The 54,022-nt window shown below is 70.4% G+C and carries 61 protein-coding genes, 3 tRNA genes, 2 pseudogenes and 1 riboswitch (1 of these 67 cut by a window edge); of the genes and pseudogenes, 37 read left to right on the top strand and 29 right to left on the bottom strand.

What is annotated here, in order from left to right:
• The 3 genes and pseudogenes from ABD213_RS13735 to ABD213_RS13745 all read right to left on the bottom strand — a co-directional run.
• A pseudogene (locus ABD213_RS13735) lies at positions 1-277 on the bottom strand (HNH endonuclease signature motif containing protein); the annotation flags it as partial.
• Positions 278-792: 515 nt separating this feature from the next.
• Complete coding sequence (locus ABD213_RS13740; protein ID WP_344329746.1) at positions 793-1,305, bottom strand: hypothetical protein; 513 nt, start codon at positions 1,303-1,305, stop codon at positions 793-795.
• 4 nt (positions 1,306-1,309) lie between these two features.
• Positions 1,310-3,205, bottom strand: a complete 1,896-nt coding sequence (locus ABD213_RS13745; protein ID WP_344329747.1) for an acyl-CoA dehydrogenase family protein — start codon at positions 3,203-3,205, stop codon at positions 1,310-1,312.
• Between the two features lie 116 nt (positions 3,206-3,321).
• Here ABD213_RS13745 and ABD213_RS13750 point away from each other — a divergent pair, with 116 nt between their 5' ends.
• The 10 genes from ABD213_RS13750 (at position 3,322) to ABD213_RS13795 (ending at position 14,058) form a co-directional block, all read left to right on the top strand.
• Complete coding sequence (locus tag ABD213_RS13750) at positions 3,322-3,936, top strand: hypothetical protein (protein WP_344329749.1); 615 nt, start codon at positions 3,322-3,324, stop codon at positions 3,934-3,936.
• Positions 3,937-4,006: 70 nt separating this feature from the next.
• Positions 4,007-4,072, top strand: a riboswitch (cobalamin riboswitch).
• An 80-nt stretch (positions 4,073-4,152) separates the two neighbouring features.
• The gene (locus ABD213_RS13755; RefSeq protein ID WP_344329751.1) at positions 4,153-5,289 is read left to right on the top strand and encodes a CbiQ family ECF transporter T component; all 1,137 of its coding nucleotides are present in this window, start codon (positions 4,153-4,155) and stop codon (positions 5,287-5,289) included.
• On the top strand, positions 5,286-6,875 hold the full coding sequence (locus ABD213_RS13760) for an ABC transporter ATP-binding protein (protein WP_344329754.1): 1,590 nt from the start codon (positions 5,286-5,288) through the stop codon (positions 6,873-6,875). Before ABD213_RS13755 ends, ABD213_RS13760 begins: the two co-directional genes overlap by 4 nt.
• A 71-nt stretch (positions 6,876-6,946) precedes the next feature.
• The gene (locus tag ABD213_RS13765; protein ID WP_344329931.1) at positions 6,947-7,699 is read left to right on the top strand and encodes an ECF transporter S component; all 753 of its coding nucleotides are present in this window, start codon (positions 6,947-6,949) and stop codon (positions 7,697-7,699) included.
• Positions 7,700-7,921: 222 nt separating this feature from the next.
• A complete protein-coding gene (locus tag ABD213_RS13770) occupies positions 7,922-8,746 on the top strand; it encodes a hypothetical protein (RefSeq protein ID WP_344329756.1) in 825 nt (274 codons plus the stop codon).
• Positions 8,747-8,815: 69 nt separating this feature from the next.
• Positions 8,816-10,021, top strand: coding sequence for an NAD(P)/FAD-dependent oxidoreductase (locus tag ABD213_RS13775; RefSeq protein WP_344329758.1), 1,206 nt, complete (start codon positions 8,816-8,818; stop codon positions 10,019-10,021).
• Positions 10,005-10,247 carry a hypothetical protein gene (locus tag ABD213_RS13780; protein ID WP_344329760.1) on the top strand — a complete coding sequence of 81 codons (243 nt, stop codon included), beginning with the start codon at positions 10,005-10,007 and terminating at the stop codon, positions 10,245-10,247. The genes ABD213_RS13775 and ABD213_RS13780 overlap by 17 nt, the downstream gene beginning before the upstream one ends.
• A 49-nt stretch (positions 10,248-10,296) precedes the next feature.
• Positions 10,297-11,376 carry an NADH:flavin oxidoreductase/NADH oxidase gene (locus tag ABD213_RS13785; protein WP_344329762.1) on the top strand — a complete coding sequence of 360 codons (1,080 nt, stop codon included), beginning with the start codon at positions 10,297-10,299 and terminating at the stop codon, positions 11,374-11,376.
• 22 nt (positions 11,377-11,398) lie between these two features.
• Positions 11,399-13,705 (top strand): phosphoribosylformylglycinamidine synthase subunit PurL, encoded by a 2,307-nt coding sequence (gene purL, locus ABD213_RS13790; RefSeq protein WP_344329763.1) that lies wholly within the window; start codon positions 11,399-11,401, stop codon positions 13,703-13,705.
• Positions 13,705-14,058, top strand: a complete 354-nt coding sequence (locus ABD213_RS13795; protein WP_344329765.1) for a sterol carrier family protein — start codon at positions 13,705-13,707, stop codon at positions 14,056-14,058. The genes purL and ABD213_RS13795 overlap by 1 nt, the downstream gene beginning before the upstream one ends.
• Positions 14,059-14,437: 379 nt before the next feature.
• On the opposite strand, the gene ABD213_RS13800 is transcribed toward ABD213_RS13795, so the two are convergent.
• Positions 14,438-14,887, bottom strand: a complete 450-nt coding sequence (locus tag ABD213_RS13800; protein ID WP_344329766.1) for an SRPBCC family protein — start codon at positions 14,885-14,887, stop codon at positions 14,438-14,440.
• A gap of 104 nt (positions 14,888-14,991) precedes the next feature.
• Here ABD213_RS13800 and purF point away from each other — a divergent pair, with 104 nt between their 5' ends.
• The 4 genes from purF (at position 14,992) to ABD213_RS13820 (ending at position 18,592) form a co-directional block, all read left to right on the top strand.
• Positions 14,992-16,482 (top strand): amidophosphoribosyltransferase, encoded by a 1,491-nt coding sequence (purF, locus tag ABD213_RS13805; protein WP_344329768.1) that lies wholly within the window; start codon positions 14,992-14,994, stop codon positions 16,480-16,482.
• Positions 16,479-17,564, top strand: coding sequence for a phosphoribosylformylglycinamidine cyclo-ligase (purM, locus tag ABD213_RS13810; protein WP_344329770.1), 1,086 nt, complete (start codon positions 16,479-16,481; stop codon positions 17,562-17,564). The genes purF and purM overlap by 4 nt, the downstream gene beginning before the upstream one ends.
• Positions 17,557-18,306, top strand: a complete 750-nt coding sequence (locus tag ABD213_RS13815) for a hypothetical protein (protein WP_344329771.1) — start codon at positions 17,557-17,559, stop codon at positions 18,304-18,306. Before purM ends, ABD213_RS13815 begins: the two co-directional genes overlap by 8 nt.
• 106 nt (positions 18,307-18,412) lie before the next feature.
• Positions 18,413-18,592, top strand: coding sequence for a DUF3073 domain-containing protein (locus ABD213_RS13820; protein WP_344329773.1), 180 nt, complete (start codon positions 18,413-18,415; stop codon positions 18,590-18,592).
• 47 nt (positions 18,593-18,639) lie between these two features.
• Here ABD213_RS13820 and ABD213_RS13825 read toward each other — a convergent pair whose 3' ends face one another.
• Positions 18,640-19,014, bottom strand: a complete 375-nt coding sequence (locus tag ABD213_RS13825) for a hypothetical protein (RefSeq protein WP_344329777.1) — start codon at positions 19,012-19,014, stop codon at positions 18,640-18,642.
• Between the two features lie 76 nt (positions 19,015-19,090).
• Here ABD213_RS13825 and ABD213_RS13830 point away from each other — a divergent pair, with 76 nt between their 5' ends.
• Entirely contained in the window at positions 19,091-19,225 is a 135-nt protein-coding gene (locus ABD213_RS13830) for a hypothetical protein (protein WP_344329780.1), read from the top strand.
• 15 nt (positions 19,226-19,240) lie between these two features.
• On the opposite strand, the gene ABD213_RS13835 is transcribed toward ABD213_RS13830, so the two are convergent.
• A complete protein-coding gene (locus ABD213_RS13835; RefSeq protein WP_344329783.1) occupies positions 19,241-20,338 on the bottom strand; it encodes a Glu/Leu/Phe/Val dehydrogenase dimerization domain-containing protein in 1,098 nt (365 codons plus the stop codon).
• A 158-nt stretch (positions 20,339-20,496) separates the two neighbouring features.
• On the opposite strand from ABD213_RS13835, the gene ABD213_RS13840 reads away from it, so the two are divergent.
• Positions 20,497-22,059, top strand: a complete 1,563-nt coding sequence (locus ABD213_RS13840; RefSeq protein WP_344329787.1) for an SLC13 family permease — start codon at positions 20,497-20,499, stop codon at positions 22,057-22,059.
• 15 nt (positions 22,060-22,074) lie between these two features.
• Here ABD213_RS13840 and ABD213_RS13845 read toward each other — a convergent pair whose 3' ends face one another.
• The 3 genes from ABD213_RS13845 to ABD213_RS13855 all read right to left on the bottom strand — a co-directional run bounded on the left by ABD213_RS13845 (position 22,075) and on the right by ABD213_RS13855 (position 25,004).
• Entirely contained in the window at positions 22,075-23,379 is a 1,305-nt protein-coding gene (locus ABD213_RS13845) for an adenylate/guanylate cyclase domain-containing protein (RefSeq protein WP_344329788.1), read from the bottom strand.
• A gap of 183 nt (positions 23,380-23,562) precedes the next feature.
• Positions 23,563-24,375, bottom strand: coding sequence for an SDR family NAD(P)-dependent oxidoreductase (locus ABD213_RS13850; RefSeq protein ID WP_344329790.1), 813 nt, complete (start codon positions 24,373-24,375; stop codon positions 23,563-23,565).
• Positions 24,372-25,004, bottom strand: a complete 633-nt coding sequence (locus tag ABD213_RS13855) for a TetR/AcrR family transcriptional regulator (protein WP_344329792.1) — start codon at positions 25,002-25,004, stop codon at positions 24,372-24,374. Before ABD213_RS13855 ends, ABD213_RS13850 begins: the two co-directional genes overlap by 4 nt.
• Positions 25,005-25,083: 79 nt before the next feature.
• Here ABD213_RS13855 and ABD213_RS13860 point away from each other — a divergent pair, with 79 nt between their 5' ends.
• The gene (locus ABD213_RS13860; RefSeq protein WP_344329793.1) at positions 25,084-25,971 is read left to right on the top strand and encodes a sterol desaturase family protein; all 888 of its coding nucleotides are present in this window, start codon (positions 25,084-25,086) and stop codon (positions 25,969-25,971) included.
• A gap of 16 nt (positions 25,972-25,987) precedes the next feature.
• Here ABD213_RS13860 and ABD213_RS13865 read toward each other — a convergent pair whose 3' ends face one another.
• From ABD213_RS13865 to ABD213_RS13880, 4 genes are read right to left on the bottom strand one after another with little or no spacing between them, the layout of a single operon-like run.
• Positions 25,988-26,761, bottom strand: a complete 774-nt coding sequence (locus ABD213_RS13865; protein WP_344329795.1) for a DUF429 domain-containing protein — start codon at positions 26,759-26,761, stop codon at positions 25,988-25,990.
• Positions 26,758-27,186 (bottom strand): GNAT family N-acetyltransferase, encoded by a 429-nt coding sequence (locus tag ABD213_RS13870; protein WP_344329797.1) that lies wholly within the window; start codon positions 27,184-27,186, stop codon positions 26,758-26,760. The genes ABD213_RS13865 and ABD213_RS13870 overlap by 4 nt, the downstream gene beginning before the upstream one ends.
• Before the next feature lie 25 nt (positions 27,187-27,211).
• Positions 27,212-27,832, bottom strand: coding sequence for a GNAT family N-acetyltransferase (locus tag ABD213_RS13875; RefSeq protein ID WP_344329798.1), 621 nt, complete (start codon positions 27,830-27,832; stop codon positions 27,212-27,214).
• A gap of 50 nt (positions 27,833-27,882) precedes the next feature.
• A complete protein-coding gene (locus ABD213_RS13880) occupies positions 27,883-28,497 on the bottom strand; it encodes a TetR/AcrR family transcriptional regulator (protein WP_344329800.1) in 615 nt (204 codons plus the stop codon).
• A gap of 45 nt (positions 28,498-28,542) precedes the next feature.
• On the opposite strand from ABD213_RS13880, the gene ABD213_RS13885 reads away from it, so the two are divergent.
• Positions 28,543-29,880 (top strand): cytochrome P450, encoded by a 1,338-nt coding sequence (locus ABD213_RS13885; RefSeq protein WP_344329803.1) that lies wholly within the window; start codon positions 28,543-28,545, stop codon positions 29,878-29,880.
• An 82-nt stretch (positions 29,881-29,962) separates the two neighbouring features.
• Here ABD213_RS13885 and ABD213_RS13890 read toward each other — a convergent pair.
• Both ABD213_RS13890 and ABD213_RS13895 read right to left on the bottom strand, forming a co-directional pair.
• A pseudogene (locus tag ABD213_RS13890) lies at positions 29,963-30,523 on the bottom strand (flavodoxin family protein); the annotation flags it as partial.
• A 156-nt stretch (positions 30,524-30,679) separates the two neighbouring features.
• Positions 30,680-30,746 (bottom strand) — tRNA-Phe (locus ABD213_RS13895).
• A gap of 466 nt (positions 30,747-31,212) precedes the next feature.
• On the opposite strand from ABD213_RS13895, the gene ABD213_RS13900 reads away from it, so the two are divergent.
• The 6 genes from ABD213_RS13900 (at position 31,213) to ABD213_RS13925 (ending at position 36,499) form a co-directional block, all read left to right on the top strand.
• Positions 31,213-31,491: a hypothetical protein gene (locus ABD213_RS13900; RefSeq protein ID WP_344329805.1), complete on the top strand. Its 279-nt coding sequence runs from the start codon at positions 31,213-31,215 to the stop codon at positions 31,489-31,491.
• Between the two features lie 143 nt (positions 31,492-31,634).
• The gene (locus ABD213_RS13905; protein WP_344329807.1) at positions 31,635-32,576 is read left to right on the top strand and encodes a hypothetical protein; all 942 of its coding nucleotides are present in this window, start codon (positions 31,635-31,637) and stop codon (positions 32,574-32,576) included.
• A gap of 9 nt (positions 32,577-32,585) precedes the next feature.
• Positions 32,586-33,929: a DNA primase family protein gene (locus ABD213_RS13910; RefSeq protein WP_344329934.1), complete on the top strand. Its 1,344-nt coding sequence runs from the start codon at positions 32,586-32,588 to the stop codon at positions 33,927-33,929.
• A 355-nt stretch (positions 33,930-34,284) separates the two neighbouring features.
• Positions 34,285-34,458, top strand: coding sequence for a hypothetical protein (locus ABD213_RS13915; protein ID WP_344329808.1), 174 nt, complete (start codon positions 34,285-34,287; stop codon positions 34,456-34,458).
• Between the two features lie 15 nt (positions 34,459-34,473).
• On the top strand, positions 34,474-35,025 hold the full coding sequence (locus ABD213_RS13920) for an HGGxSTG domain-containing protein (RefSeq protein ID WP_344329810.1): 552 nt from the start codon (positions 34,474-34,476) through the stop codon (positions 35,023-35,025).
• A 259-nt stretch (positions 35,026-35,284) separates the two neighbouring features.
• Positions 35,285-36,499, top strand: a complete 1,215-nt coding sequence (locus ABD213_RS13925; RefSeq protein ID WP_344329812.1) for a tyrosine-type recombinase/integrase — start codon at positions 35,285-35,287, stop codon at positions 36,497-36,499.
• Positions 36,500-36,720: 221 nt separating this feature from the next.
• Here ABD213_RS13925 and ABD213_RS13930 read toward each other — a convergent pair whose 3' ends face one another.
• On the bottom strand, positions 36,721-36,960 hold the full coding sequence (locus ABD213_RS13930; protein ID WP_344329813.1) for a hypothetical protein: 240 nt from the start codon (positions 36,958-36,960) through the stop codon (positions 36,721-36,723).
• A gap of 556 nt (positions 36,961-37,516) precedes the next feature.
• On the opposite strand from ABD213_RS13930, the gene ABD213_RS13935 reads away from it, so the two are divergent.
• A complete protein-coding gene (locus ABD213_RS13935; protein ID WP_344329815.1) occupies positions 37,517-38,689 on the top strand; it encodes a DUF4062 domain-containing protein in 1,173 nt (390 codons plus the stop codon).
• Between the two features lie 238 nt (positions 38,690-38,927).
• On the opposite strand, the gene ABD213_RS13940 is transcribed toward ABD213_RS13935, so the two are convergent.
• Positions 38,928-39,293 carry a hypothetical protein gene (locus ABD213_RS13940; protein WP_344329817.1) on the bottom strand — a complete coding sequence of 122 codons (366 nt, stop codon included), beginning with the start codon at positions 39,291-39,293 and terminating at the stop codon, positions 38,928-38,930.
• 81 nt (positions 39,294-39,374) lie between these two features.
• Positions 39,375-39,737, bottom strand: a complete 363-nt coding sequence (locus ABD213_RS13945) for a hypothetical protein (protein ID WP_344329818.1) — start codon at positions 39,735-39,737, stop codon at positions 39,375-39,377.
• A gap of 115 nt (positions 39,738-39,852) precedes the next feature.
• Here ABD213_RS13945 and ABD213_RS13950 point away from each other — a divergent pair, with 115 nt between their 5' ends.
• On the top strand, positions 39,853-40,275 hold the full coding sequence (locus tag ABD213_RS13950; protein WP_344329820.1) for a hypothetical protein: 423 nt from the start codon (positions 39,853-39,855) through the stop codon (positions 40,273-40,275).
• Between the two features lie 118 nt (positions 40,276-40,393).
• Here the strand turns inward: ABD213_RS13950 and ABD213_RS13955 are convergent, their stop codons facing one another.
• On the bottom strand, positions 40,394-40,642 hold the full coding sequence (locus tag ABD213_RS13955; RefSeq protein ID WP_344329821.1) for a hypothetical protein: 249 nt from the start codon (positions 40,640-40,642) through the stop codon (positions 40,394-40,396).
• Between the two features lie 188 nt (positions 40,643-40,830).
• Between ABD213_RS13955 and ABD213_RS13960 the strand changes: the two genes are divergently transcribed.
• From ABD213_RS13960 to ABD213_RS13975, 4 genes are all read left to right on the top strand, one after another.
• Positions 40,831-41,022 carry a hypothetical protein gene (locus ABD213_RS13960; protein WP_344329823.1) on the top strand — a complete coding sequence of 64 codons (192 nt, stop codon included), beginning with the start codon at positions 40,831-40,833 and terminating at the stop codon, positions 41,020-41,022.
• On the top strand, positions 41,015-41,200 hold the full coding sequence (locus tag ABD213_RS13965; RefSeq protein WP_344329825.1) for a hypothetical protein: 186 nt from the start codon (positions 41,015-41,017) through the stop codon (positions 41,198-41,200). The genes ABD213_RS13960 and ABD213_RS13965 overlap by 8 nt, the downstream gene beginning before the upstream one ends.
• Position 41,201: 1 nt before the next feature.
• Positions 41,202-41,675: a hypothetical protein gene (locus ABD213_RS13970; RefSeq protein ID WP_344329826.1), complete on the top strand. Its 474-nt coding sequence runs from the start codon at positions 41,202-41,204 to the stop codon at positions 41,673-41,675.
• A gap of 99 nt (positions 41,676-41,774) precedes the next feature.
• Positions 41,775-42,122: a hypothetical protein gene (locus ABD213_RS13975; RefSeq protein WP_344329830.1), complete on the top strand. Its 348-nt coding sequence runs from the start codon at positions 41,775-41,777 to the stop codon at positions 42,120-42,122.
• A gap of 279 nt (positions 42,123-42,401) precedes the next feature.
• Here the strand turns inward: ABD213_RS13975 and ABD213_RS13980 are convergent.
• The 4 genes from ABD213_RS13980 to ABD213_RS13995 all read right to left on the bottom strand — a co-directional run bounded on the left by ABD213_RS13980 (position 42,402) and on the right by ABD213_RS13995 (position 43,916).
• A tRNA-Phe gene (locus ABD213_RS13980) sits at positions 42,402-42,475 on the bottom strand.
• A gap of 77 nt (positions 42,476-42,552) precedes the next feature.
• A complete protein-coding gene (locus ABD213_RS13985; RefSeq protein ID WP_344329835.1) occupies positions 42,553-43,164 on the bottom strand; it encodes a malonic semialdehyde reductase in 612 nt (203 codons plus the stop codon).
• Between the two features lie 281 nt (positions 43,165-43,445).
• Positions 43,446-43,519 (bottom strand) — tRNA-Asp (locus ABD213_RS13990).
• A gap of 94 nt (positions 43,520-43,613) precedes the next feature.
• Positions 43,614-43,916, bottom strand: coding sequence for a hypothetical protein (locus tag ABD213_RS13995; protein ID WP_344329837.1), 303 nt, complete (start codon positions 43,914-43,916; stop codon positions 43,614-43,616).
• Positions 43,917-43,994: 78 nt separating this feature from the next.
• On the opposite strand from ABD213_RS13995, the gene ABD213_RS14000 reads away from it, so the two are divergent.
• From ABD213_RS14000 to ABD213_RS14020, 5 genes are all read left to right on the top strand, one after another.
• Positions 43,995-44,441 (top strand): cysteine dioxygenase, encoded by a 447-nt coding sequence (locus tag ABD213_RS14000; RefSeq protein WP_344329839.1) that lies wholly within the window; start codon positions 43,995-43,997, stop codon positions 44,439-44,441.
• A 375-nt stretch (positions 44,442-44,816) separates the two neighbouring features.
• On the top strand, positions 44,817-45,650 hold the full coding sequence (locus tag ABD213_RS14005; RefSeq protein WP_344329840.1) for an ABC transporter ATP-binding protein: 834 nt from the start codon (positions 44,817-44,819) through the stop codon (positions 45,648-45,650).
• On the top strand, positions 45,647-46,369 hold the full coding sequence (locus ABD213_RS14010; protein ID WP_344329842.1) for an ABC transporter permease: 723 nt from the start codon (positions 45,647-45,649) through the stop codon (positions 46,367-46,369). The genes ABD213_RS14005 and ABD213_RS14010 overlap by 4 nt, the downstream gene beginning before the upstream one ends.
• A complete protein-coding gene (locus ABD213_RS14015; RefSeq protein ID WP_344329843.1) occupies positions 46,366-47,076 on the top strand; it encodes an ABC transporter permease in 711 nt (236 codons plus the stop codon). Before ABD213_RS14010 ends, ABD213_RS14015 begins: the two co-directional genes overlap by 4 nt.
• Positions 47,077-47,084: 8 nt before the next feature.
• On the top strand, positions 47,085-47,987 hold the full coding sequence (locus ABD213_RS14020) for an ABC transporter substrate-binding protein (protein ID WP_344329845.1): 903 nt from the start codon (positions 47,085-47,087) through the stop codon (positions 47,985-47,987).
• 127 nt (positions 47,988-48,114) lie between these two features.
• On the opposite strand, the gene ABD213_RS14025 is transcribed toward ABD213_RS14020, so the two are convergent.
• Genes ABD213_RS14025 through ABD213_RS14035 form a run of 3 tightly spaced genes read right to left on the bottom strand, consistent with a single transcriptional unit; the run spans position 48,115 to position 51,049 of the window.
• Complete coding sequence (locus ABD213_RS14025; RefSeq protein ID WP_344329847.1) at positions 48,115-49,179, bottom strand: threonine aldolase family protein; 1,065 nt, start codon at positions 49,177-49,179, stop codon at positions 48,115-48,117.
• 23 nt (positions 49,180-49,202) lie between these two features.
• Complete coding sequence (locus tag ABD213_RS14030) at positions 49,203-50,243, bottom strand: NAD-dependent epimerase/dehydratase family protein (protein WP_344329851.1); 1,041 nt, start codon at positions 50,241-50,243, stop codon at positions 49,203-49,205.
• Entirely contained in the window at positions 50,240-51,049 is an 810-nt protein-coding gene (locus ABD213_RS14035) for an S-methyl-5'-thioadenosine phosphorylase (protein WP_344329855.1), read from the bottom strand. The genes ABD213_RS14030 and ABD213_RS14035 overlap by 4 nt, the downstream gene beginning before the upstream one ends.
• Before the next feature lie 53 nt (positions 51,050-51,102).
• Between ABD213_RS14035 and ABD213_RS14040 the strand changes: the two genes are divergently transcribed.
• Together ABD213_RS14040 and ABD213_RS14045 are read left to right on the top strand one after the other, a co-directional pair.
• Positions 51,103-52,233, top strand: a complete 1,131-nt coding sequence (locus ABD213_RS14040; protein ID WP_425546072.1) for a molybdopterin-dependent oxidoreductase — start codon at positions 51,103-51,105, stop codon at positions 52,231-52,233.
• Entirely contained in the window at positions 52,230-52,652 is a 423-nt protein-coding gene (locus ABD213_RS14045) for a hypothetical protein (RefSeq protein ID WP_344329864.1), read from the top strand. Before ABD213_RS14040 ends, ABD213_RS14045 begins: the two co-directional genes overlap by 4 nt.
• On the opposite strand, the gene ABD213_RS14050 is transcribed toward ABD213_RS14045, so the two are convergent.
• The 3 genes in view from ABD213_RS14050 to ABD213_RS14060 are tightly spaced (each overlapping or abutting the next) and all read right to left on the bottom strand, a layout consistent with a single transcriptional unit that may run on beyond the window.
• Positions 52,636-53,292: a methyltransferase domain-containing protein gene (locus ABD213_RS14050; protein WP_344329868.1), complete on the bottom strand. Its 657-nt coding sequence runs from the start codon at positions 53,290-53,292 to the stop codon at positions 52,636-52,638. The genes ABD213_RS14045 and ABD213_RS14050 overlap by 17 nt on opposite strands.
• A complete protein-coding gene (locus tag ABD213_RS14055) occupies positions 53,289-53,933 on the bottom strand; it encodes a TIGR04282 family arsenosugar biosynthesis glycosyltransferase (RefSeq protein ID WP_344329873.1) in 645 nt (214 codons plus the stop codon). The genes ABD213_RS14050 and ABD213_RS14055 overlap by 4 nt, the downstream gene beginning before the upstream one ends.
• Positions 53,930-54,022, bottom strand: the final stretch of a protein-coding gene (locus ABD213_RS14060) for a glycosyltransferase family 2 protein (protein ID WP_344329878.1). 600 nt of this gene lie beyond the right edge of the window; only the last 93 of its 693 coding nucleotides appear in the window; the start codon falls outside the window, past its right edge; its stop codon occupies positions 53,930-53,932. The genes ABD213_RS14055 and ABD213_RS14060 overlap by 4 nt, the downstream gene beginning before the upstream one ends.

A 54,022-nucleotide genomic window follows, 5' to 3' on the forward strand; every position in this document is an offset into this window, starting at 1 on the left:
ACGCCGCCCAACAGCCAGGTGCCCGTTCGATCATCCGATCCGCCATCGCCAGACGGGCGTTGACCTGCTGCTCCGACAGACCCATGGCCTGCCCGATCTCCAGCGAGATCATCCCCCGCTCCAGCAGGCGCTTGATGGGAGAGGGATCAGCGTCGATCCTCGCCTGCTCGATGTCCCGGTACCGCACCATCCCCGCGAGCGCAGCTGCCTCCGACATCGCCTGCGCCCGCGCCAACGCGTCCAGCGACGCGGTGCCGGGAGCCGACTCGATGTCCATGAATCAAACATACGTGCGACCACTGACAGTCCTCCGAGAGCATTGGACAGCGACGTCCGGCGCGGACGGTGTTGTTCAAGATGACCACCGCAGGTCGCCGAGAGCGGCGGGATTCCAGATGAGCCGCGCCTGTTCCTCCACTCTCCTGCCATGCAGAGACGGCCGCTCAGCCCATGGGTCGCTGTGCCGGCCTCCCTGCTTGCCGCCTGGGCCCTTCTGCAGGCGTTGAGCCTCTCGGTGCGGTACGCGTCGCCAGCATGGTTGGGTACCTGCCTGGCCGTGGTCTCCACTCTCTTGTTCCTTGGCGTCGTCTTTGCCTTCTTGCGGCGGGCCTTCGCCTTCCAGAGGCGTCAGCAACGCCGACGTCGCTGATCCAAGACCGATCCGTACGACGCACGCACCATGGATCGGGTCACCCGCCGCGACGCACTGCAACTACTCGAGTAGAGGGTGCTCTCGGATCGTCCTGATCGTGGGAGCGCCGGCGCGCCGCATCGTGTCGAGACGGGCCCTGATCACCGCTCCGGGGACGGCTCGTCGGGGCGGACCCGGTACCTCTCGGCGAAGCTGATCTCGACCGCCTGGACGCGGCCGACGTCGAGGCAGACGCTCTGCACCAGCAGGTCCTGAGCGTCGGGGGCGAGGTTCACCGACCAGGTGACGCGGTCCTGCTCGCCGGTCAGCGCGACGGCACCGTCCTCGTCCGTGCGCTGCGGGTCCAGGCCCGCTTCGCCGAGGCGCTCCTGCAGCTCGGTCGCGGTGGACTCGACGTCGACGACGGGCTGCTCGAAGTCCGCCTCCACGTGGTGCCGCGCGAGGTGCCGGTCCGGGCACCGGCGCGCGTCGGCGAGGGCACTTCGCTCCTCGCGGGGGACGCCGAGGACGGCGCCGGTCTCGACCAGCACCGTCCGGGCGACGTCGTCGGCCGCGAGGCGGTCGCGCTCGGGGTTGACCCGGTCCGGTGCCGGACCGCAGGCGCCGAGCACGATGCCGGCGCCCAGGACCGCGGACAGTGCCGTCAGTCGCACCCGATCAGTCCCTGAGGATCTCGGCGTCGAGGGTGTGCTCGGGGATGCCGAACCCCTCGATGAGCGTCAGCAGGTGCGGACGCAGCTTGTCGAGCAGGGTGTTGATCTCCGCGGTGATGACCTTCGCGCGCTGGTCCGAGAGCCGGTTGTGACCCATGAACCAGGCGAGGTCGTCCTCGATCGTCGTCAGCGCGTACAGGCTGCAGACGTCGCGCAGGAGGTCGGCGGCCTCCTCGTCCTCGCAGCGGGCGATGCCGGCGGTGAACGCCTCCAGCACGATCCGCTCGATGTGGACCCGGCCGGCGCGGATGACGTGGTCCTGCGCGTTGTTGAAGATCCGGAACGCCTCGTCCGCGTCGGCGCTCGCGGCGCGCTGCAGACGTCGGGCGGCGGTCTCGATGACGTGCTGCTCGCGGTCCTCGAACAGCTCCAGCTGGGTGCCGCGGTCGAGCAGGTCGTGCTCGTCGCCGCCGGGGCGGGCGTCGATGAGGCGTTGGATCAGCTGCGAGGCCGCCGTCCGCTCGCGGACGATGTCGGTGACCGTGCTGGCCGCGAAGCGCACCATGCCGACCGGGTCGAGCCCGCCGACCTCCTGCGCGTACGCGGTGAGCATCTCCTTGGCCACGAGCTGCAGCAGGACGTGGTTGTCGCCCTCGAACGTCGTGAAGACGTCGACGTCGTCGCGCAGCAGCGCGATGCGGTTCTCGGCGAGGTAGCCGGCGCCGCCGCACATCTCGCGGGACTCCTGGATGGCTCGCGACGCGTGCCACGTCATCATCGCCTTGAGGCCCGCGGCGCGACCCTCGAGCTCGCGCTGCTGCCCGGCGTCGGGCTCGGCGTTGCTCTGCAGCCTGTGCATGCGCGCCACCTGCTGGTTCTGCGCGAAGCGGTACGCGTAGCCCTTGGCGATGAGCGGCAGCAGGCGACGCTGGTGCATGCGGTAGTCGGCCAGCAGCACCTCGGGGGTGTCGTCGGGGCCGAACTGACGACGCTTCAGCGCGTACCGGCCGGCGATGCTGAGCGCCACCTCCGAGGCCGCGAGAGCCGACCCGCCGACGCTGACGCGGCCGCGGATGAGCGTGCCGAGCATCGTGAAGAAGCGACGGTTCGTGTTCTCGATGGGGGAGGAGTAGGCGCCGCCCTCGTCGACGTTGCCGTAGCGGTTGAGCAGGTTCTCGCGCGGGATGCGGACGCCGTGGAATTCCAGGCGACCGTTGTCGACGCCGCGCAGGCCGCCCTTGTGGCCGTTGTCGGAGATGATGACCCCCGGCAGCGGCTGGCCGTGCTCGTCGCGGATCGGGACGAGGAAGCAGTGCACGCCGTGGCTCTCGCCGCGGGTGATCAGCTGCGCGAACACCGTGGCGACGCTCGCGTGCTTGGCGGCGTTGCCGATGTAGTCCTTGCGGGCACTCCTGGTCGGCGTCTCGATGACGAACTCACCGGTCGACGGGTCGAACGTCGCCGTCGTCTCCAGGGCCTGGACGTTGCTGCCGTGACCGGTCTCGGTCATGGCGTAGCAACCGACGAGGTCGAGGTCGATGATCTGCGGGATGAGCGCGTGGTGGCGCTCGGTGCCGAGGTTCTCGATGGCGCCGCCGAACAGGCCCCACTGCACGCCGGCCTTGACCATGAGCGACATGTCGAACTGGGCCAGCATCTCGATGCCGGTGACCGCCATGCCGGGATCACCACCGCCGCCGTGCTCGGTCTTGAAGCCGGCTGCCGGGACGCCCGTGGGGACGAGCTCCTTGAGCTGACGGAAGGTGCGCTCCCGGGCGTCGTCGAGACCGAGGTCGTGGTCGAAGGCGAGGTCCAGCTCGGCCAGCTCGACCCGCGACTGCTCGCGCACGTGCCGCCACTTGCCGTCGAGGGCGATGCGGACTTCGTCGGAGAGACTCATGGCCCAACGATACTCGTGGCCCCAGGGCCTCGCGCGGCGTTCGACGAGGGTCACACCGCGCCGTCGGCGCCCGCCCCGCAGGGATCGGACGTCGGCAGATTGCTACGGTCTGGCGCATGCGTACGCCCCGCGCCCTCGCCGCCACCGCCCTGCTGGCCCTCACCGGACTGGCCGGGCCCGCCGTCGCCGCCGACGACGACCTCGCGTGCGGTCCCGATGACGTGGTGGTCGTCGTCGACGCCGAGATGCTGGGTGGCGACGTCGAGGCCCGCTGCGTCCCCGTGCCGCAGGACGGCACGATGCTCAGCGCCGTCGAGGACGCGGGCTTCGTCGTCGAGGGCACGGCGGAGTTCGGCTCGTCGGTCGTGTGTCGCGTCGACGGGTTCCCGAGCGAGAGCCGCGAGACCTGCCGCTCCATGCCCGCTGCCGACGCCTACTGGGGCGCCTGGATCGGCGCCGACGACGCCTGGGGCTTCGCGCAGGAGGCCGTCGACTCCCAGCCGGTCGCCGGTGGTGACGTCGTCGCGCTCGCCTTCCAGGAAGGGCCCGACGAGCGTCAGCCCGCGCTGTCCCCGGCCGAGGCGACCGAGCAGGCCCAGCCGGTCGACGAGGCGGGTCGTCCGCAGAGTCCGTCGGACGGACTGCCGTGGGGGGCGATCGCCCTGGGCGTCGGCGCGGTCGTGGTGCTCGGCGCCGTGCTCGCGGTCGTCCTGCGTCGTCGTCCCAGCTGATCTCCTCGCGCCCGCTGATACCGTGGGCGGGCCGGTCGTACCCGGCCCCTTCCACAGTTCCCCGACGCGGGGGAAGCCGGTGCGAGTCCGGCGCTGACCCGCAACCGTGAGCCGTCCTGCGGCGAGCCGGACCACCTGCCCGGGGACACCCACTCCACGCTGTCGCGGACCGCAGGTGGACCACGGTCCTCCTGCTGCAGCGAGATGAGGACCATCATGACGCGGGCTTCGCTCAACGGCCTCGGCCGCCGGGCCGACGCGTCACGGACCCTCCACCCCGTCGCGTGGTGGGTGTGGGCGCTGGGCCTGGCGGCGACGGCCAGTGTCGTGACGAACCCCTGGATGCTCGTGCTCGTCGTCCTCGTGGTGAGCATCGTGGTGGTGGCGCGCCGGACCGACGCCCCGTGGGCACTGAGCTTCCGCCTCTACCTGTGGTTCGCGCTGTTCATCGTCGTCGTGCGGGTCCTGCTGCGGGTGATGCTCGGTGGTGACAGCGGCGGCACGGTCCTGGTCGTGCTCCCCGAGGTGCCGCTGCCGGACGTCGCCCGCGGGGTGCGGCTGCTCGGCCCCGTCGCCCTGGAGTCGGTGCTCGCCGGCCTCTACGACGGGATGCGGCTGGCCACCATCGTGGTGTGCGTGGGTGCCGCCAACGCCCTGGCCAACCCCAAGCGCCTGCTCGCCTCGCTCCCACCGGCCCTCTACGAGGTCGGCACCGCCGTCGTCGTGGCCCTGTCGGTCTTCCCCCAGCTCGCCGACAGCCTGCGTCGGGTGCGCCGGGCCCGTCGACTGCGCGGGGACGCCGGTCGTGGGGTGGGTGCCCTGCGACGCGTCGTCGTCCCGGTGCTGGAGGACGCCCTCGAGCGCTCCATGACGCTGGCCGCCGGGATGGACGCACGTGGCTACGGCCGCAGCGGCACGGCGACACCGCGGCAGCGCGCCGTGACCGGTTCGCTGCTGCTCGGTGGTCTCGTGGGGCTCGCCGTCGGCGTCTACGCATTCCTGGACTCCTCCGCACCGCGGGTGCTCGCCGTCCCGATGCTCGTGACCGGGACCGTGCTCTCGGTCGCCGGGCTGGCCGCCGCGGGTCGCCGGGTCCAACGCGTCCGCTACCGCCCGGACCCGTGGGCGCGCGGCGAGCTGGTGGCCATCGCGAGCGGCCTCGGCGCCGCGGTCCTGGCGGTGCAGCTGCCCGTGTGGCAGCCCCTCGTGGCGAACCCTCCGCTCGGTGCCTTCCCGACGGTCACGCCGCTGGCGGTCGCCATCGTCCTGCTGGGGCTGCTGCCGGCCGCGCTGATCCCGGAACCACCTGCGGCCGCGCCCGCCTCACGGACGCCGCAGGAGGTGGCGACGTGATCGAGCTCAGGGACGTCACCTTCGGCTACGACGACGCGGACCACCCGGTGCTGCGCGACGTCGACTTACGTCTGGAGGAGGGCGAGCTCGTGCTGGTCGCCGGTCGCACCGGAACCGGCAAGAGCACCCTCCTGAGGCTCCTCAACGGTCTCGTCCCGCGCTTCAGCGGCGGCGAGCTGGCCGGCGACGTCCTCGTCGACGGCTCCTCGATCGTCGGCGTCGCACCGCGCGACCTCGCGCACGTCGTCGGTCACGTGCCGCAGGACCCGCTCGCCGGTTTCGTCACCGACACCGTGGAGGAGGAGCTCGCCTACGGGATGGAGCAGCTGGGCATCGATCCCGGCACGATGCGGCGCCGCGTCGAGGAGACGCTCGACCTCCTCGGCATCGAGGACCTTCGCGACCGAGCGCTGCGCACGCTCTCCGGCGGTCAGCAGCAGCGCGTCGCCATCGGTTCGGTGCTGACCATGCACCCCCGGGTCCTCGTGCTCGACGAGCCCACGTCGGCGCTCGACCCCACCGCTGCCGAGGACGTCCTGGCGACCCTCGCGCGCCTCGTCGACGACCTCGGGCTCACCGTCGTCGTGGCCGAGCACCGGATGGAGCGCGTCATCCCGTTCGCCGACCGTCTCGTGCTCGTCGACGACACCCGCGTCCGGGCCGGTGAGCCGGCCGAGCTGCTGCGCACGTCGAGCGTGGCGCCGCCGGTGATCGAGCTGGGCCGCTTGGCGGGGTGGGACCCGCTGCCGCTGTCGGTGCGGGCGGCGCGACGTCGGCGTGACGCCCTGCGGGAGCGACTCTCGGACCGTCGGTCCCGCGCCGTCACGATCGCGGGCGAGGACCAGCTCGTCGCCCGGGGTGTGACCGTCGCCCACGGCGACCTCGTCGCGGTCCGCGACGTGTCGGTGCGCGTGCGGCGAGGCGAGATCGTGACGGTCATGGGCCGCAACGGTGCGGGGAAGTCCTCGCTGTTGTGGGCCCTGCAGGGTGCCGGGAAGCGTCGGGCCGGGTCGCTCGACGTGCGCGGCGAGGACCCGGCGACCGTCAAGGCGGATCGAGCACGGACCCTCGTCGGCCTGGTGCCGCAGACCGCGGGTGACCTGCTCTACCTCGAGACCGTCGCGCTGGAGTGCGCGGCCGCCGACCAGCAGGCCGACGCCGTACCGGGCACCTGCCGGACCCTGCTCGACCGGCTCGCCCCCGGCATCGCCGACGCCCACCACCCCCGTGACCTCTCCGAGGGTCAGCGCCTCTCGCTCGTGCTCGCCATCGTGCTCACCGCTCGTCCGCACGTCATCGCCCTGGACGAACCGACCCGGGGTCTCGACTACGGCGCCAAGGTCGAGCTGCGACGCATCCTGCGCGACCTCGCCGACGACGGCCACGGCGTGCTCGTCGCCACCCACGACGTCGAGTTCGTCGCGCAGGTCGCGGACACCGTCATGGTCATGGCGCAGGGCGAGGTGGTGTCCGCCGGGACGCCCGAGCAGGTGCTGCCGGAGTCCCCGGCCTTCGCCCCGCAGGTGTGGAAGATCCTGGGCGACGGGTGGCTCACGGTCGACGAGGTCCAGGCGGCCCTCGCGTGAGCCCGACGACGACCTCGTCCGCGAGGCCCGCCTCGACCGCGGTGCGCGTCGGGGCCCGCTCCGCGGTGACCATGGCGCTCGCGAGCACGGTCGGGCTGCTGATGTTCGCGTGGCCGCTTGTGCTGGTACCGGCGCAGGGTGCGGACAGGGTCGACCCGCCGTTCGTCTTCCTCCTGCTCCTGCCGCTGGTGATCCTCGTCGTCGTCGCCGAGCTGTCCGAGGGCGGGATGGACGCCAAGGCCCTCGCGATGCTGGGGGTCCTGACGGCGGTCAACGGCGCCCTGCGGTCGGTGGGTGCGGGGGTCGCCGGGCTCGAGCTGGTGTTCTTCCTGCTGATCCTCGCGGGTCGGGTCTTCGGGCCCGGGTTCGGCTTCGTGCTCGGGTGCACCTCCATGTTCGCCTCGGCGCTGCTGACCGGTGCCGTCGGGCCGTGGCTCCCGTTCCAGATGCTGTGCGCGGCCTGGATCGGGATGATCGCGGGGCTCCTGCCGCGTCGGGTCTCGGGGAGGGCTGAGATCGTCATGCTGGCCACGTGGGGCATCGTGGCCGCGTACCTGTTCGGCGCGCTCATGAACCTCTGGTCGTGGCCCTTCACGCTCGGCATCGAGGTCCCGGGGCACGCGTCGACGTCACTCGCCTACGTCCCGGGCGCCCCGGTCCTGGAGAACCTGCAGTCCTTCGCCGTCTACACGCTGCTCACGTCCACCGCGGGGTGGGACGCCGGCCGAGCGATCACGAACACCGTCGCGATCGTGGTCCTCGGCCCGGCGATCCTCGCCACCTTGCGCCGCGCCGCCCGACGCGCGCGCTACGTGCGGGCCTGAGGACGGTCCTCGGACTCGGGGTGTGGTCTCGATGCGCGGGGACCTGCTCCTTCGTCGCGGTCCCCACCACGCCCCCAAGCACTCCGTGCAGGGGGCGCCCCCAGACCACCGAGGGTCGGCCAGTCCTTGGTGGTGGTGTGTCGAAACCAGATCTCCGCCGGAGGGACGGGTCGCGGCGGGCGATACGTGACACCGTCGATGTCACGGTCCTAGTCTGTGCCCATGAACCTCGTCGGGCTCGCCACCCTCCCGGTCCGGGTGACGGTGGCCGCCACCCGCACGACCCTCGCCCTCGGACAGCTCGCCTCGCCCGACGGGCCCCTGCTCCGCCAGGGCGGGTACGCCGACCGCGTGGCCGTCCTCATCGGCGAGGACGGGCTCCTCGAGCAGCTCGCGAGGCTGCTCGCCGACGAGCGCGGCGTCGTCGCGCTCGGCAACCTGATCGCCGACATCACGGCCGAGGACCGCCCCATCGGGCGGGCGCTCGCCCGCGACGGGCTCGTGGACCGGATGGCGTCGGAGGACGGACCCTTCGTACGTCTCCTGGAGGCCGACGGACCGCTCGACCGTGCGCTGGCGGAGGACGGTCCGCTCTACCGCTTCCTCGCGCCCGGCGGCGCGCTCGACCGGCTGCTCGCGCCCAACGGACCCCTCGAGCGACTCACCGCCGAGGGCGGACCCCTGGAGCGGATCCTCGAGCCCGGCGGCACCCTCGACCGGCTGCTCGCCGAGGACGGCGCCCTCGAGCACGTCCTCGAGCCCGGGGGCCTCCTGGAGCAGTTGCTCGAGGAGGAGGGCATCCTCGAGACCCTCCTCGGTCCTGGCGGCACCCTGGAGCAGCTCGTCCACCTCGGGCACACGTTCGACGCGATCGTGCCGCGCCTGGAGGCCCTCGGGAACGCGATCCCGAACCTCAACAACGCCGTCGCCGTCCTCAGCGGCGCGGTCGAGCCGCTCGGCAGCCTCGCCAACCGGTTCCCGGGGAGCCGTCGCCGCGGGCTCACCGCCGGCACCGAGCGTCCACCCGGCGACGTGCCGCTCGACTGACCCTCCCCGATCGGCCGGTGGACCCGCGGCCGACTTGCCGACCCGCGCCGCGGCCTCAGGATCGTCGGTATGGACATCGTCATCATCGGGGCCGGCCTGGCCGCCGCCAAGACCGCAGCGACCCTCCGCGAGAAGGGTCACGACGGCAGCATCACCGTGGTCGGCGAGGAGCCGCACGCCCCCTACGAGCGCCCGCCGCTCTCGAAGGACCTGCTGCAGGGGGAGTCGAGCCTGGAGGACGCGCTCGTGCAGGACGCCGCCTGGTACGAGGAGAACGACGTCCGCCTCGTCACCGGAGCCCGCGCCGAGCGCATCGACACCGCCGAGCACCGCGTGCACCTCGAAGGAGGCGAGGCGCTGACGTACGACAAGCTCGTCCTCGCCACCGGCGCCACGCCCCGCTCCCTCGACCTGCCCGGCGCCGACCACGCTCTGCGTCTGCGCCGCGTCGAGGACGCCGAGGCCATGCGCTCGGCGTTCGAGGACGCCGAGTCCGTCGTCATCGTCGGGGCCGGCTGGATCGGACTGGAGGCCGCCGCGGCAGCACGGGCCGCCGGCCTGCGCACCACCGTCCTCGAGCACTCCGACGTGCCGCTGGAGAAGGCGCTCGGCCGCGACATGGGAGAGCACTTCGCCCGGCTGCACCGCGGCCACGACGTCGACCTGCGCACGGGCGTCAGCGTCGGCGCCGTGACCGGGGACGGGCCCTTCGCGGTCACGATCGGTGGCGACGTCCTCGAGACCGACCTCGTCGTCGTGGCCGTGGGCGCTGCGCCCGCCACGGAGCTCGCGGAGGCGGCCGGCATCCTCGTCGACGACGGCGTCATGACCGACGAGCACCTCGTCACCAGCGATCCCGACGTCCTCGCGATCGGCGACGTCGCCCGGTCCTTCAACCCCACGCTCGGCACGGCGCTGCGCGTCGAGCACTGGGACAACGCCTCCCGTCAGGGCGAGCTCGCCGCGAAGGTGCTGCTGGGCGAGGACGCCGCCTACGACTGGTTGCCGTTCTTCTTCACCGACCAGTACGACCTCGGCATGGAGTACGTCGGTCACGGCAGCGGCGACGACGAGACCGTCGTGCGCGGCGACCAGGCCTCCGGCGAGTTCATCGCGTTCTGGCTCGACGGCGACCGCGTCACCGCCGGCATGAACGTCAACGTCTGGGACGTCAACGACGACATCCGTGCCCTCGTGGGTCGTACCGTGGAGCGCGAGCGGCTGGTCGACCCCGACGTGCCGCTCGCGGAGGTGGCCGGTGGCTCGAAGGGCTGACGACGTCGAGGAGGCCGTCGCCGAGGACGTCGAGGGTGCTGTCGACGACGCCGTCGAGGGGGCTGTCGCCCGGGCCCGCGAGGCCGGGCGGCGGCGCTTCGGTGCGCTGCCGGAGGGTGTCGCGCTCGAGGACACCGTCGCCGAGCACGACGCGCGGCCCGTGGCCGACCCGCAGGGTGGTCGCGACCCCGAACGCGACTTCCTGCTGAGGCACGCGCTCCCCTGAACCGCCGTGCGCGGGAACATCCCGTCCCGCCCGGTCGTTGCGACCGGACGTGCCCACCCTGCTCGAGCCCCTGACCCTGCGCGGCCTCACCGCACCCCACCGCATCTGGCTCGCGCCGATGTGCCAGTACAGCTGCGAGGCGCAGGACGGCGTCCCCACCGACTGGCACCTCGCGCACCTCGGCGCCCGAGCAGCGGGTGGGTTCGGACTGATCGTCACCGAGGCGGCCGCGGTCGTGCCGGAGGGACGGATCAGCCCGCAGGACGTCGGCCTGTGGAACGACGACCAGGCCGCTGCGTGGCGTCGCGTCGTCGACGTCGTGCACGACCAGGACGTCCCGATCGCGGTCCAGCTGGCGCACGCGGGCCGCAAGGCCGCGACGTGGGCACCGTTCGCCGAGGAGTTCGGATCGGTGCCGCAGTCCGACGGCGGCTGGGTCACCGTCGCCCCCACCGACCGCGCCTACGAGGGACTCGCCGCGCCCCGACGCATGACGACCGAGGAGGTGCGTGCCGTGGCCGGCGAGTTCGCCGCCGCCACGCGCCGGGCCCACGACGCGGGCTTCGACGCTGTCGAGATCCACGCCGCGCACGGCTACCTGCTGCACCAGTTCCTCTCACCGCTCGTCAACGACCGCGACGACGAGTACGGCGGCGCCTTCGAGAACCGGACCCGCGTCGTGCTGGAGGTGGTCGACGCCGTGCGCGCCGCCCTGCCCGAGGACAAGCCCGTGCTCATCCGCTTCTCCGCCACCGACTGGGCCGACGGCGGGTGGGACGTCGAGCAGACGACGCGCCTCGCCGCGCTGGTCGTCGAGCGCGGGGTCGACCTCGTCGACGTCTCGTCCGCGGGTGCGGTGCCGGAACAGCGCATCACGGTCGGGCCCGGCTACCAGGTGCCGTTCGCCGCGCAGGTGCGCGAGACGGTCGACGTCGCGGTCAGCGCGGTCGGGCTCATCACCGAGCCCGAGCAGGCGGCGCAGATCGTCGAGTCCGGCGACGCCGACGTCGTCATGCTGGCCCGCGCGGCGCTGCGCGAGCCGTCGTGGCCGCAGCGCGCCGCGCACGAGCTGGGCGAGCCCGACGCTGTCCGCGTGCCACCGCAGTACCTGCGGGGCGTGTGGCGCTGACCCGCGCCGTTAGGATCGCGTCGTGACCGACGCTCCCGCGAAGCCCACCCTGGACACCGTCTCCCACGCCACGGCCACGCCGGAGCGCGAGCTCCCGTGGGCCGAGCTCGGGCTGCGCGCCGAGGAGTACGAGCGGATCCGCGAGATCCTCGGCCGACGCCCCACCGGCGCGGAGCTGGCCATGTACTCGGTCATGTGGAGCGAGCACTGCTCCTACAAGTCCTCCAAGGTGCACCTCAAGAAGTTCGGCGAGCTCGCCCAGGAGACACCGCTCGGCAAGACCCTCGCCGGCATCGGCGAGAACGCCGGCGTCATCGACATCGGCCAGGGCTACGCCGTCACCTTCAAGGTGGAGTCGCACAACCACCCCAGCTACGTCGAGCCGTACCAGGGTGCGGCGACCGGCGTCGGCGGCATCGTCCGCGACATCCTCGCGATGGGTGCCCGTCCGGTCGCCGTGATGGACCCGCTGCGCTTCGGCCCGCTGGAGGCCGAGGACACCAAGCGGGTGCTGCCGGGCATCGTCGCGGGCGTCGGCGGGTACGGCAACTGCCTCGGTCTGCCGAACATCGGCGGCGAGGTGGTCTTCGACGAGACCTACCTCGGCAACCCGCTCGTCAATGCCCTGTGCGTCGGCGTGCTGCGCCACGAGGACCTGCACCTCGCGCACGCGTCGGGCGTCGGCAACAAGGTCGTGCTCTACGGCGCCCGCACCGGTGGTGACGGCATCGGGGGCGTGTCGGTGCTCGCGTCGGAGACGTTCAGCGAGGACGGCCCGGCCAAGCGCCCGAGCGTGCAGGTCGGCGACCCGTTCATGGAGAAGCTGCTCATCGAGTGCACCCTCGAGCTGTTCGCGGCCAAGGTCGTCAACGGCATCCAGGACCTCGGCGGCGCCGGGCTGTCGTGCGCCACCAGCGAGCTCGCGTCGGCCGGCGACGGCGGCATGCACGTCGAGCTCGACACCGTCCCGCTGCGCGACTCGACGCTCTCGCCGGAGGAGATCCTCATGAGCGAGAGCCAGGAGCGCATGATGGCCGTCGTCGAGCCCGAGCACCTCGACGCGTTCATGGCGATCTGTGACAAGTGGGACGTCGAGGCGGTCGTCGTCGGCGAGGTGACCGACTCCGGCCGGCTCGTCATCGACTGGCACGGCGAGACCGTCGTCGACGTGCCGCCCCGCTCGGTCGCCCACGACGGCCCCACCTACCAGCGCCCCTACGCCCGCCCGGACTGGCAGGACGCGCTGCAGGCCGACCGCGCCGAGGACCTGCCCCGCCCGAGCAGCGGTGACGAGCTCGGCGACACACTCCTGCGGCTGATGGCCTCGCCCAACCTGGCCGACACGTCGTGGGTCACCGACCAGTACGACCGCTACGTCCGCGGCAACACGGTGCTCGCGCAGCCGGAGGACTCCGGCGTCGTGCGCGTCGACGAGGACTCCCACCTCGGGGTCGCCGTCTCCACGGACTGCAACGGCCGCTTCGCCAAGCTCGACCCGTACGCCGGTGCGCAGCTCGCGCTCGCCGAGTCCTACCGCAACGTCGCGGTGGGGGGAGCGCTGCCGCTGGCCGTCACCGACTGCCTGAACTTCGGCTCCCCCGAGAACCCCGACGTCATGTGGCAGTTCGAGCAGGCCACGCACGGGCTCAAGGACGCCTGCGAGGTGCTCGGCATCCCGGTGACCGGCGGCAACGTGTCGTTCTACAACCAGACCGGCGACGTCCCGATCCTGCCCACGCCCGTCGTCGGCGTGCTCGGTGTCGTCGACGACGTCCGGCGCCGGGTCCGTCAGGGCTTCGCTGCCGAGGGCGAGCACGTGCTGCTGCTGGGCGAGACGCGCGAGGAGCTGTCCGGCTCGTCGTGGGCGCACGTCGTGCACGGCCACCTGGGCGGTCTGCCACCGGCCGTCGACCTCGCCGCCGAGCAGGCGCTCGCGGGGCTCATGCGCGCGGCGGTCGCCGACGGGCTCGTCTCCAGCGCCCACGACCTCTCCGACGGTGGCCTCGCGGTGGCGCTGACCGAGGCCTCGATCCGCAACGGCGTCGGCGTGCACGTCGAGCTCGACGACGACCCGTTCGTGACCCTGTTCAGCGAGTCCGCTGCGCGGGCCGTGGTGAGTGTCGCGCCCGAGCACCACGGGGCGTTCGTGTCCCTGGCGGAGGAGCACGGGGTCGAGGTCGCCTCGATCGGCCGCACCGGCGGGGACGCGGTCGAGGTCGCCGGGCAGTTCCGCCTGCCGATCGCCGAGATCCGTGCCGCGTGGTCCGCGACCCTCCCGGGCGTGCTGGGTCACACCGTCGGCATCGACAGCGAGCACCCGGTGCCCTGATGGCACGAGCGATGACGGCACTCACCCCCGAGGTGGTGCAGGGCCTGCTCGACCGGCTCGACGAGGGCGACACCTCGCGCGAGGTCCTCAAGCCGTTGACCAAGCACTTCCTGTCCGCGCTCGTGGACAAGGCGCCCGGACGCAGCGTCGAGGTGCGGGTGCCGCCGTTCGCGGCCGCGCAGTGCATCGAGGGAGCCACGCACACCCGTGGCACCCCGCCGGCCGTGGTCGAGACCGACGCCGAGACGTGGATCGCCCTCGCCCGCGGCACCCTCTCCTGGTCCGACGCCGCCCCGCGCGTCCACGCCTCCGGCGAACGCTCCGACCTCTCGCCCCACCTCCCCCTCGCCTGACCCCCGCCATCCGACACGTGGCGCCAGGAGCTCGCCGCTCGGGGGCCCGGGCCGCGGTCATCGCGAGGACCGGTCTGGTTGCCCGGTGACCCCTTGGGGGGATCTGTATGCTGATTCGCAGCGGCCTCGACCCACACCCCTGGAGGGTCGGGGCCGCGCTTTCTTGCCTCGAACCGCAGGCTTCGCGCCGTCTCAGACCTGGCGTCGGTCCGCCCAGTAGGGCTTGCGCAGCTCGCGCTTGAGGATCGTGCCCGACAGGTTGCGTGGGAGCATCTCCACGACGTCGATCGAGCGGGGGACCTTGTAGCCGGCGAGCTTCTCCCTGGCGAAGGCGATGAGCTCCTCGGAGGTGGGTCACTCCAGGGTAGGTGGTGGGCCGTCAGCCCCCGACGGCCTCCGCGAGCCGGTCGAGCGTGCGACGCATGTTCTTCTTGGTCGCCGCCGGCATCTTCGTGCGCTTGAGGAGCATCGCCTGCTTGTCCTGCGAGAGGTCCCACGTCTCGCGGACGAGGGTGCCGCCGGCGACGGGCTCGAGCTCGTAGCGCCAGGTCCGTCCCCCGACGAGCCCGAACAGCCCGGTCGTCCTCCACGCGATGCGGCGGTCCTGCTCGAACTCCACCACGGTGTTCTTGGTCGAGTACGGTGCGCCCATCTTCATCGACATGCCGAAGACCGAGCCACGCTGGAGCGGCTGGCTCGGCTCACGGGTGCCCTTGACGGTGCCGCTGCCGTCGAAGCTCGCGTGCTTGCCTGCGTCGGCCAGCAGCGCGAAGATCCGCTCCGGCGGGGCGGCGATGGTGCGTTCGACGCTGAGGGTGTCTCCGTCCATGCCGACCACCGTAGGCGTGTCGACGGCGGCCCGCTCGGCATCGGGAACCGTCCGGTGCTCATCGACGTGTCGGGTGGTCCTGGCGGAGCCCCTACACTGAGGACGTGCCTCGCGGAGACGGTCGACTGACCCACGACATCGATCCTCAGGACGTCGGACCCCAGGACGCGTGCGGCGTCTTCGGGGTGTGGGCGCCGGGTGAGGAGGTCGCCAAGCTCACGTACTACGGGCTCTACGCCCTGCAGCACCGCGGGCAGGAGTCCGCGGGCATCGCGGTGAGCAACGGCCGGCAGATCCTCGTGTACAAGGACATGGGTCTCGTGTCGCAGGTCTTCGACGAGGCGACGCTGGAGTCCCTGCGCGGAGAGGTCGCGATCGGCCACGCCCGCTACAGCACCACCGGCGCGAGCGTGTGGCAGAACGCCCAACCGACCTTCCGACCCACGAACGACGGGTCCGTCGCACTCGGTCACAACGGCAACCTGACCAACACCTCCGAGCTCGTCGAGCTGCTGCGCCGACGCACCGAGGACACGGCCGGGCCCGGTGCCAAGGGCGAGACGGCCACGTCCGACACCGGGGTCATGGCGAGCCTGCTGTCGTCGTACCCGGACCGCTCGGTCGAGGAGGCCGCGCTGGAGATCCTGCCGCGGCTGCGCGGTGCGTTCTCGCTCGTCTTCATGGACGAGACGACGCTCTACGCCGCGCGCGACCCGCAGGGGATCCGCCCGCTCGTGCTCGGACGGCTCGACCGCGGGTGGGTCGTGGCCAGCGAGACCGCCGCGCTCGACATCGTCGGCGCCTCCCTCGTGCGGGAGGTGGAGCCCGGGGAGTTCATCGCCGTCGACGCCAACGGACTGCGCACCGAGCGCTTCGCCGAGGCCGCGCCCAAGGGCTGCATCTTCGAGTACGTCTACCTCGCCCGGCCCGACACCACGATCTCGGACCAGCGCGTGTTCTCGGTGCGCGCCGAGATCGGCCGACGCCTCGCGCGCGAGAATCCGGTCGAAGCCGATCTGGTCATCCCGGTCCCGGAGTCGGGCACGCCGGCGGCGATCGGCTACGCCGAGGAGTCCGGCATCCCGTTCGGGCACGGCCTGGTCAAGAACTCCTACGTCGGTCGCACCTTCATCCAGCCCTCGCAGACCATCCGCCAGCTGGGCATCAGGCTCAAGCTCAACCCGCTGCGCGACGTCATCGCGGGCAAGCGCCTCGTCGTCGTCGACGACTCCATCGTGCGCGGCAACACCCAGCGCGCCCTGGTGCGGATGCTGCGCGAGTTCGGTGCTGCCGAGGTGCACGTGCGCATCTCCAGCCCGCCGGTGAAGTGGCCGTGCTTCTACGGCATCGACTTCGCGTCCCGTGCCGAGCTGATCGCCAACGGCATCGGCGTGGAGGAGATTTGTCGGTCCATCGGCGCCGACTCTCTCGCCTACGTCGAGCTCGACGAGCTGGTCGAGGCGACCGGCGTCCCGAAGGACCGGCTCTGCCGGGCCTGCTTCGACGGCATCTACCCGGTGGCACTGCCGGAGGACGACCTTCTCGGCAAGCACCTCCTGGAGACCGACGCGACGCCGCTGAAGGTGATCCAGTGACGACCGCGGGTGGCGCCTCCTACGCCGCGGCGGGCGTCTCGATCGAGGCCGGCGACCGTGCCGTCGAGCTCATGAAGGAGTGGGTCGAGAAGGCCCGTCGCCCCGAGGTCGTCGGGGGCATCGGCGGCTTCGCCGGGCTGTTCGACGCCTCCGCGCTCAAGCGCTTCGAGCGGCCCCTGCTCGCCACCTCCGCGGACGGTGTCGGCACGAAGGTCGCCATCGCGCAGGCCATGGACGTGCACGACACGATCGGCTACGACCTCGTCGGGATGCTCGTCGACGACCTCGTGGTCTGCGGCGCCGAACCGCTCTTCCTCACCGACTACATCGCCTGCGGGCAGGTGGTCCCCGAGCGGATCGCCGGCATCGTCAAGGGGATCGCCGCGGCGTGCGCCGAGGCGGGAACGGCCCTGCTGGGTGGGGAGACGGCCGAGCACCCCGGCCTGCTCGACCCCGACGAGTACGACGTCGCCGGCTCGACCACCGGCGTCGTCGAGGCCGACCGCCTGCTCGGCGCCGACCTCGTGCTGCCCGGCGACGCCGTGATCGCGATGGCCTCCTCGGGGCTGCACTCCAACGGCTACTCGCTGGTCCGCCACGTCCTGCTGCGCCCGGCCGACCAGGGCGGTCCCGGCTGGAGCCTGGACCGGGAGGTGCCCGAGCTCGGGGGCCGCCTCGGCGAGACGCTCCTGACCCCCACGCGCTTGTACACGTTGCCCTGCCTGGCCCTGGCCGAGCGGCTCGACGTCCACGCGATGTCGCACGTCACCGGTGGTGGCCTGGCCGCGAACCTCGCGCGCGTCGTCCCGGAGTCGGTCTCCGTGCGCGTCGACCGGTCCAGCTGGACCCGCCCGGCGGTCTTCGACGTCGTGGCCGACGTCGGCGACGTCGCACAGGCGCAGCTGGAGGAGGCGCTCAACATCGGCGTCGGCATGGTGGCCCTCGTGGCGCCCGACGACGCCGATGCCGCCGTCCGACTCCTTCGCGAGCACGGCATCGACGCCTGGGTCGCCGGCGACGTCGCCGATGCAGGCGTCCACGGTCCTGGAGGCAGCGTCACCCTCACCGGAAGTCATGGCTGACGCCCCACCCGTGGTGCAGTCCATGACGGGCGTCGTCGAGGACGGGACCGAGCTGGACCGACCGCCGAGTCCGTCCGACCTCGGCGAGGAGCACACGCTCCGCCCCGTGCCGTGGTCGGTCCGACGTCGGTCCGCGGCGATCGGCGTGGCCCTGGGGACCTTCCTGTGGAGCGTGCTCGCGACGGCGCTCACCATCGGCGGTGAGGGCTGGGACCGTGCCGTGGCCGCCGCGGTGGTCTCCGGGGTGCTCTGCGTCGTCGTGACCCGGCGCGGCGGCGACGTCGACCCGCGCTGGGTGGCGGCGCCGATCGCGGCCAGCGCCCTCCTGGCCATCGTGCTGCCGCAGGTGCCCCTGCCGTTCCCGGCGGTCCTCGCGGTCGGCGCGGTCCTGATCATCCTCCAGGTGTGCCTCGCGCAGTTCCAGCGAGGGTTGACGACCACCCGTCGGCTCGTCCTGGCGTGGAACGACGCCTTCGCCAGGCTGGCGGAGTCGCCGCGGCGCGCCGTGACCTGCGAGCTGCACGTCACGACGGTCGAAGGTGTCGGCCGTCGTCGGATCGAGGGCTCGGTGAGCTACGTGGCCGAGGACGGCACCCAGCACACCGTCCCACTGGTCTCGGCCCCGGCCGTCGGGCTCGACCTCCCCGCGAACGTGGCCGTCGACGCCGGTTCGCCGGCGGTGACGTGGCACGCCGCGGACCACTCCGTGGTGCTGACGCGGGTGCTCGGGACATCGGTGTGAGGCTCGACTCGCCGCGATGTGTCGCCCCGCTGCGAAAAGGTGGGCGATCTTCGGTAGGGTTGCTCCCACGACATACTGACTACTTTTGTGCGAGGGGGTCGGACCCATGGGGCGCGGCCGTGCTAAGGCGAAGCAGACGAAGGTTGCACGCAACCTCAAGTACCGTACTTTCGATCCGGACTTCGACGACCTGCAGCGTGAGCTGCACGGCGAGTCCGGCGATCCGATCCCGGATCAGTACGCCGACCTCGCCGAGGAGTTCAGTGAGGACCGCTCCGCCAGTTGACGGACGCGTCCGTGGCCACTGACGCCGCCGAACCGGGTCTGCCCGGTCTACGGACGACGCACGACTGGTCGTCGGTGCTCGACGAGGCCCACGTGGTGGCCGTGCGCGACCGCGCCGGCCGGGCGCCGGTCGACCCGACCCACCTCGTGCTCGAGGTGCTCGCCTACGCGGTCGACGAGGCCCTCGAGGGCACCGGTCGCCACGTCTGGGTCGAGCTGCACGACGACGGGTCGGTCAGCGTCACCGACGACGGTCGGGGAACGGACACGCGTCCCGACGCGGCGGGCCAGGCCGTCATCAAGCCGGTCATGGCCACGCCCGACCTCCGCTTCCACCAGCAGGACGACGCGCCCGTCCTCGTCGACGGGGAGCCCCGCTCGGGACTGTCGACGGTGTGCGCCGTCTCCACCTGGCTCGAGCACGTCAACCGTCGTGCCACGGGGGCGTGGATGCGCCGGTACGAGGCCGGCCGGCCGGCCGTCCGGACCCACCCGACGGGTGGACCAGGACGGCACGACCGGCACGTCCGTGCGGTTCCTCCCGGACCCCGACCTCGTGGCCGGTCGCGTCGACGGGGTCCGCCTGCGTCGCCTGACGCAGGCGCTGTCAGTGCCGGTCGACGTCGTCGACTGATGAGCGCGGGGTCGCTCAGCGCCGCGGCAGGTGCACCTGGCCGAGTCGGCCGATCGTCCGGATCCGCTGCTCGGTCTCCCGGTCGGCGGCCTCGGCGGTGGTGAGCCCGTCGGCGGCAGCGCGCTCGAGCACCGCGAGCGTGGAGTCGAAGATGCCCGTCGCGCGGGCCTTGGCGCGCTCGAAGTCGAAGCCGCGCGGGTCGAGCTCGTCGGAGACCTGGATGACGCCTCCGGCGTTGACGCAGTAGTCGGGCGCGTAGGTGATGCCGCGCTCGGTGAGGAGCTTGGCGACGCCGTCGTGCGCGAGCTGGTTGTTGGCACCACCGCAGACGACCGTGGCGCTCAGGCGCGCGACGACGTCGTCGGTGAGAGCGTTGCCCAGGGCGCACGGCGCGTACACGTCGAGCGTCTCGTCGACGAGCGCGTCGGTCGAGGCGACGACCCGCACACCGGGGTGGCGCGAGGTGACGGCGTCGAGGGCGGTGGCGTCGACGTCGGTGACGACCACCGTCGCGTCCTCCTCGACGAGGTGGTCGACGAGGTGCTTGCCGACCTTGCCGACCCCGGCGACGCCGACCCGCCGGCCCGCGAGATCGGGGGAGCCCCACAGGTGGGCAGCGCTGGCACGCATGCCCTGGTAGACGCCGAACGCCGTCAGCACCGACGAGTCGCCGGCGCCGCCGTGCTCGACCGTACGACCGGTGACGTAGGAGGTCTCGCGCGCGATGACGTCCATGTCGGGGCTGAAGGTGCCGACGTCGCAGGCGGTGTAGTAGCGGCCCGCGAGGCTCTCGACGAACCGGCCGTAGGCGCGCAGGAGAGCTTCGGACTTGTCGCGTCGAGGGTCGCCGATGATGACGGCCTTGCCGCCGCCGAGGTCGAGCCCGGCGAGCGCGTTCTTGTAGGCCATGCCTCGGCTCAGCGCGAGGACGTCGGTGAGTGCCTCCGCCTCCGTGGCGTAGGGATGGAACCGCGTGCCCCCGAGCCCCGGGCCGAGGGCGGTCGAGTACAGGCCGATGATGGCCTTGAGGCCGCTGGTCTCGTCGTGGCAGTGGACGACCTGCTCGTGGGCGTGGTCGAAGACGCCGGACGGCGTCGGTGCGGGCTGGTTCATGGTGGCACTCCTGCGGGTGGGACCGGTGCGGGTGGCCGGTCGGTCGACGACGTCGCGAGGTGGTGGACGTCGCGCCCGATGCTACGCCGGTGCCGACGATTCCGGGACCCCGCCGGCACGACCGTATGATGTGGCGCACATCCGACGGAGGGGACGGCATGACGCAGCCAGATCGCATGACCGACGAGGAACGAGAGACCTCCGAGGGGATGCAGGCCACGTCCGACCCGCCGGGGACCTTCCGGCGCCGGATGATCGGGCTCGTCGCCGGGCCGGTGCTGGCGGTGCTGCTGTACCTCGTGCTGCCCGACGACCTCGGCCACGCCGGCGCCCTCACCGCCGCCATCGCCATCCTCATGGCGACGTGGTGGATGACCGAGGCCATCCCGATCCCCGCCACCGCGCTGATCCCCCTCCTGGCGTTCCCGGTGCTCGGGGACGTGTCGGTCGACGAGGTCGGCGCCTCCTACGGCAACAACATCATCTTCCTGTTCATGGGTGGGTTCATGCTCGCCCTGGCGATGCAGCGCTGGAACCTGCACCGTCGCATCGCGCTCGTCACCGTTCGCGCAATGGGCACCAAGCCGCACATGGTCATCGGCGGGTTCATGCTGGCCACCGCGTTCCTCAGCATGTGGGTCTCGAACACCGCGACGGCCGTCATGATGCTGCCGATCGGGTTGTCGGTGCTGATGCTGGTGAACCGGCTCTCCGGCGAGGCCGAGCCGGACGGCGCGTCGGCGGACGAGGCGAAGACCGGGGAGACCACGCGGGCCCTGCGTACCAACTTCGGCACGGCGCTCATGCTCGGCATCGCCTACGCGGCGTCGATCGGCTCGCTCGGGACCATCATCGGCACGCCGCCGAACACCTTGCTCGTGGGCTACATGAGCACCGCCCACGACGTGCAGATCGGCTTCGGGCAGTGGATGCTCCTCGGCCTTCCGCTGGCGGTCGTCCTGCTCCTGGCGTGCTGGTTCATCCTGACCCGGCTGGTGTTCCCCGCCGAGATGGACGACCTGCCGGGCGGCCGGGAGCTGATGGACGCCGAGGTCGCCAAGCTCGGCCCCGTGACCCGCCCGGAGAAGATGGTGGCGGCGATCTTCCTGCTTGCCGCGGTCAGCTGGGTGACCTTCCCGCTCGTCCAGGACGAACCGGTCGTCTCCGACGCCGGCATCGCCATGGCGATCGCGCTGCTGCTGTTCCTGCTGCCCGCCGGGACCGGCCGAGGCATTCGCCTGCTGGACTGGGAGTACGCGGCCCGGCTGCCGTGGGGTGTGCTGCTGTTGTTCGGCGGCGGGCTGGCCCTGAGCGCCCAGTTCAGCGAGAGCGGCCTGACCGAGTGGATCGGCGAGAAGGCCGAGGGCTTCGGCGGCATCCCCGTGGTGCTGCTGGTGGTCATCGTCACCGCCGGTGTGGTGATGCTGACCGAGCTCACCAGCAACACCGCCACCGCGGCGACCTTCCTGCCGCTGGCCGGTGGCCTCGCCCTCGGGCTCGGCATCGACCCGCTGCTGCTCGCGATCCCCGTGGCACTGGCCGCGACCTGCGCCTTCATGCTCCCGGTGGCCACGCCCCCGAACGCCATCGCGTTCGGCTCCGGCTACGTCTCGATCGGCGACATGATGCGCGGCGGCATCTGGATCAACCTCGTCGCGCTCGTCGCCATCACGGCCGCCGTGATGACGATCGCCGGGGCGGTGTTCGGGATCAGCCTCTGAGGGCGACCGGCGACCTCAGAGGGTCGCCGGGGGCAAGACCTCGTGGATCCGGGTCGGTCGCCCGACGCCCTTGAGCTCGACCTCGCCGCGCTCGGCGCAGTCGACCTCGTCGCGCACCAGCAGCCAGGTGGCGTGGCTGAGCAGCACCCGGCCAGGGGTGCAGTGGTTCTGCAGGCGGGCCGCGAGGTTGACTCCCCGTCCCAGCGCTGCATACTTGCGCCGCTCGCCGGAGCCGACGTTGCCGACCATCACGATGCCGGTGTTGATGCCCACGCGGACGGACAGGGCGGCGTCGATGCCGTCGGACTCCCACCGACGGTTGAGCCCGACGACGGCGGCCTGCATGTCCACGGCCATGCGCACCGCGCGCAGTGCGTGGTCGTGGTCGTCGGTGGCGGTGGGGGCGCCGAAGAAGATGAGGACGGCGTCGCCGATGAGCTCGTCGATCGTCCCGTCGTAGTGCTCGGCGATGCGGGTCATCTCCGAGAAGTAGTCGTCCAGCACGCGCGCGAGCTCCTCCGGCTCCAGGCGTTCGGTGAGCTCGGTGAACCCGACGACGTCGGAGAAGAAGATGGTGAGCTTGCGTCGCGCCAGCGCGGTCGGGTCCTGGCCGTCGAGCACGGCGTCGGCCACCTGCGCGGGGACGTAGCGGCGGATGACGTCGTGGCTGCGGGCGATGTCGCGACGTTGACGGTCGCTGAGCGACAGCAGCCCGAACGCCAGGCTCACCGCGACGGCGGTGAACGCGACCAGGGGCACGCTGGTGCCGATCACGCGGGTGAGCTCGCCGGCGCCGTCGACCTCCCGGACGACGAGCGCGGGCGCGTACCCGATGAAGCCCAGCAGGCGCAGGCCCTCGAGGGTGGCTGCCAGGCTGACGGAGACGATGAGAGCGGTCCAGCCGTGGAGGCGGCCGAACAGGATGCCGATGATGAGCACGGCGACGGCTGGGAACAGGGCGAACGGTGACGACCAGAAGCCGAGCAGGTGCGCGATCGCGACGCCGAAGCAGGCGTAGGTGCTGGCCGAGACCAGGAGCACGCCCTGGGCCAGCGGTCCGCGGCCGTGGGGGTCGCGGCGGGCCACGAGGCTCAGTGCCAGTGCGCTGAGCGCGACGACCGCGGTGCCGCCGACGACGAGCGCGGTGAAGGGCCGCATCGCGATCTGGTCGGAACGGTCGACGGCCCACAGGCTCAGCGCGGCGGTGGGGATCTGTCCGACGAGGAAGATGCCCATGACGAAGGCGGCGCGGGAGAGCAAGGGGCGCTCGAGCAGGCGGTCGAAGAGCCGCAGCCACGGGTGGGCCCAGACGCCGTCCATGGCCGCAGCCTAGTGGGAGGGCAACCGTCGACTGTCCGGCGAGCGCTCACCCGAGTGGCGCACAAGCGAGAACGACTGGCGGAAACTCCTCTGCGAGTGGCGCAACGTGGTGCGACACGCCGTCTCACTTCCCCCGGTTTGCGCCACTCGCGGGCGATGGGGCGGCGGGGCGAGGGGAGAGGGTCAGCGGGTGCGGCGGGCGAGGCGGCGGTCCATGCGACGCAGCTGGGGGGTGATGACCTTGGTCAGGACGCCGGGCAGGATGGACATGCCGGCCTCGCTGGCGGCGCCGGCCAGGCTGGTGACGCGGGTGGGACGGTCGACGGCGGCCTTCACGAGCCACCCGCCGGCCTTGCGGGGACTCATCATCGGCATCGCGGCGTAGATGGCGGTGGCCCCGGACATCTCCGTGCGCACCATCGGGAAGTACACCACCGTCGTCGTCACCCCGGCATGACCGTGCTCGGCACGCAGCGAGCGGGCGAAGGACTCCACCGCCGCCTTGCTGGCCAGGTAGGCCGAGAACAGGGGGATCGGCAGCTGCGACGACATCGTCGAGGAGAACACGACGTGCCCGCCGCCGCGGCCGTCGGCGGCCTGCTCGAGGAAGCGGGGCAGGAGGGCGAGGGTGAGCCTGACCGCGGCGAGGTAGTTGATCGCCATGGTGCGCTCGTAGTCGTGCAGGCGGTCGACCGACTCCCGGATCGGCCTGCGGATCGATCGCGCGGCGTTGTTCACCAGCACGTCGATGACGGGGTGAGCCTCCAGGAGCGTCGCGACCACCGCGGTCGTGGCGTCGTCGTCGGTGAGGTCGACCGGGTGGGTCGACGCCGTGCCGCCAGCGGCGCGGACCCGCTCGGCGACGTCGGCCAGCTCGTCGGCGCGCCGTGCCAGCAGGCAGACGGTCCACCCGCGGGCGCCGAGCTGGACGGCGGCCTCCGCGCCGATGCCGCTCGACGCGCCGGTGATCACGGCGACGCCCGGACGCCGGCTCACCGCTGCCCCTGGGCTTCGACGAACAGCGCCACGACGAGCCTCCCGACCCGCTGGACCATCTGCTCGGCGGACTCCTGCGGATGGGCGACCCACCAGTCCATGAGCGAGTCGACGATGCCGAGCCATGTCGCGGTCATCGCCGAGACGTCCATCGGGTCCTCCAGGCCGGCCAGGGCCAGGAGCTCCGAGACGCCCTCGTGGGCGAGCGCCTCGATGCGATCGGTGTGGGAGCGGCGGATGCGGTCCACCTCCCCGGTCGACGGCGCGGTCGCGTCGTGCAGCAGGCGCCACACGTGACGACGGTCCTCCAGCACCGCGAACATGCCGTCGAGGGTGCGCACGCCGCGCTCGATGCCGACGGCACCGGACCCGGCGATCCGCTCGATCTCGTCGCCCAGGAGCTCGCCGGCAGCATCCAGGCAGGCGGCGTACAGACCTTCCTTGGAGCCGAAGTACTGGTAGACCAGCGGCTTGCTGATCCCGGCAGTGCGGGCGACGGAGGCGACGTTGGTGGCGGCGAACCCGTCGGTGCCGAAGGCCACCGAGGCGACCTCGACGATCTGCCGCTCGCGCTCCGCGCGAGGGACCCCCTTGGTCCCGGCGGTGCTCGACGGGGCGGGAGAACTCATGCACCGACCCTATCCAGGGGCGTGAACGCGTGGTAACTTACCCAAGAGTCATATCGCGGGCGAGTGTCGAGGAGGCACCGTGCAGGAGCTGTTGGACCCCCTGAAGAACCCGGTCACGTACGCGGCACCCTTCTTCGTGCTGGTCATCCTCATCGAGCTCGCGGCGCTGCGCTGGCTCGACCACGACGACAACGTCACCGGGTACGCCCTCAAGGACGCACGGACCTCGATCTCCATGGGCGTCGGCTCGCTGGCGTTCCTCACCCTGTTCAAGGTGCTCTCGTTCTTCGGCTTCATCGCCGTCTACACCTACCTGGCGCCGTTCCACCTGCCCGTCGACACGTGGTGGTACTGGGTCCTCGTCATCCTCGGCGTCGACCTCGGGTACTACTTCCACCACCGGTTCAGCCATCGCGTGCGGATCGGCTGGGCCGGCCACCAGGCACACCACTCCAGCGAGTACATGAACTTCGGCACCGCGCTGCGGCAGAAGTGGAACCCGTGGTTCGAGTTCCTCTTCTGGTTGCCGCTGCCGCTGCTCGGGTTCTCGCCGTGGACGCTGTACGTCGCGTTCGGGTTCAACCTCATCTTTCAGTTCTTCGTGCACACCGAGCTCGTGGGCAAGCTGCCCCGACCGATCGAGTACGTCGTCAACACGCCGTCGCACCACCGCGTCCACCACGGCAGCGACCCCGAGTACCTCGACAAGAACTACGCGGGCATCTTCATCCTCTGGGACCGGATCTTCGGCACGTTCACCGAGGAGCGTCAGCGTCCCACCTACGGGCTCACCTACAAGGTCGAGACGTACAACCTGCTCCGCCTGCAGTACGGCGACTACGTCCAGATGGTGCGCGACGTCCGTGGGGCACGCCGGTTGCGCGACAAGCTCGGCTACGTGTTCGGACCGCCGGGGTGGGCGCCGCAGGACCAGCGCGAGCCGGACCCCGTCCTGCCACGGCGCTGAGCGCCGCGGGGCTCGCTCACCGCGGCGACGGGACCAGGCCCTCCGGAAGGGTCGGGGTGACGATGACGCCCGTGGCGGCGTCGCCGTAGCGGGTCAGGCGGTCGGGAGCGTGCTGCTCGAGGTGCGCGACGTAGGCGCAGACGACGGCGTCCACCTCGTCCTCGACGCGACGCAGCGCGGCCTTCGTGGTGGCCGTGCGGACGGTCTCGCGCACGCGTCGCCACCCAGGGTGGTCGAGGACGAGCGGGACGTCGTCGTCGGCGAGGCCCTCGAGCAGGTCGAGCAGGCGGGTCAGCTCGCTCCGCAGCAGGGGCAGGTCGCGGCCCTGCTTGTGCTTGTAGCGCAGGATCCGCCCGAGACCGAACAGGGCGATCGTCGCCGCATGGGGGTAGACCTCGATGGCCCGTCGCGACGCGTCGGCACCCGGGTCGAGGTCGAGACCCCACGCGCGGGCCAACCGTCCGCCGCGCGGCTCGGGCACGAAGTACGGACGCGAGAGGTTCGACGGGTGCGGGCCGGCGTCGAACCGGGCGAAGTCCGCCGCGAGGGCCGCCTCGCAGGGCCGGCGTCCGGTGGCGTTGGTGACGACGAGCGGCGCGTCGATCGCGACCGTGCACGGTCCTTCGAGCCAACCGGCCACCGCATCGGTGACGGAAGAGTCGTCGGAGACGGTGCCCAGGTGCAGGAGGTGGCCGCCGGCGCCGACGACGGCTACCCCGGTGCGGGCGCGGTCGCCCCACGCGAGGTCGAGGCCGATCGCCACCGGGCCGACGGTCACCGGGTCGCTCACGGCCGGTCCGTGCGACGCTCGAGCCAGACGACGTTCTCGGGGAAGATCCCCGCGCACACCGTCCAGATGCCCACCGCGTCGGTGGACTCCAGCAGCCTCGCCATGAGGGCCGTGCCGACGCCGCGGCCCTGCTCGCCCGCGCGCACGTAGAGCGCGTCCTCCACCACCCCGGCGTAGACCTCGCGGCTCGACGTCGGCGAGGCCGCCACCCAGCCCACGACGCGGTCACCGTCGAGGGCGACGAAGCGGTGCTCCTCGAGCTTGGCGGTCGTGAACTGCTCCCATGTCGGTGGTGCCTTCTCGAAGCTCGCGTTCCCGCCGTCGAGTCCGTCGGCGAAGATGGCGAGCACGTCCGCGCCGTGCTCGGCGAGCATCGGCACGACGTCGAGCCCGCGACCCGCTGCCGTCGACCTCGGCTCCGTCATGGCGCACAGCGTACGACTGGCGTCCCTAGGGCGTGTGGGCCGCGGGCCGCAGCATCATCGTCGACGACGTCCCCGGCAGGCTCCTGACGCGGGCGAGCGCCTCGAACCCGTGCCGCTCGTAGAGCCGTCTGCTCGCGGCCGTCGTGCTCTCCAGGGCGGCGGGCAGCTCATGCGCGTCGATGGTGGCGAGGCGGGTCCGGAGCAGCAGGCCGCCGACCCCGCGCCCTCGTGCCGCGTCGGACACGGCGATGGAGGAGAGGTACCACAGGTCGCCCGGTGGGCGGGTGCGGCGGACGGCGAGGTCGTGACGGGCGCCGCGCAGCGTGCCCCTCAGCCCGAGCGCGCCCACGATGCGCGGTAGTCCGAGCAGCTCGGTGAGCAGGCGAGGGTGCTCGCGGGGGGACTGCCACAGACCCACGCCGAGGAAGGTCCCGTCAGGGTCCTCGGCGACGTCGACCGAGCCGGGGTCGGCCCGGGACAGCTCCACGCGGTAGAGGGCGACGGCCGGCTCGACGCGCGAGGACGGGTCGCCGCCGAGCAGCGCGGCGAAGACCGGGTCGTGCGCGAAGACCCCGCCGAGCAGTCGGGCGGCGGACTCGGCGTCGTGGGTCTGCATCGGGCGCACGACGGGGGCGGGGGTGGTCACGGCGCCGATCGTGGCACACGGGTCGAGCCGTCGCACGACGCCGAGACGTCTCAGCGAAGCATCGTGCCGTGCCAGAGCCGTCCGGCGGCGTCGACGATCTGCTCGGGAGCCAGGTCGAGGCGACCCTCCAGGTGATCGGTCAGCAGCTGCCCGACGCCGCCGAGGAACATCGAGGCGGCGACGAACGCGTCGTCGCCGGAGCGGGCGGTCTCCCCGTGGACGGCCCGAGCCTCCGCGACGACGAAGGTGCGCAGGCCCTCGAGGAGCTCGGCGCGGCGAGAGCGCGTCGCCGGGTGGGACGGCGCGGCGACCATCGAGACGTGGCCGCGCCGAGGATCCTCGACGAGCAGCCGGACCAGCGTCGCGAGCCCCGCTCGTACCCGCCGTGACGGGTCGACGTGTGCGTCGACGGCCTCGGCACACGCCTGCGCGACCTCGTCGGCGAGCAGTTCGATCGTGGCGACGAGTGCAGCGTCGAGGTCGGCGAAGCTCTCGTAGAAGTAGCGCTCGCTCAGCCCGGCGGCAGAGCAGACGCGGGTCATGGTGATGGGCGGCCCGTCGGCGGTGCCCCAGACGCCGACCACGGCGTCGATCAGCCGGGTCCGCCGCTGGGCCCGCCGCTGCTCGAGCGTCATGCCCCGGTAGGTGCCGTGCTTGACCGCCATGACGACATCTTGACAGAGCGTCCTGTCAGAATCCAGGATGTCGACGTGAGCCACGTCACGAGAGCCCCGCGACGGTCCGGCGGCCTGCCCTGGATCGGACACACCCCCGAGTACGTCCGCGACCCCCAGGCCTTCATGGCCCGCCAGCACGAGAGGTACGGCCCCGTCAGCGAGGCCCGGATGCTCGGCGACGACTGGACGATGCTCATCGGACCCGACGCGTGCGAGCAGGCCTTCCGCAACGCCGACAAGGCGTTCGCGAGTGGTCCGGGGTGGGGCCGGCTCGTCGGGCCGTTCTTCCACCGCGGCCTCATGCTGCTCGACTTCGAGGAGCACCACCGGCACCGGCGTGCCCTGCAGGGCGCGTTCACGCGAGCGCACGTCGCGGCCTACACCGATGCGCTCCAGGATCCCGTGGCCACCACGATCGCCCAGTGGCCGGCCGGTTCCACGCAGCGGGTCTACGACCTGCTCAAGACCCTCACCCTCGGCGTCGCCACCGAGGTCTTCATGGGGGAGAGCGACGCCGATCCCGACGAGCTCGCCGAGGTCAATCGCGCGTTCGTCGACTGCGTGCAGGCTGCCACCACCCTCGTGCGGGTGCCGCTGCCCGGCACCCGCTGGCGACGCGCACAGGACGGTCGTCGACGGCTCGAGGAGTTCTTCGGCTCCCGGCTCGCCGCGCGTCGGGAGCGGCCCGGTGACGACCTCTTCTCCGTCCTCGCCACGCTCACCGACGACGACGGCGCGCTCGTCCTCAGCGACGCCGACGTCGTCAACCACATGATCTTCCTGCTCATGGCCGCGCACGACACGTCGACCATCACCGTCTCGACCATGGTGCAGCTGCTCGGGCAGCATCCCGAGTGGCAGGAACGCTGCCGAGCCGAGGCGATGACCCTGGGCGAGCGGCCCAGCCTCGAGGACCTGGAGGGCCTGGTCGACCTCGATCTCGTGATGCGCGAGGCGTTGCGCATCGTGCCGCCGGTACCGGTCGTCGCCAGGGAGACGGTCAAGGACACCGAGGTCCTCGGCGTGCCGATCCCGGCGGGCCGGTTCGTCGCCGTGATGCTGCACCACACCCACCACATGCCCGAGATCTGGACCGACCCGGACCGCTTCGACCCCGAGCGCTTCTCGCCCGAGCGACGCGAGGACGCCCGGCACCGGCACGCCTGGGACCCGTTCGGCGGGGGAGTGCACAAGTGCCTCGGTCTCGTGTTCGCGCGCCATGAGGTGCTGACGATCGTCGCGCACCTCCTGCGCACCAGGACCTGGCGCGTCGACCCGGCCTACGTGGCTCCGCTGTCCTACGTCTCCTTGCCGTTCCCGACCGACGGCCTGCCCGTGACGATGCACCGGCTCCAGCCGGCGCCCGCCTGAGAGCCCGGCCCCGGATCGCGCTGGCTGGACGCACGACGACGCGCCACCGTGGCGGTGACGCGTCGTCGAGGGCGGGGTCGGGTCAGCCGGCGAGCTTCGCGGCGACCTCGGCCAGGCGCTTGCCCTGGAAGTGTGCGGCCTTGATGACCTCGTCGGGGATGTCCCCGCCGCCCCCACTCGGGAAGGAGGTGCCGTACGGGTTGCCACCCGCGGCGAACAGCAGCTCGTCGGTGTAGCCGGACGGGACGATGATCGAGCCCCAGTGGTAGAAGACGTTGTTCAGCGACGGGAGCGTGGACTCGTTGCCGCCGTGGGCGTTCTGCGCCGACGTGAACGACGTGACGGCCTTGTTGGCGAGCTGGCCCTGCGACCACGGTCCGCCGGCGGTGTGGATGAACGCCTTGAACTGCGCGGCGACGTTGCCGAAGCGGGTGGGGGTGCCGAACGCGTAGCCCTGCGTCTCCACGAGGTCGTCGAGGCTCGCCTCCGGGACGTCGTTCGCCTGCGTGTCGACGTACTCCTTCCAGGCCGGGTTGCCCTCGATGGCCTCGCGCGGCGCGGTCTCGGCGACGCGACGCAGGCGCACGGACGCTCCGCCCTCCTCGGCGCCCTTGGCGACCTCGGAGGCCAGGCGGGCGACGTGGCCGCTCCTTCGACGACGGTGATTGCACTTTCAACCGTAGCGACGGCGCGGCGGTCGGCACGTCGCGCCGACGCTGCGCAGGTTCTGACGAAGTGGCGGGGCAGCCCATCAACGACGAAGACCCCCTCGCTTCGCGTCGGGGGTCTTCGTCGTCGGTGGCCAGGACCGGGGTCGAACCGGTGACCTTCCGCTTTTCAGGCGGAGGTCATGTTGCCTTTGGAGAAGTGCTTGGATGTGCCCTGGCGGCACTGAAAAGACTGCGATTACAGTCCACGCACCTGACTGCTGTGCGGGGGCGGCAGGAGGCTGCAGCGGTTTCGACCATCGCAGAGACCATTGGGGTGTCGTTCAATGCCGAAATCGGTGGGCGAACGTGGTCACGGTTTTAAGCGCATGGCCACCCCGCTTTGCACTAGACTGGTGGCCACAACTTCACATCACACCCGCTGTTTCTCCAGAGGATCGAAAGAACGAACTGGGGAGCGCACAGCGACTGTGTGACGCTCACCGAACTAACGTCCGGAAGAACATGGGTCGCCCCTGCGGCCTCCGGGTAGCGGACCTCCGTAAGCCATGCAGCCGGTCAGCGGCACTTCACGACAACCCACCCGTTGTCGCGATGGTGCCTTTGCTGACCGGCTTTGTCGTTCCTTGGGCTCTCGCGGCGACGCCTGACCAGGAGAAGTCTCATGGCTCGCAAAGACACCACCCCCTCGTACGACCGCTTGATGTCGCTCTCACAGATCGAGGACCAGTTCGGGTTCTCATCGGCGAAGGTGCGACGCGCCATTCGCTACGGCCACCTAAAGCCCGCCCCGCGAGAGAGCAAGCGGCAACCGCTCAAGGTTCTCAACTCCGAAGTCACCCGATGGGTGAAGGAGGGCGCGAGCAGCCGTCGCCCTCAGGGCTTCACGTCCGACCCGGTGCCCGCGCATCTCGCAGAGTACTGGAAGAAGGCGCGCTCATGAGTGCCGTCATCGCTCAGTCCCACGCGGGGTTTGCATGTCCATCGCGTGGGACTGAGGACTCGACCTGTCCGGAGGAAGCGGGAGGGGAGTACTGACCATGGTGCAGAGGAACAGTGCGGGTGTGCAGATCGCGGGCGATCGCCATGGCTAAGCCGAGGCGTCAACCGCTCGCGATCTACGTATACCAAGAGAACGGTGACCCGTTCGCGCGCAAGAAGAAGTTCGTGGATGAGCACGGGGAGAAGGACTTTCTCTGGGAGCACGTCACTGGCTGGGACGAGCGAGGCGAATACGTGTGGTCCCCGCGTGTCCCGAAGGAATGGGACGTTGGCCTTTATCGCGCCGATGAACTCAAGCGGGCACGAAGCCTCGGCCTCCCTGTTCACATCGCCGAAGGCGAGAAGGACGCCGAGCACTTGGCGAAGGACCATCCCGACTGGGTTGTCGCCTCTCGTCCTCACGGTGCGAAGGCGTGGCGCTCTGACTGGCACAGGGGGCTCAATGGCGTTCCGGAGGTCTACATCTACGCCGATGACGACTCTGAGGGCCACGCTGGCGCGGCTCGGGCGGCCCGTGCTCTGGAAGCCGACAACTTCAAGGTCACGATCCGACTGCCCGCTCAAGGCTCGAAAGACGTTTACGAGCATCTGAAGACCGGGCATGGGGATGCGTGGCGCAAGTTGAAGCGAGAGGACTGGCCGCCCGAACAGCGAGCAACCCAGAGGTCCCCGGCCCATTCCCATTCCGACCCCACCGACACGCAGCAGTTGTTGGGCAGAGCGGCGGGGCGCGTTGTCGAGCATGGTCGCAACGACACCGGCTTTTGGCTCGCTTGTCAGTTGCGCGATAGCAGCGTCCCCCGAGCGGAAGTTGAGCGGGTTCTCGTGGAGCAGTACGTACCGACGGCTAACGCCATAGTGCCGAAGTCGTCTCTCTACACCGAGGACGAAGCGAGAGAGTCGGTCCGGCAGGCGTTCTCTCAGGAGGCGCGGGAGCCAGCCGCGAACCCTGAGTCGCACGAGACTTGGGACGACTTCGGCAACGCTCAGCGTCTGGTGAATCTGTATGGCGACCGGTTGAAGTAGGTCAGCGACATCAAGCAGTGGGCCGTCTACGAGAAGCGGACGGGCCTGTGGGTCCTGCGCAGCGATGAGAGCGCGGCGGGTCTTGTTCGCAAGGTCGTAGAGCGCGCGGAGAAGGAGGAGGCGGGCACATATTCGGCTGACGCAGGCTCGGGATCGAAGGGTGAGGCCTCGGCGCGAGCAGAGTTTCGCAGTTGGATCAGAAAGCAGCGGTCGTCTGCGCGTATCGACGCCATGCTCAAACTCGCGAAGTCGAAAAGGTCGCTCAAGACCACGGTGGCGGAGTTCGACGCTCGACCGGAGTTACTTCACTGCGCGAACGGCGTACTCGACCTGAGGACGCGGGAGCTTCTGCCGTTCTCCGCCGACCACCTCTCAACCGTGAGCACTGGGGTGGTCTACGAACAGGGAGCACGCGATGCGTTGTGGGATTCCTACCTAGACACCTTCCTGCCGGATCTCAAACTCCAGAAGTTCGTGCAGCGAGTCATGGGATACGCACTCCTGGAAGGCAACCCTGAGCGCCTGTTCGTGATCGTCTGCGGTGGGACCAGTTCGGGCAAGAGCACGCTGAACGAGGCGGTTATGGCCGCGATGGGTGGCTACGCCAGACCGTTCAACCTCACGGTGTTCTGCGCCAATAAGGATGAGAAGCCTCGCGCAGATGTGGCGGACATTCTTCATCGCAGATACGTCTCGACGGTCGAGGCAAGCGCGGACTGGCATCTCCATGCCGACCAGATCAAGCGGGTCACGGGTGGCGACAAATTGGCTGCGCGATACCCGTGGGACAAGGCGGACACGATCCGGGTGCCAGCGTTCGCGCCGTACATCTTCACGAACGCTGTGCCGACGATCAAGGGTCGGGATCGAGCCCTTGACCGACGCCTCATGGTGCTGCCGTTTGAACGCACCATCAGCCCCGAGAACGACAGGCACGGGGCACGTGAGCAACTGGTCGCGTCGGAGTCAGCGCGCCGCGCGGTGCTGGCGTGGTTGGTGGAGGGGCTGACCGCGTATCTCGCCGACGAAGGGCTCGGCAAAGTGCCCAAGGTCGTAAGGGCTGCGATCGAGGAAGCCAAGTTCTCCTTCAGCGACATCGACCGGTTCTTCGCCGAGATGTGCGAGTTCGACGACGACTACGTAGTGCGGCCTGCTGAGATCTACGACGCGTACACGCGTTGGTCTCACACACAAGGGGTGCCGGAGCGGGAGATCGTCAGCAATCCGAGTTTCGGCATCAGCCTCGCGAACAGGGGCTATGAGAAGGGCAAGGGCTATCCGGACGGTCCTGGCACTAAGCGGACTTGGGTGCGTCGCGGTATCCGACTCAGGGAGGCGCTATGGAAGCCCTGACCCGGCCCGAACCCAGGACGCCGACCCGGGACAGCCTGAGCCCGCACGGTGCGCGGCGGTGTCTCGGAGGGCCGATCTTGCGAGGAGTGTCCCGGGGTTGTCCCGGCTCTGACCCAGGTTGCAACGGTGCCCTGGGACAGCGATCCTCCCCGCGATCGCAGGGAGCCCGCGAGGTGCTGTCCTGGGTGTCCCGGGTTACTTCAATTGTTTGTTGTGTTGTAGCCCAGGAGCAGGCAAACAGGGGCAAACGCGTATACGTAGCACACCATCGCGCTGAACCCCGGACACCCGGGACACCCGGCTTCGCCGCCGAGACCATGCGCGGCGCTGAGGCATCGCGAGATTGGTGGGCGTGATGAGCGGGGTCGTGATGGCGGCGCTCGTGATGTTGGTGGCCGCGCAGTGGGTGGCCTGGGCGCTAGTGCTGGCCGACGGGCGCACCCGCCCGAGCCGCGATGTGCGCCTGCCCGCGTTGGTCGTGCTGCTGGCAGTCCAGGTCGTGCTGTCGCTGGTGTGGGCAGCAGGTTGAGAAAGGAACAGTGAGATGGGCATGCGACAACGCAAGAAGTTGGACGGGCTGGTCGAGGCGCGGAAGTGCACGGCCAAGAAGAAGGACGGGACCCCATGCAAACGTCCACCTATCAAGGGCGGGACCGTCTGCATGAGTCACGGTGGCGCGGCTCCGCAGGTCCGGCGCAAGGCAAACGAGCGGCTCCTGAACGGCGTGCCGAAGATGCTCACGGAGTTGAAGCGTCTCGCGACTGATGAGTCGATGCCGCCGAACGTGAGACTGGCGGCGATCCGTGACTGGCTCGACCGCGCGGGCATCGGTGAGACGGCCAAGGCCGAGCTGGCCGTCAACCTCGCGAAGTGGGAAGAGTCGCTGGGTGAGGTGTTCCTCGACATCCCCGACGACGAGATGCCCGTCCGCATGGAGCCCAACGCCGAGGGCGTGTTCGTGCCCGAGGGCTCGGACTCACGCTGGGAGGACATGGAGCGTCGCCAGACGACCGGCGAGCCCTTGGACACCCCACGGCCACGGCGCGCCGCACCCACGTTCAGCGACCCCGACCCGCCCGGCTACAGCGGGCCGTAGAACGCGGACCAACCCGAGCGGGCAGCCCACGGCCACGCCGCATTCTTCACGCGGCACACGCCGTTCCGAGGCTGACGACGCCCTCTCAATGGTCCAGTTCGTGGTCAACCTCGCCACCAACAAGCATCCGAGCAGGTGGGGCCGTCGCCGACCCTCCGCCTACGAAACCGAAACGAGATGGAGCTCTCGAAGCGGTAACACTCCTGTGGGTCGATCTATATGTGTTGCTCGACCCACCCAAGAACGAATCGAGATTGCAATGTCTAGAAAGAAGCGCGGCACGCACGTCGTCAAACAAGGGATCAGGAAGCGCTACCGCGCAGACGGCACCGTGCGCGGCTACGAGGTCCGCTATCGCGACCCTGAGCGGGTCGATCTCAACGGCAAGCCGGTCCTGCGATGCAAGACCTTCCGTACGCGAGATGAGGCCGAGTCGTTCCAGGCTCGCAAGGTCGTAGAGATTATGGACGGCGAGCACATCGATCCCGAGCGGCTGCGGACGAAGTGGAAGTACATCTCGGACGAATGGCTCCGCGTGAAGGAGGCTAAGGGAGCGCGGGCACGCACGGTGAGCGGCTACCGCAACGTTCTCGACAACTGGCTCTCGCACTGGGACAAAAGAGCGATCGATGACATCCGCCCTGCCGACGTCTGGGCCGTGATCGAGCATCTGCGTGGCAAGGGCCGAGCAGTGGGAACCGAGCGGCACGTCTTCAACACGATCAACGGTGTTTTCAAGTACGCCGTCCGCAAGGGTTACGTTCGCAAGAATCCCGCCGAACCCCATCGCGAAGACCCGCGTGGACAGTCCGATGGGAAGTTCGAGGGTAAGGCTCTGACTGCTGAGGAGGCGGAGGCGATCATCGGAGCGCTGCCCGCTGGTCGATTCCGGCTCTACGGATTGCTCGGCTTGTGGACCGGGTTTCGAGCCGGTGAACTCGCGGGGCTCCGCGTCAGCAATCTCGACTCGCATCGAAGCACTGTCCAGGTGGGTGAAACCGTCGAGGACCTAGGCGGGACCCTTCGCCCCGGCATCGCCAAGACGCAGAAGTCGCTTGGGCGACGCGTTCCGATCCCACAAGGAGTGATGGACGCGCTGACGACCTACATCGAAGCCAGGGGTTTGACCGAGAGCGACTACCTCTTCGCCGGACCGAACGAGTACTTTCGGCATTCCAACTTTTACAAGCGCCAGTGGCGTGCAGCCTGTGAGGAGGCCGGACTGCCCGGCACCCGCTTTCACACGCTTCGCCACACCTTCTTGAGCCTGCGAGCACGAGAGGGCGTCCCGCCGAACGTGCTGATGGAATGGGCCGGGCACAGCACGATCAAGATCACGATGGACGTATACACCCACGCGTACGAGGACGATCCGCGTGACCGAGAGGTGGTAGAGCGGATGTTCGCCGACGCCCAGCAACGAGCCGCTGAGCACCGCGCTCATCTCACAGTCGTGAACTCATCGGCGGGCTAACCTCGCATAGGGGTTTCCGAAAACCCGCAGGTCCCACATCGAATCTGGACCTTGTCATTAACATCGCCGCTACTCCCTCGACTTCGTGTACACTCGGATGAGGAACTCGATGAAGGAGGAGCCGTGGCAATCAACCCAGTGGTGGAACAGCACCTGCGCGCGGCGCGTGACGTACTCGTGACGCAGCGCGAGGCACTCGACCACGACATCGCTCAGATCGATCAGATGCTCGGTAACGCTATTTCCACTTCAGGATCGGCGACGCCGCGCTCGGCGTCCACCGGGACCGCACCGGCTCGCGGTCCGGCCCCTTCGATGAGGGACGCGATCATCGACATGCTGACGTCGGAGTCTCGCGCCTTCTCGACCAACGAGGTGGCTGTGGAGCTCGAGAGGAAGTACGAGTGGAGCAAGGCGAGCGTCCGAAGTTTGATGAGCAAACTCGCGAAGGACGGCGTCATCGGGAACCCTCGGCGCGGCGTGTACACCGCCGTCCCCACAAGCACCTCGCCCTCCGCTGGCACGGAGGGCGAGGAAAGTGATGCGACTAGTGTGAGAGGAGGTGGTCCACGTGATCCGGATCTGCTTGAAGATCAGCAGCGTACTGACAGTTCTGATCGAAGTGGAGCCCCCATAGCGGCCCCTGAGTAGCGGGGAGGTCGGGCTTGTGGTTGCAGCCATGAGCCCGACCGAACCGTCTCACAACTCTTGATTTATGACCACATAGTAGCGCTCTTCGCTAAGTAGTCGTTCCAAATGGTGGTCAATCGTGTCGAACTTCATCTCTTGCCAGCGGTGAGTCGAGAGCCTGATCCGCGGGTGGGGCTTCTCGGTCTGGGACCAGTCGACCCCTACCGGCCTGCCTCTACGCGATGCCCTGCCGATCGACGTGACGTGGTTTGGCGCGCGGTCAAGAGTCTGAGGCGCTGGCCTTCCGCTTCTCCGCCCGCGAGCGTGCAGAGCGGGAGGCGTCCGAGTAGACCGTTCGATGTCGGGGCTGGCCTCTAGCCTTGAGGCATGCCTCCCCACGCGAGAGATGACCGCCGATACCAGGTCTTCGTCAGTTCGACCTACAGCGACCTCATGGCGGAGCGCCAGGAGGTCATCGCGACCTTGCTGGAACTCGACGCGTTCCCCGCTGGCATGGAGCTTTTCCCGGCTGCTGACGACGACGCGTGGACCATCATCAAGCGGGTCATTGACGAGTCCGATTACTACCTGCTCATCATCGGCGGTCGGTACGGCAGCGTGTCGGAGGCGCAGGTGGGCTACACCGAGATGGAGTACGACTACGCCACGCAGATCAAGAAGCCTGTGATGGCCTTCCTCCACAAGAACCCTGACGATATCGCGTCTGGCAAGACCGAGAAGACGGACGACGGTCGCGAGCGGCTAGAGACCTTCCGGGCGAAGGTTAAGACTGCCAAGCACGTCAAGTTCTGGGAGAACAAGGATGACCTCGCTGGCCACGTGGCGCGGACGTTCAGCAAGTTCACCCGCGACTATCCTGCCGTGGGCTGGACTCGGGCATCGGCTGAGACGGCTGAAGAACTGGAACTCAACCTAGCGAAGGCGCGCCTGCGGATCGCGGAACTCGAGTCAGAGAAGGCCGCGCCGTCGGCCAAGGCCCCAGACGGTACCGACGAGTTGGCTCAGGGCGATGAGTTGGTCGGCTTCATGATCCACTTCAAGTATCAATGGGACGATCCGGCCAAGCCGACCTATCAGCAGAGAAGCCACGGCTTTCGCTGGTTCGAGATCGCTGCGACGTGGGACGAGGTGTTTGCATCAATCGCCCCGAAACTGCTCAACGAGGCCAGCGAAGCCGACATGCAGAAGGCGCTCGAGTCCTGGATGCTCGAGTACCACTTCGAGGAAATCTTCGAGAAGGCGCTGGAGGGATTCGAAGGCGAGCAGCGGGAGGCTCGTGACGAGACGATGTCTTCGATCGACCTGACGATCGACCAGGACGCCTTCAGCGTGATTGTTCTTCAACTCAATGCCCTGGGTCTCGTTGGTAAGAGCGAGAAGAAGCGGAGCGTCCGCGAGGCGTCGAAGTCCTACTGGACTCTTACGCCTTGGGGCCTCGCCTACGCTACGAGGTTGCGCGCCCGGCGTCGTGGAAGCGAGCCCAGCATCCACACGATCAACACGGAGTCGACCGCGCCGACTCCAGACGACGAAGGCTGACATTCGCCTGCCGCAGTGGCGGGTCGGGTGCCCGATGGCCTGCTCGGACGTCTCGAAGTGGCACAACTCGACCACGGGGTCGACCAACGACCCGCCCGATCCGGCTGCCGCTGCCGTTGCCCGACGCGGCGCTCACCCGGCCAGACCGACAGAAACCGGCCTAGAACCGCTGACCAGTGGCCCCTCGGCCCAGGGGCCGACGCTGCGTTCTTCGTCGGCGTGCGGGCAAGGGCCGGGTTCAGAAGTCTTCGGGCTGGATGTTGAGTTCAGCGCGAAGCCGCTGCGCCTCCTCTGGCGACAACCACATGACGTCGTATGGACCCGTCTCCGTGGTGGATTGCTGCCAGCCAAAGTGTCCGTCCAACATCTCGCGCACGTACGTCCAAGGCGGGTAGTCCTCGATCTTGTTGTGGCGAGTGCCGTCGTTGAACACGACAACGAGCCAGACCCACCACTGCTTCTGACGAGAGAACGGGGTCATGAACGTGCTGAGGCTTGTCGCGACGTATCCGGCGTGCTCACCATCGCGGTACAGCGCAACCATGCCGTCGCGGAACCGCTCGATGTCCGGATCCGGATCCGGCTCCCTTAGCCACTTGCCCACGTCTCGATCCTTCCACGTCGGTTCCGTCAATCGACCGGGCCAGCCGCAAAGGCCAGCCCGGTCGTTTGATGTTGCGAACTCTCAGGCGGCGTCCTCGCCCACGATCGACAGGACGACCTTCTTCTCGCCCGGGGTGTAGCGGTCGGCGTAGTCGCCCTTCTCGATCTGCTGGGCGAGGAGGAGGTTCGTGATCATGCGACGGACGGTGGCGACGGAGAGGTTCAGGTCCTCGGCGATGCTGCCGACGGTCTCGCCATTGTCGCGACGCGCGGCCACGGCCTCGGCCTGCGTACGCTCGTCGCTGCCGGGTGCGAGGTAGGGCAGGCTGCGGAGCGTGCCGTTCTTGCGCTGACGGAACAGGCGTACGGCTCCGGCGGCTGCGGCGTCCTTGAGGGTCTTCGGCGCGGCGGTGTCGGACTTCTTGGTGGCGGTCTTCGCGGTCATGGTATGCCTCCCGGCGTTGAGCCGAAGCTCTCGTGCTCGGCGTTGAGAGCACCCTGCAGAAGATCGCCAGAGAAGTTCAGAACTTTTGTCGTCGGCTCGGTGGGATCATCGGACCGTGCCTCGTCGACCTGACTTCTCGCGCGCTCCGCACGATGCGAGCCTGGATGATTTCCGCAAGGCCATGGCGGAGATCGTGCTTAACGATCGGGTGGTGGGCTACCTCGCCACTCAGGTCGTTGCCCTCTCGACGGAGCTGGGCGGTCGTTGGTGGTGGAAGAAGTGGAGCGAGCCGTGGGAAGTCATTGAGTGGTTGATGACCCGCACGAACGACGATGCACCGCTCCCCGAGTTCGATGACGGCATCGATGACGAGGGCCAGTCGACCGAGGAACTACAGAACGACCTTTTCACCTACCCGGATCAACGAGCGAGTGGGCCGATCCGGCCTCTCGTCATCTACTCCCTGCGCTGGCTCAACGCTGACGACGTCAACGTCCTCTGGGATAGGTACGGCTTTAGCGACACGACCCTGCTCTAACCCTCCTCGCGCCCCACGTGCGCGCGAGGCGTCGGCTGCGTCATCTCGCGTGGATAGGTGAGTTGGGGCGGGCAGCGCTCGACCCCGGACCGTCCACTGGTCCGGGGTCGAGTGGCGTTCAGGGCAAGAGGTTGCCGTGTTCGCGGTTGAAGCGGTTGATCTCGCTGGTGGAGAACAGGCCGTTGGACTGCTGGGCCAGGAGGCCGTCGAGGACCCACTGGCGGATCTGTGCGGCGGGGGTGTGCCACATCTTCTCCAGAGCGCCGAGGCCGACGCCTCCACTGTTGGGGAGAACGGGGAACGGGTCGGTGGTCTTGGCCCGCTTGAGCGGGGTTCGGATGATGCGGGGCTTGGTGTTGCGTGCCATGGCTGGCTCCTTTCCTCAGGGCCACCAGTACACAGAGCCCACGCCCTTCGTGCCGGACTGTGCGAGGTCGAGATTGGCCTGCAATGACGGTCGAGATGAGCCGATGAAGAAAGTTGCCCAGATGCCTGCCGAAGCTCTGTGTACTGGTCAGGCCGGTAACCGATACCGGTAACCCACAGGAGGCAGTCATGGGCAGGCCGAAGGAGTTCGACACCACCGTCCACGTGCGCCTGGACTTCATGCAGCACGCGTTCATCAAGCAACTGGCGCAGTTGGGCGGCATCACCATGGCCGCTCCCTGCGGGCCGTGGTGGAGAACGCCATGCAGGACGTCCTGGACGGGCGCACCCCCAACGATGAGGAGAAGACGTCATGAGTGACAAGTCGCTGTTGAAGCGCGCTGGTGGCAAGGTTGCCAGCCTGCATCAGATGGACCGACGCCTACGGGCCAAGGCCGTTGCCGTCCGTCAAGGCGAGAAGGACCTCGCCGCGCTGGAAGGCGAAGTCCGTGCCGCCCGTGAGCGCGGTGCCACCGCCCGGCCCGGGACGGTGATCTGAGATGGGCGACGCGTTCGATGACGAGATCGAAGCCGCTCTCGCGCACCCGACGATGACCTACGCGCTTGCTGAGAAGATCAAGGGCTACCCCGCGTGGGCCAGGGCCAAGATGACCAGCCACGCGCACCAGACCGCCACCAACTGGTGGAACGAAGTCAAGCACAAGACCAGCGAACTCATTCCGCGACTGGACTCGGTGCAAGCCCGCTACGACGAGATCGAAGCGGCCCTCGACGACGGGACCATGAGCGCGGTGGATGCGATCAAGGCGATGGACAACCTCCGCGCCACCGTCGCGGCCGAGGAACGTCGCTACACCACGCTAGAGCGCCAGCACGAGCGCGCGGACGAAGTTCACGCCGACCCCGTGGGCTACATGGAGAACCTGTTCCAGACCTACCCCAGCCTCGCCGAGCGACGCCCCAGCCTGAGCGACTACCTCGGCGAGAAGAGCCGCTACGGACGACAGACCTAATCAACCATGGTGACCGGGACGGCAAGGAGTGTCGTCGGTTGGGCCGACAAACCCCTCACCCGTCCCGGTTCACCGGCAGCCCCTGAGGAAGGCAACGCCATGAACCCTAAGAGCCCAACCACCGTTCCGTTCCTACCCGACGACGTCACCCATCTCACCGTCTACAGCACGGCAGCGATCCGACCCCGACGGACGGCACGCCGAACCCCCGCCTGGACCGACCCCGACGTCCGCGCCGTGCGCCGAGCCACCAAGACATGGCTACGTCACTACGAGGGTCTGCACCCCGGCCACGGCTACGCCGTCCCCGTCCGCGAAGTGCTCGCCGCCTTGCGACGAGACCCACGCGTCACCACCCACGCCGCGGTCGTCATGGCAAACGCGCTCAACACCGACGCCATCGAAGTCGTCACCCAACGCAGCCACACCATCAAGGCCGCGTCCTAGAACCGGCCGAGCGGGCCGAGGCACCCCTTCTCCGGCACCGGCCCGCTCGGCCCCCTCACAGCACCCACGGCAGCCAGGAGCGCCAGAACCCTCAAGGAGGCGGAACACCATGCAGCCTACGGACAGCCGATCTGCGCCGGTCCCGTTGTACAGACCAAAACTCGACCATCTGAGGCGTTGGGCGCCGTTGGTCCCTGATGGTCCCCTGGACCATCTCGAAGGTGCTGCTCAAGAAAGTAAAAGTGTTGGCATCGCTGCAATGCCAACACTTTCACACTGTGGCCAGGACCGGGGTCGAACCGGTGACCTTCCGCTTTTCAGGCGGACGCTCGTACCAACTGAGCTACCTGGCCGTGCCCGTCACCGGGCGGCGCCCACCTTATCGCACCGCCTCGCGTGCGACGCGTGCCACCCGGGCACGTGGCAGACGTCAGAGGACCTCGACGGCGTCCTCGAACGCGATCCTCGGCAGCCGCTCCATCCAGGCCCCTTCGCCGGGACGGCCGACGTTCATCACGACCAGGGAGCGCCACCCGGACTCGGCGAAGAACTCGCGGTCGACGCCCTCGCGGTCGAAGCCGCCCATCGGGCCGGCGGCGAGGCCGGCGGCGCGGATCGCGATGGTGAGGTAGCCGATCTGCAGAGCGGCATTGAACTCGGCGTCCTTCTCGCGCTGCTCCGGCTGCGCCTCGAACATGTCGCGAGCCCCGGGGAAGATCGGGAAGTGCTCGGGCAGACGGTCGTGGAAGCGCGGGTCCGCAGCGAGGACGAGCGTCAAGGGAGCCGAGGCCGTCTTCTCGCGGTTCCCCTCCGCCATGAGCGGCAGGAGGCGCTCGCGGGACTCCTCGGTGACGACGAGCACGCGCAGCGGCTGGTTGTTCATCGCCGTCGGACCGAGTCCGGCAAGGGCGACGATCTCGCGCACTTGGTCGATCGAGACCGGCTCGTCGGTGAAGGTGTTCGCGGTGCGGGCCTCGCGGAAGAGGGTGTCGAGTGCGGCGTCCCCGACGACGAAGGCCGCGGTGTTGAGTGCAGAAGTCATGGAAGGTTCAACCACTTCGTCCTTCCCGCTGTTCCGGTCGGGACGTCGACTGCGTCACACCCCTGGGACGCCCCGGCGGCGCCGGTCCGTCCGGTCCTCGGTGCTCGAGGCCCGGCCACTCAACCACCGAGAACCTTGGGTCTGCGCCACGCCCCCAGCGCTCCATGCAGGGGGTGCCCCCACTGCCCCCACCGCTACGCGGGTTCTCGCCCCGTCGGGCCCGCTTCCGAATGCACGAAGGGCCCGCACCTGACGGTGCGGACCCTTCCAGCATTCTCCAGCGACCCCGACGGGACTCGAACCCGCGACCTCCGCCGTGACAGGGCGGCGCGCTAACCAACTGCGCCACGGGGCCTGGGCGCTTCGCGGCTCTCAGAACCGCGACCGCAACTGTATCCCATCCCTCACGTCGTCACCAAAACGGGTGGGGCACCCGGGGGAGGGAGGGCTCAGCGGTCGGGACGGCTGCCGATGGAGGTCGCCGTCAGCTCCTCCCAGCCGGCCGAGGCGTCGAGGCCGGGAGCGGGACGCCGCGGCTCCTCGACCACGGTCAGGGGCGAGGGACGGGTGGCCGTCTCCGCCGTCGTGTCGACGACGGGCGAGGCCCCGGTCGGGGGCGGTCGCGGCGCGCCGGCGGGCGGCACGACGCGCAACGGCGCCACCGTCTCGTCCCCGTTCGGACGACGCCCGAGCACGACACGGACGACGACGCCCAGTGCCACCCCGACCACAGCGAGAACCAGCAGACGCATCGTGACCCTCCTCCTGCTCGACCTGTCGACCCCCGTTCGGGCGACGTTCCACTGTAGCCCCGGGCGGCTCTACACGACGTGCGAGCCGACCCCGACGAGCGGTGGCACGTCCGTCTCTACCGTGACGACGACATGGACCTGTGGCTCATCAGCTGGACCGCGGACCAGGGCACCCAGCTGCACGACCACGGTGGATCGGGAGGCGCCTTCACGGTCGTGTCGGTAACGCTGCGCGAGACCGTGTGGGCATCCGGTCCGGCCGCCCTGCGCGACGCCGACCGCGGGGAGGGCGACACCGTCGTCTTCGGCGAGCACTACGTCCACGACGTCCGCAACGTGGCGGACGAGACGGCCGTCAGCGTCCACGCCTACTCCCCGCCGCTGTCACGCATGGGCTTCTACGACACCGAGGACGACGGCGCTGGAAGGAACCGGCTCGTGCGCCTCGGCGAGCTGTGGACCGACGACCCCGAGGCGGACGCGCCCGCGAGCGTCGCGCGGCAACGCCGTCGGAGGGCGTCGTGACCGTCGACGCCCGGCCCCGCTTCGGCAGTGTCGACGAGCTGCTCGAGGACGCCCGTTCGCGGATCGACCGGCTAACCACCTGGAGTGGCGCCTGCACCCCGCCTCGGACGCCCGACTCGCGTCCGCAGGTCCGCACCACCGCTGGATCGTCCTGTGCACCGAGGGGTACACGTCGTCGCTGGCCGCGGCCTCGCTGCGCTCGCTCGGCATCGACGCCACCGACGTCGACGGCGGCATCCACGCGTGGCGACGGGCCGGCCTTCCGATTGCCGCCGGGCCGACGCCGGTGGAGACTGTCGTCCAGCCCGACCCCCTGACGCACCCCAGTCCTGCCCCCGACGGCGTCGCCCTCGCCGAGGAGCGACGAGGAGCCCCATGATCGAGTACCGCTCGGTGGCCAAGACGTTCGACGACGGGACGCAGGCCGTTCTCGACTTCGACCTCACCATCGACTCCCACACCACGACCGTGTTCGTCGGGTCCTCCGGCTGCGGCAAGACCACGCTGCTGCGGATGGTCAACCGGATGGTCGAGCCGACGTCCGGACAGGTGCTCATCGACGACGAGGACGTCGCCGGCCGCGACCGGGTGCAGCTGCGACGCAGCATCGGCTACGTCATGCAGCACGCCGGGCTGCTGCCGCACCGCACGGTCGCCGACAACGTCGCCACCGTGCTGCGGCTCAACGGCACCGGCAAGGCGGCCGCCAGGGAGCGGTCGCTGGAGGTGCTGCACACCGTCGGTCTCGACGAGTCCCACGCGAGCAAGTACCCCGGCCAGCTGTCGGGTGGCCAGCAGCAGCGGGTGGGCGTGGCTCGCGGGCTCGCCGCCGACCCCAACATCCTGCTCATGGACGAACCGTTCGGCGCCGTCGACCCCATCGTGCGCGACGAGCTGCAGGTCGAGCTCCTGCGCCTGCAGCGCGAGCTGGGCAAGACGATCGTCTTCGTGACCCACGACGTCGACGAGGCGTTCCTGCTCGGCGACCAGGTCGTCATCCTCAAGAAGGGCGGGGAGGTGGCACAGGTCGGCAGCCCCGCCGACATCCTCGCCCACCCGGCCGACGACTTCGTCCGCAGCTTCGTCGGCCTCGACAAGGGCCAGCGCGAGCTGCGCCTGGAGGAGCGCGACGGGCGCACGGTCGTGCTCGACGGGTCCGGCAAGCCCACCGGCGTCCTCGCCGACGAGCGGGGGGCGGGCACCGCGTGACCTGGGCCTGGGACAACCGCTCGATCGTCATCGACCTCTTCCTCGTGCACGCGTGGTTGAGCATCGTGCCGATCGTCGTCGGCTTCGTCCTGGCAGTGCCCGTCGGCTGGTACGCCAGCCGGCACCCCCGGCTCCGCGGCGTGCTGCTGAGCGGCGGCAGCATCCTCTACACGATCCCCTCCCTGCCGCTGTTCGTGCTGCTGCCGGGCATCATCGGCACGGGTTTCCTCGACCCGCTGAACGTGATCATCGCGCTCAGCATCTACGCCTTCGCGATCATGGTGCGCACCGCCGCCGACGCCTTCACGGCGGTCTCGCCGGCGGTGCTCGACGCGGCGACCGCCACCGGGTACTCCTCGGCGCAGCGTGGATTCCTCGTCGAGCTGCCGCTGGCCGGCCCGGTGCTGCTCGCCGGCGTCCGCGTCGTCAGCGTCAGCACGATCAGCCTCGTCACGGTGGGCGCCCTGATCGGCGTGCGCAACCTCGGCTCGCTGTTCACCAGCGGCTACCGACGCGACTTCACCACCGAGATCCTCGTCGGCGTCGTCGCCGTCGTCCTGCTCGCGCTCCTGCTCGACGCGCTGCTCGTGCTGCTGGGTCGCGTGCTGATGCCGTGGTCGGTCGACGGTCCCGGGGCCGTCGGACGGCTGTGGCAACGGCTGAGCGGCCGGGGGACCGAGCGTGCGAGCGACGTCGCCGCGGCGGGAGGTCGCTCGTGAGCGTCGTCACCGACACCGTCGACTGGCTCCTCGACGCCGACCGCTGGTCCGGCGGGGGCGGCGTCCCCACCCGGGTGCTCGAGCACCTCGGCTACACGGGTCTCACGATGCTCGGGGCGGCGGCCGTCGCCGTCCCGCTCGGGCTGTACATCGGGCACACGGGCCGTCTGCGCTCGGCGGCCATCGGGCTCACCGGGGCGCTGCGCGCCCTGCCGACGCTCGGCGTCCTCACCTGGTTCACCTTGCTGCTCGGCCTCGGGCTCGCCGCGCCCATCCTCGCGCTCGTGCTGCTGGCGGTGCCCCCGCTGCTGGCCGGCATCTACTCCGGCGTCGAGTCCGTCGACCCCCAGACCGTGGACGCCGCCCGCGCTCAGGGAATGACGGAGTGGCAGATCCTGCGCCGGGTGGAGGTCCCGATCGGCCTGCCGCTCATGATCGGCGGTCTGCGCAGCGCCACCTTGCAGGTGGTGGCCACCGCCACGGTGGCCGCCTACGTGAGTCTCGGCGGCCTCGGCCGCTACATCTTCGACGGCCAGGCCCGCCGCGACTACCCCGAGATGGCCGCCGGTGCGGTCCTCGTGGTGGCGCTTGCGCTCGTCCTGGACGGTCTTTTCGCCCTCGCCCAGGCCGGCGCGCAGCGCGCGGCGCGCCCCAGCGAGCACCGGTCCACCGCCCCTTCCTCGACGTCGTCATCCCCCACCACCTAGGAGCACCCATGTCCGTGTCCACCCGCCGTCGTGCCGCCGTCGCCGGCGCCGCCCTGGCCGCCGTCGTCCTCGCCGCCTGCGGAGGCGACCCCACCGCGAGCGACGGCGACACCATCACGGTCGGCTCGGCCGGCTTCAACGAGAACGAGATCATCGCCGAGATCTACGCCCAGGCCCTCGAGGCCGAGGGGTACACGGTCCAGCGCCAGATGCAGATCGGTGCGCGCGAGGCCTACATCCCCGCGCTGGAGAACGGCGAGATCGACCTGATCCCGGAGTACTCGGGCAACCTGCTGCTGTTCTTCGACGGGGAGTCCACCGCGACCACCGCCGACGAGGTCGACGAGGCGCTCGACGACGCCCTGCCGGAGGGTCTGGAGGTGCTGGAGGAGTCGCCCGCGGAGAACAAGGACTCCTACAACGTCACCCGCGAGCTGTCCGAGAGCGAGGACATCACTGCGATCCGCGACCTCGCCAAGCTCGGCACCGTCCGCGTCGGCGGCAACCCCGAGTTCGAGACCCGCTCCTACGGCGTGCCCGGCCTGCAGGACGTGTACGGCGTCGAGGACGTGGAGTTCGTCTCCATCAGCGACAGCGGCGGACCGGCGACGGTCAACGCGCTGCTCGACGGCGACGTCGACGTCGCGAACATCTACTCCACGACCCCGTCGATCGTCGCCAACGACCTCGTCACCCTCGAGGACCCCGAGAACCTCATCGCCGCGCAGAACGTCGTGCCGCTCATCAACGAGGAGAAGGCCACCGACGAGCTCGAGGACATCCTCGACCGCATCTCCGCCGAGCTCACCACCGAGGACCTGCTCGCCCTCAACGAGCGCGTCGACGGCGACGAGAAGGCCGCCCCCGCCACCGCCGCCCAGGAGTGGCTGGAGGAGAAGGGTCTGATTTGAGCGACCCGGCACGGTTCTCCCTCACCTGTGACGGGTCTCGACCCGCGACCAGTGAGGGACAACCGTGTTCAGTTCGAGGTCGGACGGCGTTCGAGGGTTTCCGCGCGGCCCGATGAGTGCCTCGGCGTCAGACCGAGGTCAGCGCTCGCCCCAGCAGCGCCACGAACGCGTCGACGTCCTCGGGAGTGGTGTCCCACGCCGTCATCCACCGGACCTCGTCGTGGGCGACGTCCCAGTCGTAGAAGGCGTACCGCTCGCGCACGCGCTCCGCGACCGCACGCGGCAGCCGCGCCAGGACGGCGTTCGCCTCCGTCGGCTGGCTGAACGCGACGGCGTCCGACCCGAGCCCTTCGACGCCCGAACGCAGCCGGGCCGCCATCGCGTTGGCGTGGGCGCCGTTGCGCAGCCCCAGGTCGTCCTCGAGGAGCGCGAGCACCTGCGCCGAGACGAACCGCATCTTGCTGGCCAGCTGCATGGTCCTCTTGCGCAGGTAGGGCAGCCCGTCGACCCGCGACGGGTCGAGCACGACGACGAGCTCGGCCGCCAACGCCCCGATCTTGGTCCCGCCGAGACTCACCACGTCGACCCCGACGTCCGTCGTCAGCGCGCGGAGCGGGACGCCGAGCGCCGCCGCCGCGTTCCACAGCCGCGACCCGTCGAGGTGCACGCCGAGACCGCGCGCGTGTGCCCGCTCGACGACGGCGCCGATCGCGTCCGGCGAGTAGACGGTCCCGAGCTCCGTGCTCTCGGTGATGCTCACGACGAGCGGCTGGGCCCGGTGCTCGTTGCCGTGTCCCCACGCCTCGGCGTCGACGAGCTCGGGCGTGAGCCGTCCGTCGGGGGTCGGCACGGTGAGCAGCTTGAGTCCGGCGACCTGCTCGGGGGCGCCGCCCTCGTCGTTGTGCAGGTGCGCCGACGACGCCGTCACCACGGCGCCCCACCGCGGAGTCATCGAGGCCAGCGCCAGGACGTTCGCGCCGGTGCCGTTGAACACCCCGAACGCCTCGGCCCGCGGGCCGAGGTGCTCGCGCACGACGTCCTGCAGTCGGGCGGTGTAGACGTCCGCCCCGTAGGCCGCCTGGTGCCCGCCGTTCGCGGCGGCGATCGCCGTGAGCACCTCGGGGTGGACCCCCGCGTGGTTGTCGCTGGCGAACCCACGCCGCCCGGTGTCGTGCAGGGTCTCGATGGTCACCGGGTCATCGTGTCAGGGTCCCGCTACCGGGTGCGCAGGGCCGCGGTGGCGAGCTCGGCGATGCCTTCGGCCGGCGGGACGTGCGCGCGGAACCCGAGACCGTCGGCCGCGGCCTGCGGGGAGGCGACGACGTGGCGGACGTCGAAGGCCCGGTAGTCGCCGGTCGTCACGGGCCCGCCGGCGCCCGCGGCGGCGGAGAGCGTCGCCGCCATCTCGCCGATCGTGAAGGGGGTGCCGGACGCGACGTTGTACGGCGTGAGGCCCTGTGGGTGGTCGGCGACCTGCTCGATCGCCAGCACGTTGGCAAGCGCGATGTCGCGCACGTGCACGAAGTCGCGTACCTGGCGCCCGTCCTCGAACACGCGGGGCACCTCCCCGCGCGCCAGCGCGGAGCGGAAGATCGCGGCTACGCCCGAGTAGGGGGTGTCCGCGGGCATCCCCGGGCCGTAGACGTTGTGGTAGCGCAGGGCGACGGCTCGCGCGCCCTCGAGCGTGCACCAGGCGCTCGCGAAGTGCTCCTGCGCGACCTTCGACGCGGCGTAGCTGGTGCGCGGCAGGAACGGCGTGGACTCGTCGATCAGCCGCCACGTGATGTCCCCGCCACAGACGGGACAGCGTGGGTCGTAGCGGCCGGCGGCGAGGTCGTCCTCGCGTCGCACGGCCGGGGGGACGTCGCCGTGCTCGGGGCAGTCGTAGCGTCCGTCGCCGTAGACCACCATCGACGACGCGAGCACGAGCCGGTCGAGTCCGGCGCGGGCCATGGCGGCGAGCAGGCGGGCCGTCGCGGCGTCGTTGTGCTCGGCGTAGGCGGGCAGGTCCTGCGCGTCGACGCCGTTGCCGACCATGGCCGCCTGGTGGCAGACGACGTCGATGCCCTCCAGGTGCGGGTCGATCGTGGCGGTGCGGAGGTCGGCGTCGATGATGTCGGGGTCGCGGGGGGCGTCGGGGCCGTGAGCGGCATCGAGCCACATGTCGAGCCCGACGACCTCGTGCCCGCGCTCGCGGGCGACGTCGGCGACGTGCCCGGCGATGAAGCCCGCGGCACCGGTGAGCAGGATCCTCACGGCAGCGTCACCGGCAGGTCCATCCCGTCGACCGCCGAGGAGCACGAGCACGTGCGGCCCTCGGGCGTGCTTGGGGCGAGAGCGGCGACGATGCCGCGCAGCGAGGACCGCAGGACCTCGGTGTACTCGCCGAAGACCGTGAAGACGTCGGCCTGGTTGACCGCGCCGCCCGCGTCGACGCCGGCGTCGTGGTCGGTGACGAGCGCGACTGCCGCGTAGCAGAGCGCCAGCTCGCGGGCGAGGACCGCCTCGGGGTGTCCGGTCATGTTCACCAGCGACCAACCCTGCTCGGCGTACCAGCGCGACTCCGCGCGGGTGGAGAAGCGGGGACCGTCGATCACCACCATCGCGCCGCCGTCGGTGGGGGAGTGCTCGGCGAGCCCGCCGAGCAGGTCGCCGCGCAGGCGGTCGCAGTACGGGTCGGCGAAGGAGATGTGGCAGGCGCCGGAGTCGAAGTACGTCTGGGTGCGACCGGTGGTGCGGTCGACGAGCTGGTCCGGCACCACGAAGGTGCCGGGTCCCAGCTCGGGCCTCAGGCTGCCGACGGCGCAGGGGGCGAGGACCTGACGGACCCCAAGGCTGCGCAGGGCCCACATGTTCGCCCGGTACGGCACCGTATGGGCCGGGAAGTCGTGGTGGCGCCCGTGGCGCGGCAGGAAGGCGACACGACGCCCCTCGACCGTGCCCACGACGACCGGCGCCGACGGCGAGCCGTACGGGGTGTCCACGTCGACGGTCTCCGCGTCGTCGAGGAAGGTGTAGAAGCCGGATCCGCCGATCACGGCGACGTCGGGACGGTCGTTCACGCTGCTCCTTGCATCAGGCGGTCCATGTGCCCAGCCTGTCAGGAAGTGTGACGATGTGCCCCGTGAGGCTTCCGCGTGTCGAGGACATCGAGTCCAGGCTGACCGGACCCCGCACGGCCTCGCGTCTCGGTCTGTGGCTCGGTGCGGCGTTCGGCATCTGCTTCCTCACCGGCATCTGGAGCCACCTACAGCAGGACACCCCCGGCTGGCTCACGGTGCCGACGTCGCCGGCGTCGCTGTACCGCGTGACGCAGGGCCTGCACGTCGCGACCGGCGTGGCGACGATCCCGCTGCTGCTGGCCAAGCTGTGGTCGGTGTTCCCGCGGCTGCTCGCCCGGCCGCCGCGCGGGGCGCGCCGGCTCCTGCTGCACGTGCTCGAGCGCGGCTCGATCGCGGTGCTCGTGGCGTCGGCGATCTTCATGCTCGTCAGTGGGTCCCTCAACGTCGTCCAGTGGTACCCGTGGGAGTTCAGCTTCCGGGCCACCCACTACGCCGTCGCCTGGGTCGCGACCGGCTCCCTGGTCCTGCACGTCGCGGTGAAGCTGCCGGTGATCCGCGAGGCGCTCGCCGGCCCTGAACCGTCGTCGGACGGACTCGGCCGTCGCACCGTCGTCACCGCGACGCTCGCCGCCTCCGTCGCGACGACGGTGCTCACGGTCGGGCAGAGCGTCACGCCCCTGCGACGCGTCTCGGTGCTGGGGGTGCGCGACGGGGAGGGCCCGCAGGACCTGCCGGTCAACCGCACGGCCCGCGAGGCCGATGCCGTGGGTCCGGCGCTCGACCCCGAGTGGCGCTTGACGGTCGCCCACGCCGGCGAGGAGCGCAGCTTCGGCCGCGACGACCTGCTCGCCCTGCCCCAGGCGCAGGAGCGGCTGCCGATCGCGTGCGTGGAGGGGTGGAGCCGCTCCGCGGACTGGTCCGGGGTGCGGGTGCGCGACCTGCTCGAGCTCGTCGGGGCACCGTCCGGCGTCGACGTGCGCGTCGAGTCGCTGCAACGGCGCGGGGCGTTCGCGACGTCCGTCCTGCCGGCGCAGTTCTGCGCCGACCCGCGCACCCTGCTCGCCCTCGGACTGAACGGGACCACTCTCGCCCTCGACCACGGCTACCCGTGCCGGATCATCGCCCCCAACCGGCCCGGCGTGCTGCAGACGAAGTGGGTCACGCGGCTGGAGACGCTCGCATGAGTGCGACGCGGTGGGCGACCGGTGCCGTCGGGCTCGCGATGATCGCCGTGGGGGTGTGGAGCATGCGCGGCTTCGACGCCGACCAGCTGGTCTCCATGGTGGTGTGGCTGGCCGGGGGTGTCGTGGCGCACGACCTCGTGCTCGCCCCGCTCACGCTGCTGGTGCTGCTCCTCGGCACGCGGGTCCTCCCGGCGCGTGCTCGCCCGGCGGCCGTCGTCGGGCTGGTCGTCTGGGGCGGCGTCACGATCGCGACGGCGAACGTCCTGCTCGACGTCGGAGGACGCCCGGACAACCCGACGCTGCTGAACCGGCCCTACGTGGCCTGGTGGCTGGTCCTGAGCGCCGCGTGGTGGACGGGCGTCGCCGTGGTCGCGTGGTGGACGGGTCGCCGCGGCAGGGCCCTCACGCGGGGCGCTTGACCAGCACGGCGGCGTGACGACCGCCGGACTCGCGGACGTCCTCGACCTCGAACCCGGCTGCGTCGCCGATCCCGGCGATGGCGTCGGAGCCGACGACGGACCACGAGAAGTCGGGGGTGAGCTCACGCCCGACCTGCAGGCGCAGGCGCTCGGTGACGACACCGACGCCGTGGCGCGCCACCTCGACGACGACCCGACCGCCGGGGCGCAGGAGGTCGGCCACGCGGTGCAGCAGCGTGACGGGGTCGCCGCCGATGCCGATGTTGCCGTCGGCGAGCAGCGCCCGGTCCCACTGGCCGACGCCGTGCAGGCCGCCGATGATGTCGCCCTGGACGGCCCGGGCGCCTCGGTCGCGGGTCTGGCGGACCGCCTCGCCGGAGATGTCGATGCCGAGCGAGCGGATGCCGCGCGCGGACAGGGCGCCGACGAGCCGACCCGGGCCGCAGCCGACGTCGACGGTCTCGTCGTGGACGTCGTCGAGGAACAGCCGGTGGTCGTGGAGGTCGGGCGGTTGCTGCCAGCGGTCCACCGACAGCGGCTTGGTGCGGCCGTCGGACTGCAGGAGCCAGCAACCGATGCCCGCGAACGCAGCGTCCATGGCGTCGGTCGTGGAGACCACGACCACCGTCTCGACCGTCATCGCGGCATCGCCTCCCGAATGACGGCCGACGCCCGGAGGTGAACGAAGGCCGACGCGATCATGAACGCATCCTGCCACTCGTCGACATCGCGTGCCTCCTGGACGAGGGCGATGGGCAGGGGCAGCACGGCCTCCGTGTCGCGACCGGTGTGCGACGTCGACATGGGAACGTCGGCGAGGGGCCGGGCGTCCTCGGCCGACCGGAGCGCCAGGAGCCACCAGCCGCCGTCCTCGGCGTGACCGAGCACCGCAGGGTGCTCGGACAAGAGCTCGCCGGCCTCGCGCAGCTGCGCCGCGGTGACCTGCGGGGTGTCCATCCCGACCTGGACGACCCCGTGCCCGGCGTCGGCGTCGGCATGGGCGTTGACGAGCCGCTCACCGAAGCCGTCGCCGCGCTGCTGGACGACCTCGAGGTCGGCCAGCGCCTCGCGCAGCTCCTCGGCGCGGGCGGCGGCGTCGAGGTCACCGGTCATCGAGACGACGACCCGCCACCCCGTGGCGCGGGCCGCGTCGAGCGTGTCGAGCAGGGCTGCCGCGGCGAAGTCGGCGGCCCGGTCGTCGCCGACGTGGGCGGCGAGGCGCGTCTTGGCCAGCCCGGGCACGGGCGCCTTGGCCACGACGAGGACCGTGGGGGAGCTCATCGGACGCGCTCCGCACGGACGTCGCGCAGGACCCGGCCGAAGTCCTTGATGGTGCGCGTCGTGCCGCGCAGGGACCCGGAGACCTTCGA

It is taken from the genome of Aeromicrobium halocynthiae, assembly GCF_039531385.1.
Taxonomy (GTDB): domain Bacteria; phylum Actinomycetota; class Actinomycetes; order Propionibacteriales; family Nocardioidaceae; genus Aeromicrobium; species Aeromicrobium halocynthiae.

Excerpts from the sequence above, each read along its gene's own strand:
- ABD213_RS13745 (WP_344329747.1), bottom strand. The coding sequence starts at position 3,205 with ATGAGTCTCTCCGACGAAGTCCGCATCGCCCTCGACGGCAAGTGGCGG.
- ABD213_RS13750 (WP_344329749.1), top strand. The coding sequence starts at position 3,322 with ATGCGTACGCCCCGCGCCCTCGCCGCCACCGCCCTGCTGGCCCTCACC.
- ABD213_RS13755 (WP_344329751.1), top strand. The coding sequence starts at position 4,153 with ATGACGCGGGCTTCGCTCAACGGCCTCGGCCGCCGGGCCGACGCGTCA.
- ABD213_RS13765 (WP_344329931.1), top strand. The coding sequence starts at position 6,947 with ATGGCGCTCGCGAGCACGGTCGGGCTGCTGATGTTCGCGTGGCCGCTT.
- ABD213_RS13770 (WP_344329756.1), top strand. The coding sequence starts at position 7,922 with ATGAACCTCGTCGGGCTCGCCACCCTCCCGGTCCGGGTGACGGTGGCC.
- ABD213_RS13775 (WP_344329758.1), top strand. The coding sequence starts at position 8,816 with ATGGACATCGTCATCATCGGGGCCGGCCTGGCCGCCGCCAAGACCGCA.
- ABD213_RS13795 (WP_344329765.1), top strand. The coding sequence starts at position 13,705 with ATGGCACGAGCGATGACGGCACTCACCCCCGAGGTGGTGCAGGGCCTG.
- ABD213_RS13800 (WP_344329766.1), bottom strand. The coding sequence starts at position 14,887 with ATGGACGGAGACACCCTCAGCGTCGAACGCACCATCGCCGCCCCGCCG.
- ABD213_RS13815 (WP_344329771.1), top strand. The coding sequence starts at position 17,557 with ATGGCTGACGCCCCACCCGTGGTGCAGTCCATGACGGGCGTCGTCGAG.
- ABD213_RS13820 (WP_344329773.1), top strand. The coding sequence starts at position 18,413 with ATGGGGCGCGGCCGTGCTAAGGCGAAGCAGACGAAGGTTGCACGCAAC.
- ABD213_RS13835 (WP_344329783.1), bottom strand. The coding sequence starts at position 20,338 with ATGAACCAGCCCGCACCGACGCCGTCCGGCGTCTTCGACCACGCCCAC.
- ABD213_RS13840 (WP_344329787.1), top strand. The coding sequence starts at position 20,497 with ATGACGCAGCCAGATCGCATGACCGACGAGGAACGAGAGACCTCCGAG.
- ABD213_RS13845 (WP_344329788.1), bottom strand. The coding sequence starts at position 23,379 with ATGGACGGCGTCTGGGCCCACCCGTGGCTGCGGCTCTTCGACCGCCTG.
- ABD213_RS13855 (WP_344329792.1), bottom strand. The coding sequence starts at position 25,004 with ATGAGTTCTCCCGCCCCGTCGAGCACCGCCGGGACCAAGGGGGTCCCT.
- ABD213_RS13870 (WP_344329797.1), bottom strand. The coding sequence starts at position 27,186 with ATGACGGAGCCGAGGTCGACGGCAGCGGGTCGCGGGCTCGACGTCGTG.
- ABD213_RS13880 (WP_344329800.1), bottom strand. The coding sequence starts at position 28,497 with ATGGCGGTCAAGCACGGCACCTACCGGGGCATGACGCTCGAGCAGCGG.
- ABD213_RS13900 (WP_344329805.1), top strand. The coding sequence starts at position 31,213 with ATGGCTCGCAAAGACACCACCCCCTCGTACGACCGCTTGATGTCGCTC.
- ABD213_RS13905 (WP_344329807.1), top strand. The coding sequence starts at position 31,635 with ATGGCTAAGCCGAGGCGTCAACCGCTCGCGATCTACGTATACCAAGAG.
- ABD213_RS13915 (WP_344329808.1), top strand. The coding sequence starts at position 34,285 with ATGAGCGGGGTCGTGATGGCGGCGCTCGTGATGTTGGTGGCCGCGCAG.
- ABD213_RS13920 (WP_344329810.1), top strand. The coding sequence starts at position 34,474 with ATGGGCATGCGACAACGCAAGAAGTTGGACGGGCTGGTCGAGGCGCGG.
- ABD213_RS13925 (WP_344329812.1), top strand. The coding sequence starts at position 35,285 with ATGTCTAGAAAGAAGCGCGGCACGCACGTCGTCAAACAAGGGATCAGG.
- ABD213_RS13930 (WP_344329813.1), bottom strand. The coding sequence starts at position 36,960 with ATGACGCCGTCCTTCGCGAGTTTGCTCATCAAACTTCGGACGCTCGCC.
- ABD213_RS13935 (WP_344329815.1), top strand. The coding sequence starts at position 37,517 with ATGCCTCCCCACGCGAGAGATGACCGCCGATACCAGGTCTTCGTCAGT.
- ABD213_RS13945 (WP_344329818.1), bottom strand. The coding sequence starts at position 39,737 with ATGACCGCGAAGACCGCCACCAAGAAGTCCGACACCGCCGCGCCGAAG.
- ABD213_RS13955 (WP_344329821.1), bottom strand. The coding sequence starts at position 40,642 with ATGGCACGCAACACCAAGCCCCGCATCATCCGAACCCCGCTCAAGCGG.
- ABD213_RS13960 (WP_344329823.1), top strand. The coding sequence starts at position 40,831 with ATGGGCAGGCCGAAGGAGTTCGACACCACCGTCCACGTGCGCCTGGAC.
- ABD213_RS13965 (WP_344329825.1), top strand. The coding sequence starts at position 41,015 with ATGAGTGACAAGTCGCTGTTGAAGCGCGCTGGTGGCAAGGTTGCCAGC.
- ABD213_RS13970 (WP_344329826.1), top strand. The coding sequence starts at position 41,202 with ATGGGCGACGCGTTCGATGACGAGATCGAAGCCGCTCTCGCGCACCCG.
- ABD213_RS13975 (WP_344329830.1), top strand. The coding sequence starts at position 41,775 with ATGAACCCTAAGAGCCCAACCACCGTTCCGTTCCTACCCGACGACGTC.
- ABD213_RS13985 (WP_344329835.1), bottom strand. The coding sequence starts at position 43,164 with ATGACTTCTGCACTCAACACCGCGGCCTTCGTCGTCGGGGACGCCGCA.
- ABD213_RS13995 (WP_344329837.1), bottom strand. The coding sequence starts at position 43,916 with ATGCGTCTGCTGGTTCTCGCTGTGGTCGGGGTGGCACTGGGCGTCGTC.
- ABD213_RS14005 (WP_344329840.1), top strand. The coding sequence starts at position 44,817 with ATGATCGAGTACCGCTCGGTGGCCAAGACGTTCGACGACGGGACGCAG.
- ABD213_RS14020 (WP_344329845.1), top strand. The coding sequence starts at position 47,085 with ATGTCCGTGTCCACCCGCCGTCGTGCCGCCGTCGCCGGCGCCGCCCTG.
- ABD213_RS14040 (WP_425546072.1), top strand. The coding sequence starts at position 51,103 with ATGTGCCCCGTGAGGCTTCCGCGTGTCGAGGACATCGAGTCCAGGCTG.
- ABD213_RS14045 (WP_344329864.1), top strand. The coding sequence starts at position 52,230 with ATGAGTGCGACGCGGTGGGCGACCGGTGCCGTCGGGCTCGCGATGATC.
- ABD213_RS14050 (WP_344329868.1), bottom strand. The coding sequence starts at position 53,292 with ATGACGGTCGAGACGGTGGTCGTGGTCTCCACGACCGACGCCATGGAC.
- ABD213_RS14055 (WP_344329873.1), bottom strand. The coding sequence starts at position 53,933 with ATGAGCTCCCCCACGGTCCTCGTCGTGGCCAAGGCGCCCGTGCCCGGG.